The following is a 57,671-nucleotide window of genomic DNA, read 5'->3' as shown; positions in this document are numbered from 1 at the left end:
AGCCACTGGCCGTCGCTCCACTCGTACACGTAGGTGTATCGGGCCTTCACGGTCGCGCCACTGCCGAAGCGGAAGGTGTAGGTGCCGACGTCCTGCGCCACGTTGCAGCCGATCTTGATGAAGCGCTTGTCGATCGTGCCCTGCGGCTGGTCCTTCAGGAACTTCACGAAGTAGTCGCGAATGTCGGCCGGCGTGGCGCGCGGCTCATTGGTGACGGTGGGCAGCAGCACGGCGTCGGGCGCATAGTTGGCCGTGACGCGGTCCGGGTTGCCGGTCGCGAGCGAGGCGTTCCAGCGGTCGAAGAGCGCCGCGATCTGCGCCTTGTCGGCGCTGGCGCAGACGGGCGCGGACGTCGCGCGATCCTGGGCCGCGGCGGACGTGCCCATGGCGCCGAGCATCAGCGCGGCCAGCGCGGGGGCCCACAGGGCTCGCGGCACGCGGCCCGAAGCGGGGCGGACATCGGCGGTGTCGCGGTGACGGGCGGAAACGGTCATGTGAGGAAACTCCAGATCGGTCGTTGAGCACGGGCACCGTGAGGTGCCGCGCCGGGAACAGGCTGTCCCTGGCGCACCATCGATTCTGGAAATCGCTCATGAACCCGCCATGAGTCGAAAATGAACCGCGAATGAACAGCGCCGCCGGACGCGACGGCACGCCGGCCGTCAGCCCGCGCCCTTCGGCGCATCGATCCACTGCAGACCGAGCTGTTCACCGATGTGGACCTGCAGCTCCTTCAAGGACACCGGCTTGGTCAGGAACACGTTCACGCCGGCCTGCAGGCAGGCGGCGCGGTGTTCGGCCGTGGCCGAGGCCGAAATCGCGATCACGGGCACCGCGGACAGATCGGCATCCCGACGCAGCCGGCGCGTGGCCTCCATGCCGTCCATCGACGGCATCAGGCTGTCGATCAGGATCAGGTCCGGCCGGAAGCGCGTCGCGGCCACCGCCAGTTCGTCGCCGTCGGCCGCCTGCGCCACTTCAAAACCGGCGTCGGTGAGGAAGTCGCACATCAGCGTGCGGTTCCCCTCCACGTCGTCGACCACGAGCACCCGCCTCGGCGCACCCAGGTAACGCGGCACGCCGGGCGTCGTGTGGGGCGCGTCCTGCGCCGGGACCTCCGCCGTCGGCAGCGGCAGCTCCACGCAGAAACGCGTGCCGCTGCCGAAGACGCTGCTGACCTGCATCTGCCCGCCCATGTCGTTCACCAGCGCCCGCGTGATCGCCAGGCCCAGGCCGCTGCCGCCGCTGCGATGCCGCGCGTCGCCGACCTGCACGAAGGGCTCGAAGATGCGTCCCAGGTCCTCCGGTCGCATGCCGACACCGGTGTCCTCGACCTCCAGCCGCAGCAGCACCTGCGCGGCGCTCCGCGGCTCGCCGGAAGCACGCAAGGAGACCGTGCCGCGGTCGGTGAACTTGATCGCATTGCCCAGCAGGTTCAGCAACACCTGGCGCAACCGGCGCTCGTCGACGAGCACGCCCGCCGGCAGGCCCGTCCCGGCGTCGAACTGGAACGCCAGGCGCTTCTCGTCCGCCTTCACCCGCATCAGGTTCACCACCCGCCGCAGGGCGTCGGACAGGTTCACCGGCGCCGGATTCGACGCCGTGTGGCCGGCCTCGATGCGCGCCAGGTCGAGGATGTCGTTGATCAGCGCCAGCAGGTGCAGGCCGCTCTGGTGGATCGTGTCCAGCCCGCGGGCCTGCCGGGCGCTCAGGCCCCCTTCCATGCTCAGCAGTTGCGCGTAGCCGAGGACACCGTTCAGCGGCGTGCGCAACTCGTGGCTCATGCCGGCGAGGAACTCGCTCTTGGCGCGGTTGGCGGCCTCCGCCGCATGCCGGGCGGCCCGCTCGGTCTGGAGCATCCCGCGATCGAGTTCGGTCCTGTCGGCCTGCGTGCGATCCTGGGCGTCGAGTTTCGACAGGATGCTTCGCACCTGCGCTTCGACCGTCGCTTCGCTGAGCCCGAGCGCCGAGGCAATCTCCTGGTAGGCGTTGCCCTGCGCGATGAATCGCAGGACGCTGATCTCGGCCGGGGTGAGCGCCTCGTCCGTGACCTGCCCGGCCAGTTCGAACGAGGCTTCGGAAGGCAGCGCCATGCGGCCGGCATGCACGGCGCGGATGGCGTCGAGCAGCTCCTTGTGCAGGGCGTTCTTCAGCAGGTAGCCCCGGGCGCCGGACTGCAGCGCGCGCTGCGCCTGGGCGTCGTCGGCGAAGGTGGTGAGCACGATGATCCGGGCGTCGGGGAACTCGGCCCGGATCGCGGCGATGGCGTCGAGACCGCCCATCCCGGGCATCTGCAGGTCCATGAGCGTGACGTCCGGCCGGTGCGTCCGGAACTGCTGGATCGCCTCGCGACCGTTCGACGCTTCCGCCACGAGGGCCATGTCCGACTCGACTGAGAGCAGCGTCGCAATGCCTTGCCGCACGATCGGATGATCGTCGACACAGAGCACCTGGATGCGCGTCAGATCTTCGGTCATTCGCCGACCTCGTTGGGCGAGAACTTCTTGTGATGGAGCCACGACCGTGCCGATGCGACAGGACTATACGCCCGCGATGCGGGGGTGCTGAACACCACCTCCGTGCCAGCGTCGGGACTGCTGCGAACCTCGAGCCTGCCGCCGACCAGCGCGGCGCGCTCGCGCATGCCGTTCAAGCCGTAGTGCCCTTGCTTCTCCCCCGTGCGCAGCACCTCCGGGTCGATCCCCTTGCCGTCGTCGCGCACCCGCACGCGCAGCTCCCGCGCGGCGTAGGCGATCTCCACGTCGACCCGTCCGGCATCGGCGTGGTGGACGGCGTTTCGCATCGCCTCCCCGGCGATGCGGAAGGCCTCGGCGCGCACGAGCGGATGCAGCGACCGCGGCGAGCCTTGCACCTTGACCTCCACGTCGACACGCAGCTCGACCCGCAGCTCGACCCGCAGCTCGACCCGCGACGACGCCGTGTGACCGCCCTCGTTCGCGAGCTCCTGCGCCAGCGCGCGCAAGGCGTCCGGCAGGTCGTTCTTCTCCTGCGCCGACGTGCGCAAGCCTTGCACGGTGTCGCGGCCTTCCGTGATCGCCTCGGCCACCTGGTCGATGGCGACCGCGAGGACCTGCTTCGATTCACGCGGGCGATCGGGCAGGAGGTTGAACGCGGCCTGGAACTGCAACAGCAAGCCGTTGAAGCGCTGCAACAGGGTGTCGTGCAGGTCGCGGGCGATGCTGGTGCGTTCGGCCACGCGCGCCTCCAGCGTCGCTTCGAACTGCTGATGCAGGCGCCGGATGCGCATGTGAAGCCAGGCCTGGAAACCGGCCCAGGCCAGGGCGACGAGCACGGCCGCGGCGGCCACGCGGAACCAGGTCGTCTGGTAGAAGGCCGGCTGGATCGAGAACGCCAGCTGCGCGCCCTCCTCGTTCCAGACGCCGCTGTTGTTGGACGCCTTCACGTGGAAGCGATAGCTGCCCGGCGCCAGGTTCGTGTAGGTGGCCTGGCGCCGGTCGACGGCTTCCTGCCAGTCGTCGTCGTGCCCCTCCAGCCGGTAGCGGAAGCGGGTGTTCGTCGGATCGACGAGACTCAGCGCGACGAAGTCGATCGTGATGTCGCGGATCAGCGGAGGAAGGCGAAGCCCGTCCCTGACCTCATGGGGTGTCTGGTCGGCCATGAGCGTCACGATGTGCACCGGCGGCGGCAGCGGATTGGTGGGCAGGTGATCGGGGTCGACCACATGCACGTCCGCTCCCGACACGAACCAGAGCCTGCCGTCCCGGGCCTTCGCCACCGGGGGGTTGAAGTAGGCCGGCGAGAAGGCCAGCAGCGGAACGCCGTCGGTGGCGCCCCAGACCTTCGCGGTGACCTTGCGGCTCGGGTCGGCCACCCAGGCGGCCAGATCGTCCTTCAGCACCCGGACGAGCCCGCAGGCCGCATACATCCACAGCGATCCGTGGTCGTCCGTCACCGACCAGTGGATCGTGTTGCAGGGCAGGCCGTTTCCCACCGTGAGCGTCGTGACGCGGCCGTCCTGGATCCGGCTGAGGCCGCCCTCCTCCGTGGCCGCCCACAACGCGCCGTCGGCATCGATGCGCAGACCCGCGACGTGGCCCGCCCCCAGCCCTTGCGCGGACGTGTAGGTCGCCTGGATCTTCCCGTCCTTGACGTACAGGACGCCGCCGTCCTGCCAGAAGGCCAGCCAGACGCCGCCTCGATCGGCCACGACGACCTTGGCCTGTTGCCGCCGGCCGAGCGCGGCCCACGGCATGTTCTCGACGAACCGGCCCTGGTGCAGGCGTGCCAGCCCCTTGTCGCTCGACAGCCAGAGGTGGCCCGCCTCGTCCCCGGTGATGGAGTAGATCTCCTTGCCGGGCACGTCGGCGACGGCGACGAAACGGTCCTTCGCCAGGTAGGCGAGTCCACCGCCCGTGCTCACCCAGAGCCGTCCGTCCGCGTCCTCGTACAGGGACTGCACCATCGGATCCGGCAGCCCGTCGCGCTCCCTGTAGACCGTGGGCCTGGCCTCCCTCCACCGGGCCAGTCCGTCATTGGTGGCGACCCAGACGCTGCCGTCCGTCGTGGCCAGCACGGATTTCGTCCCCTCGTTGGGCAGCCCCTGTTGCGTGGAGAGGGTGGTGATCGGGAGCTTGCGAAAACGGTCCACGCCCTTCTCGCTGCCGAACCAGATGTTGCCCTCCCGGTCCTGGAACAGGCTGCAGGCGATGTTGCCCGAGAGACCCTCCGCCCGGGTGAAGGTGTCCACCCTGCCCGCCCGCTCATGGAGGATGCCCCGGCCCTCGGTGCCGATCCAGAGACCGCCGTCGCGGTCCCGCAGCAGCTTGTTGGACTTGACGTCGCGGTCGGCGATCGGCGCCTCCTGCCTGAGGACGCTTCGCATCGGATAGTCCACCAGCTGGTCGTCCACGATCCGCTTGAGCCCCGCGCCGCGGATGCCGATCAGCAACTGGCCGTCGGTGGTCGTGCTCAGGTCGCCCACGCGCATCCCGGGGGTCTCGAATCGCCGGGGGGCGCCGGGCTGCCACCGCCAGAGGCCGGATTCCGCGCCCGCCCACAAGGTCCCGGCGCCGTCCTCTGCCAGGCTCCAGACGAACCTTCCGAATCCACCGTCCTGCGTGACGCATCGGGCCTGTCCGTCGCGCACCGAGCACAGTCGCCCAGGGTGCGCGAGCAGCCCGGCCCAGATCGTGCCGCTGCTGTCTTCGAGCAGCGAGGTCACGAAGCCTTCGGTCTGCGGATACCGGGTCAATGCCTGGCCGTTCCAGCTGACCAGGCCGTTGAAGGTGCCGATCCACAACGTGCCGTCGCGGGACACCAGCAGGGCGTAGGGATTGTCCGGCAGCGACTGGCCTTTCGGCGGCTGCCAGGGAACGAAGCGCAGGCCGTCGAATCGGAACAGGCCGAAGGACCCCGCGACCCACAGATAACCGTCCGGCGTCTGGGCCATGGCGAAGACCAGGCCCAGCAGGGCCCCGTCCCGCGCCGTCCAGGACGTGTGCGCGTATTGCGTGATCTGCAGGGGCGGATCCAGCGCGAGCGCCGGGGATGGCGGGAGGGACAGGACCGATGCCAGGAACAGCCCCGCCAGGAGGGGCGTGTGACCGTGGCCTTGCAGTCGACTCACAGCGATCCTTTGCCGCATGCAGTCCGGGCAGCGTATCGCGAAAGGACCGCGCGCGGGTGGCCTCAAGTGAGGGGGAGCCAACGGGGAATGACGGGAGCAAACGGGCGCAAACGGGAGCGACCTGGTCTCCGGGTTAGTTCTCATTAATTCGTACAGCGCTCGAACTAACATGAGCCAGTGCCGCATCGACAGATCGCCTTCGAGGCGACAGGCGCAAGGAGACACGACCCATGTTGACGTTCACCCGACGAGCCGCCGTCCAGGTGGCCACGCTGGCCCTCGCGCTGGCGCCGGTCGCCGCCCGGAGCGCCGGTCCCACCGCCCGGCCCGGCCGCAGCATCGACGTGGACGTCCAGCGGGCCGCCCAGCCGGTGGATCGCAGCTTCGACTACGCCGTCGGCGCCGACTTCCCCGGCACCCTGATCCGCGACGACAGCCAGGCGCAGCTCAAGACGGTTGTCGACGAGCTCGGCTTCCGCACCGTGCGTTTCCACGCGATCTTCCACGACGCGCTGAAGACCGTCACGAAGGACGCCGACGGCCGTCTGCGCTTCGACTTCAGCCGCATCGACACGCTCTACGACGGCCTGCTGGCCAAGGGCATCCGGCCCTTCGTCGAGCTCGGCTTCACGCCGGACGCGATGGCGACCTCGCCGCAGACGATCTTCTACTGGAAGGGCAACACCTCGCATCCGCAGGCCGAGCCGTGGACCGCGCTGGTCGACGCCTTCGCGCGCCACCTGATCGCGCGTTACGGGGCCGAGGAGGTGCGGCGCTGGCCCTTCGAGGTCTGGAACGAACCCAACCTCGCCGACTTCTGGGAACGCGCCGACCAGGCCGCCTACTTCGACCTTTATGCCCGCAGCGCCCGCGCGCTGAAGGCGGTCGATCCGCAGTTGAAGGTCGGCGGCCCGTCGACGGCCGGGGCCGACTGGGTCGTGCCCTTCCTCGCGTTCTGCAAGGACAAGGGCGTGCCGGTCGACTTCGTCACCACGCACACCTACGGCGTGGACGGCGGGTTCCTCGACGAGTTCGGCCAGGACGACAACAAGCTGTCGCGCTCGCCCGACGCGATCGTCGGCGACGTGACGCGGGTGCGCGCGGAGATCGAGGCCTCGCCCTTCCCCGGGCTGCCGCTCTACATCACCGAGTGGAGCGCCAGCTACAACCCGCGCGACCCGATCCACGACGACTACCTCAGCGCGCCCTACATCCTGGAGAAGCTGCGCCTCACGCGCGGCCTGGCCCAGGCGATGAGCTACTGGACCTACAGCGACCTGTTCGAGGAGGCCGGCCCGCCGCCGGCGCCGTTCCACGGCGGTTTCGGCCTGCTCACGCGCGAGGGCGTGCGCAAGCCGGCGTTCTTCGCCTACAAGTACCTCGGACAGCTGCGCGGCCGCGAGATTCCGCTCGTCGACGCCGGCGCGCTCGCCGCGGTCGACGGCGCCAAGGTCGCCGCGCTGGTCTGGGACTGGCGGCTGCCGGACCAGACCGTCAGCAACCGCCCCTTCTTCGGCGCGGTGCGTCCGGCCGCGAAGCTCGCGCCGGCGACGGTCCGCTGGCAAGGCCTGACCCCCGGCACCTACACCCTGCGCCAGTACCGCACCGGCTACGAGGCCAACGACGCCTACACCGCCTGGTTGAAACTCGGCAAACCGGGCACGCTGTCCGCCGCGCAACTGGCGAAGCTGCAGGCCCTGACCGTCGACCAGCCCGAGCGCGTGCGCACGGTGCGCGTGGGCCGCGACGGCCGCCACCGCGAATCCGTGCCGATGCGCACGCACGACGTGGTGCTGCTGACGCTGGAGCCCGCGCCGCGCTGACACGGCGTCGGGCAGAGGACGACAGGATGACAGGACGAGGGCCGCAAGACGGCCGCATGACGGCCGCACCACGGCCGCACGAAGATCCGCATGCCGAGCCGAACGAAGATCGAACGAAGATCGCATGAAGAGCCATCGACAGACAGGACAACGAGAAGGAGCCCCATGAAGTTCACCGACGGGCAATGGCTGCTGCAGCCGGGCGTCTCGGCGCACTACGCCACCGAGACCTATGCCGTGGACATCCACGACGACCGCGTCGTGCTGCTGGTCCCCACGCGCCCCATCAAGCACCGCGGCGACACGCTGCAGGGACCGACGCTGACCGTGACGCTGCGTTCGCCGCTGCCCGGCGTGATCCGGGTCAGCGTCGAGCATTTCAGCGCCTCCCAGGCGCCGAGGCTGCATGTCCCCATGGTCGGCGCCGACCCCCAGCGGCTGCAGGTCACCGAGACCGATCAGCTGCTGACCGTGACCTCCGGTCCGCTGTCGGTCGACGTGAAGAAGGGCGAAGGCTACGGCCTGGTCTTCCGCGAGGGGGACAAGGTCCTCACGCGCAGCGACTGGCGCTCGCTGGGTTACGTGCAATGGGCCGGCAAGGCCAACCACGTCCATGAACAGCTGACGCTGGCGGTCGGCGAATACGTCTACGGCCTGGGCGAGCGCTTCACCCCGTGGGTGAAGAACGGCCAGACGGTCGAGAACATCAACAAGGACGGCGGCACCGCCTGCGAGCAGGCCTACAAGAGCGTGCCCTTCTACCTGAGCAGCCGCGGCTACGGCGTGCTGGTCAACGAGGCCGGTCCGGTGTCCTTCGAGGTCGCCTCGGAAAAGACCTCCCGCGTGCAGTTCAGCCGCGAGGGCGAGACGCTCGACTACTGCGTCATCGCCGGTCCCACGCCCAAGGCCGCCGTCGCGCGCCTGACCGCGCTGACCGGACGCGCGCCGCTGCCACCGGCCTGGACCTTCGGCCTGTGGATGACGACCTCGTTCACGACGCAATACGACGAGGCGACCGCGACGCACTTCATCGACGAGATGGCGCGCCGTGAGCTGCCGCTCAGCGTCTTCCACTTCGACTGCTTCTGGATGCGCGAGTTCCAGTGGTGCGACTTCGAATGGGACCGCCGCGGCTTCCCCGATCCCGAGGGCATGCTCGCGCGGCTGCAGGCCAGGGGCCTGAGGATCAGCCTCTGGATCAACCCCTACGTCGCGCAGCGCTCGCCGCTGTTCGCCGAAGGCGTGCGCGAGGGCTACTTCCTCAAGCGCCCGAACGGCCTGACCTGGCAGACCGACCTCTGGCAGCCGGGCATGGCGATCGTCGACTTCACCAACCCCGCGGCCAAGGCCTGGTACCAGGGCCACCTGCGCCGCCTGCTGGCCATGGGCGTGCACTGCTTCAAGACCGACTTCGGCGAGCGCATCCCCGACAAGGACGTCGTCTACTTCGACGGCGCCGATCCGGTGGAGATGCACAACCTCTACGCGCTGCAGTACAACGAGGCCGTCTTCGACCTGCTGCGCGAGGTGCGGGGCGAGGACGCCGTGGTCTTCGCGCGCTCCACCTACGCCTCGGGCCAGCGCTTCCCGGTGCACTGGGGCGGGGACTGCTGGTCCAACTTCGAGTCGATGGCCGAGAGCCTGCGCGGCGGCCTGTCGCTGACCGCCTGCGGCTTCGCGTTCTGGAGCCACGACATCGGCGGTTTCGAAGGCAACCCGCCGCCGGCCGTCTACAAGCGCTGGATCCAGTTCGGGCTGCTGTCCTCGCACAGCCGCCTGCACGGCAGCAGCTTCTACCGCGTGCCCTGGCTCGTCGACGAGGAGAGCTGCGTGGTGCTGCAGCGCTTCACGCGGCTCAAGCATCAGCTGATGCCGTATCTCTACGCGACGGCGATCGCCGCGAGCGAGACCGGCGTGCCGACGATGCGCGCGCCGGTGCTGGAGTTCCCCGACGATCCCGCCTGCGCGACGCTGGACCGCCAGTACCACCTGGGCGACGCGTTGCTGGTCGCGCCCGTGTTCACCGACAGCGGCGAGGTCGACGTCTACCTGCCGGCCGGCCGCTGGACGCACCTGCTCAGCGGCGAGGTCGTCGACGGCAGCCGCTGGCGGCGCGAGACGCACGACTTCATGAGCCTGCCGCTCTATGTCGCGCCCAACACCGTGCTGCCCTGGGGCCTGCAGACCGAACGGCCCGATTACGACTACGCCGACGGCGTGGTGCTGCGGGTGTTCGCGCTGGACGACGGCGCGACCGCGCCCTTCGCGGTCGCGGCGCTGGACGGCTCGATCGCGGCGCGCGGGACGGTGACCCGCAGCGGCGCGGACTACCGCGTCCGGATCCTCGAAGGCGCGCTCCGCGACTGGATGGTCGAGGTCGACGGCCGGCGCAGCCCGCCGCAGACCGGCAGCGCCCTGGACTGGCAGGCCGAGTGATGCGGACCCGCATCCTGGCCCTGCTGATCGGGCTCGCGATCTTCGCCGTGGGCGCGACCGCCGTTTATGCGCAAGGCCAGGAGGCGCCGCGCCCAGGACGCGACGCGCGCATCGAGGTGAACCAGGTCGGCTACCTGCCCGGCGCGGCCAAGCGCGCTACCGTGCCCGCCGGCGCGGCGACGCGCTTCCAGCTCGTCGACGCCGACACCGGCCAGCCGGTGTGGAGCGGCAGGCTTGGCGCCGCGGCGCTGTGGGCACCGTCGCGCGACAAGGTCCGGATCGCCGACTTCTCCGCGCTGGTCCGGCCGGGACGGTATCGGGTGCGCGTCGCGGGCCTGCCCGACTCCGACGCGGTGACGATCGGCGCGGGCGTCTACGACGCGCTGGCCGCCGCCTCGATCCGGGCGTTCTACTTCAACCGCGCGGGCATCGCGATCACGCCGGCGCTGGCCGGTCCGTATGCGCGCCCCGCCGGGCATCCCGACACGCAGGTGCGGATCCACGCCTCGGCCGCCGGCCCCAGGCGCCAGGCCGGCGACGTCATCAGCAGCCCCAAGGGCTGGTACGACGCCGGCGACTACAACAAGTACGTCGTCAATTCCGGCATCACCGTCTACACGCTGCTGGCCGCCTACGAGCAGATGCCGGCGCGCACGCGTGCGTTGACGGTCGGCCTGCCCGAAAGCGGCGACGGCCTGCCCGACCTGCTCAACGAGGCCTTGTGGAACCTCGACTGGATGCTGACGATGCAGGATCCGGACGACGGGGGCGTCTATCACAAGCTGACGAATCCGAACTTCGACGGCGTCGTGATGCCCGACGCGGCGACGAGCTCTGGCGAGCGCGTCGTCGTGCAGAAGACGACGGCGGCGACGCTGGACTTCGCCGCGGTCATGGCCGTCGGCAGCCGCGTGTTCAAGGACTTCGAGGCCCAGCGGCCCGGCCTCTCGTCGCGCATGCGCCAGGCCGCGCTGCAGGCCTGGGCCTGGGCGCGGGCCCACCCCGGCGTGGTGTACCGCCAGCCGCCGGACATCCACACCGGCGACTATGGCGACGCCACGCTCGACGACGAGTTCGCCTGGGCCGCCGCCGAGCTCTACATCACCACCGGCGACGACGCGTTCTACGTCGCGATGAAGCCCGGGCAGACCACGATGACCGTCCCCTCGTGGGGCGACGTGCGCGGGCTGGCCTGGATGTCGCTCGCGACCCATCGCGAGCGGCTGACCGCCGCCGCCGATCGTGCATTGATCGAGCGCCGCATCCGCGCGCTGGCCGATGCGCTGGTCGAGAAAACGAAGCGCTCCGCATGGGGTGTCGCGCTCGACGACACGGACTTCCACTGGGGCAGCAACTCGGTCGCGCTGAACGAGGCGATGGTGCTGCTGCAGGCCGACCGCCTCGACGCCTCGCGTGCGGCGGCCGGCGGCGCCGGGCGTCGCGCCGGTCCCGCGGGCGGCGTCTATCGGCAAGGCGCGCAGGCGCTGTTCGACTACGTACTGGGCCGCAATCCGCTGGGCCTGTCGATGGTGACCGGTTTCGGCGCGCGCTCGCCGATGCACCCGCATCACCGCCCGTCGGAGGCCGACGGCGTGCCCGGACCGATCCCCGGCTTCGTCGTCGGTGGCGCCAACAGCGGCCAGCAGGACCTGAAGGGCTGCCCGGTGCCCTACCCCTCGGCGCTGCCCGCGCTGTCCTACCTCGACCACTTCTGCAGCTACGCGAGCAACGAGATCGCGATCAACTGGAATGCGCCGCTGGTCTACGTCTCGATCGCGCTCGGCGCGGACAGGGCCCCGGCATCGACGCGATAACCGCGACCGCGCCAGCGATGCCCAAACTGAGATCGACAACGCCGCGGTGCCGCAGTACAAACGCCCGGCGTTCATCAATTATTCAGGAGACGACAATGTTTCATACAGGTATGAACCGCCGGACCTCGCTCGCCAGGACCCTGCTGGTGGCGGGCGCCACGACGCTGTCCCTGCTGGCCGGTGCCGGCGCGCGGGCCGAGGACAAGGGCCTGGTGGGCATCTCGATGCCCACCAAGAGTTCGGCGCGCTGGATCGCCGACGGCGAGAACATGGTCAAGGCCTTCCAGGCCAAGGGCTACAAGGCCGACCTGCAGTACGCCGAAGACGACATCCCCAACCAGCTCGCGCAGATCGAGAACCTGATCACCCGCAAGGTCAAGGTGCTGGTGATCGCGCCCATCGACGGCTCGGCGCTGTCGCCGGTGCTGCAGAAGGCCGCGGACCGCGGCATCAAGGTGGTCGCCTACGACCGGCTCATCCGCGGCACGAAGAACGTCGACTACTACGTCACCTTCGACAACTTCCAGGTCGGCGTGATGCAGGGCCGCAGCATCGTCGACAAGCTCGGACTGGCGCAGGGCCAGGGCCCGTTCAACGTCGAGCTGTTCGGCGGCTCGCCCGACGACAACAACGCCGCGTTCTTCTACGACGGCGCGATGTCGGTGCTCAAGCCCTACCTGGACAGCGGCAAGCTGGTGGTGCGCAGCAAGCAGTTCGGCATGGCCAAGGTCGGCACGCTGCGCTGGGACGCGTCGACGGCGCAGGCCCGCATGGACAACCTGCTGTCGGCCTTCTACGGCAAGGACCGGCTGCACGCGGTGCTGTCGCCGTATGACGGCATCAGCATCGGCATCCTGTCGTCGCTCAAGGGCGCCGGCTACTGCACGGCCAAGCTGCCCTGCCCGATCGTGAGCGGCCAGGACGCGGAGCTGCCGTCGGTCAAGTCCATCCTCAAGCACGAACAGGCCAGCACCGTCTTCAAGGACACGCGCCAGCTCGCGCTGGCCGCCGCGACGGTCAGCGACGAGATGCTCTCGGGCAAGGCGCCCGCCGCCGTCAACGACACCAAGACCTACAACAACGGCGTCAAGGTCGTGCCCAGCGTGCTGCTCAAGCCGATCGCGGTCGATGCGGCCAACGTGAAGCAGGTCCTCGTCGACAGCGCGTACTACAAGGACACGCAGCTGCGTTGACGCGGTGCGGACCCCGTCATGAACGCGATCCCCGAGGACACGGGCGCCCTCCCGCTGCTGGAGCTGCGCGACATCACCAAACGCTTCCACGGCGTGGCGGCGCTCGCGGAGGTCCGGCTGCGCGTGCGCGCCGGCGAGATCCACGCGCTGTGCGGCGAGAACGGCGCCGGCAAGTCCACGCTGATGAAGGTGGTCTCGGGCGTGTACCCGCACCCCGACCACGGCGGCGACTACGGCGGCGAACTGCGCTTCGACGGCGAGGCCCGCCGCTTCGCCGGCATCGCCGACAGCGAGCGGCTGGGCATCATCATCATCCACCAGGAGCTGGCGCTGGTGCCGCAGCTCTCCATCGCGGAGAACCTGTTCCTGGGCCATGAGCCCGCGCGCCTGGGCGTGATCGACCGCCTGGCGATGCACGACCGCGCGGTGGCGCTGCTGGCGCGCGTCGGCCTGCGCGTGTCGCCCGAGACGCCGGTGGGCGAGCTGGGCGTGGGCCAGCAGCAGCTGGTGGAGATCGCCAAGGCGCTGGCCAAGCGGGTCCGTCTGCTGATCCTGGACGAGCCCACGGCCAGCCTCAACGAGACCGACAGCGACGCGCTGCTGGCGCTGCTGCTGGAACTCCGCGCCCAAGGCATCGCCTGCATCCTGATCTCGCACAAGCTCAAGGAGGTCACGCGCGTGGCGGACGGCCTCACGGTGCTGCGCGACGGACGCTCGATCCTGAGCGTGGACTGCGCCGCCGAGCCGCTCAGCGAATCCCGGATCATCCAGGCCATGGTCGGCCGCGACCTGGCGGACCGCTATCCGCGCCGCACGCCCGCGATCGGGGAGCTGCTGTTCGAGCTCGAGGGCTGGCGCGCCTTCCATCCGGTGCAGGCGGGGCGCGAGGTGGTGAAGGGCGTGGACCTGACGGTGCGCCGCGGCGAGATCGTCGGGATCGCCGGGCTGATGGGGGCCGGCCGCACGGAGCTGGCGATGAGCGTCTTCGGCCGCAGCTACGGCCGGCGCATCAGCGGCCGCGCGCGCCTGGACGGGCGCGAGGTCGACCTGTCCACGGTGCCCAAGGCGATCGCCGCCGGGCTCGCGTACGTGACCGAGGACCGCAAGTCGCTCGGCCTGCTGCTGGACGAATCCATCGCCGTCAACACCTCGCTGGCGCATCTGCGCGGCGTCTCGCGCGCCGGCGTGCTGGACGCGCCGCGCGAGCACGAGGTGGCGCAGGACTTCCGCCGGCAGCTGGCCACGCGCTGCGCGGGCGTGGACCAGCGCGTCATGCACCTGTCGGGCGGCAACCAGCAGAAGGTGGTGCTGGCCAAGTGGCTGTTCTCGCAGCCCCGCCTGCTGATCCTGGACGAGCCCACGCGCGGCATCGACGTGGGCGCCAAGTTCGAGATCTACAGCCTGATCGCCGGCCTGGCCGCGCAAGGCTGCGGGATCCTGCTGATCTCCTCGGAGATGCCGGAACTGCTGGGCCTGTGCGACCGCCTGTATGTGATGAACGAAGGTCGCATGGTGGCGGAGTTCCCCGCCGCCGGCACCACCCAGGAAATGATCATGGGCGCCATCGTGGGCGCCGGAGAGCACGCTCATGTCTGAACCGATCGCGGCGGCCGTGACGCCGCCGGCCCATCCCCTGACCCGTCCACTGGCCCAGCCGGCCGGCATCGCCCACTTCCTCAAGCGCCACCTGCGCGACTACGGCATGCTGCTGTCGCTGCTGGCGATCATGACCCTCTTCGAGGTGCTCACCGACGGCACGCTGCTCGAGCCGCTGAACCTGACCAACCTCGTGCTGCAGAACAGCTACATCGTCATCATGGCGCTGGGCATGCTGCTGGTGATCGTGGCGGGGCACATCGACCTGTCGGTGGGCTCCGTGTGCGGCTTCATCGGGGCGCTGGCGGCGGTGCTGATGGTGCAGCACGGATGGGGGGCCTTCCCCGCGGGCCTGGCCTGCCTGGCGGCCGGCGCCGCGATCGGGGCGGCGCAGGGCTGGTTCGTCGCCTACCTGGGCATTCCGTCCTTCATCGTGACGCTGGCGGGCATGCTGGTGTTCAAGGGGCTGGCGCTGGCCCTGCTGCAGGGGCAGTCGCTGGGGCCCTTCCCCGACGGCTTCCAGGCGCTGAGCGGGGGCTTCCTGCCCGAGCTCTTCGGCCAGGAAGACCCGCGGCCCACGACGCTGGGCCTGGGGCTGTTCCTGGCGGCGGTCTCGCTGACGGTCACCTGGCGGCACCGCGCGGCCGCGCGCAGCCACGGCATGGAGACCGAGCCCGGCCTCATCTTCTGGCTCCGCCAGGCGCTGCTGACGGGCGCGATCGGCGCGATGAGCTGGCTGATGGCGTCCTACAAGGGACTGCCCACGGTGATGGTGGTGATGGTCGTGCTGACGCTGCTCTACGACTTCGTCGCGACGCGGACGACGCTGGGACGCCGCGTCTACGCCGTGGGCGGCAACGAGAAGGCGGCGCGGCTGTCGGGCGTGCGCACGCAGCGCATCGCCTTCCTGACCTTCGTGAACATGGGCGCGCTGGCGGCGCTGGCCGGACTGGTCTTCGCCGCGCGGCTCAACACGGCCACGCCCAAGGCCGGCCTGGGCTTCGAGCTGGACGTGATCGCCGCGTGCTTCGTCGGCGGCGCCTCGGCCTCGGGCGGCGTCGGCAAGATCATGGGCGCCGTCATCGGCGCGTTCGTGATGGGCGTGATGAACAACGGCATGTCCATCCTCGGCGTGGGCATCGACTACCAGCAGGTGATCAAGGGTCTGGTCCTGCTGGCGGCCGTGTTCATCGACGTCTACAACAAGCGCAAGTAATCCGGGCTCGGCCTGATCGGGCCGAGGGAAGCTCCGCACAACCCCCACGACCATCGCGGCGATCGACGCTGATCTTCCCTAGGTGTTTTCCTCCTATTTATTAGTTCATCGCCCCAACTAATATGAATCCCATGGACGCGCGATCAGCGCGGACCACCTACAACAAGACAAGCAGGAGACGACGCGCATGCAAGCCGACACCAGCGGTGGCCAGCAACTGTTGAAGTCCATCAACCGGATGGCCCTGGTCCGCCACCTGTGCGCGCATCCCGGGCTGTCGCGCGCCGATCTCGCCACGGACATCGGCCTGACGAAGTCGACGATCACCAGCCTCGTGCGCGAGCTGATCGCCGAGGGATGGCTGATGGAGAGCAGCGTCGTCGCCACCGGCGATCTCGGCCGCCGCCCTACCCCGCTGTTCATCAGCCCGGACCACCTGCTGCTGCTCGGGGCCGAAGTCGGCATCGACGGCGTGCGCGTCGTGGCCACCACGCTGACCGGCGAGGTGTGCGCCCGGGCCGTCTCGGGCTTCGGCGCGAGCCGCAGCGCCAAGGCCTGCATCGGCGTGCTGGCGACGGTGCTCGCCAAGGTCCGCGCGCAACTGGATGCGTCGCAGCAGATCATCGGCATCGGCGTGGGGCTGCCCGGCGGCGTGGACGAGGAACGCGGCGTGCTGCACTTCGCGCCCAACCTCGGCTGGCATGACGTGGCGGTGGGTCAGTTGCTGGCGGAGAAGCTCGACGGCGGCCCGCTGTCCGGCATCCCCCTCTTCCTGCAGAACGAGGCCGACGTCGCGGCGCTCGGCGAGATGGAATTCAACGCCGGCGCCCCCGTCGACCCGCTGCTGTATGTGTCGATCAACCAGGGCGTGGGCGCGGGCGTGATCGTCGGCGACCGGTTGCTGACCGGCGCCAGGGGCTTTGCCGGCGAGGTCGGGCACATGATCCTGCAGATCGACGGCCCGTTGTGCTCCTGCGGCCGGCGCGGCTGCGCCGAGGCGCTGATCGGCATGCGCGCGATGCTGCGTCCCGGCGAGGCCGAGGAGCCCGGCCCGCATTCGCTGCCCGACATCCGCGGGCGCCTGATCGACGGCGACCGCAAGACGGCCAAGGCGGTCGAGTCCGCGGGCCGCTACCTGGGCGTGCTGCTCCAGAATCTGGCCACCGCCTACGACCCCGCCTGCATCGTGCTCGGCGGCAGCGTGGTGGAGCTGGGCGACGCCTTCCTCGATCCCGCGCTGACCACGCTCAACGAGTACGCCGGGGCCGCCGGCCTCGCGCCGACGCCGGTGCGCACCTCCCGTTTCGGCGCCGACGCCGTCGCGGCCGGCGCCGCGGCGCTGGCCCGCTATCGCGTCACCCGGCCCCAGCTGCCGCTGGCCGGCGGCGGCGCGCGTGCGAGCGCCACGACGCCGGCGGAGAGCGAAGGCGAGGAGACCTCGCTGTGACGTCCGGCCCGACCTTCCTGGGCATCGACCTCGGGACGTCCGACCTCAAGCTGCTGCTGATCGACGCGGCGGGTGCCGTGGTCGGTCGCGCCGCCTCGCCGCTGACCGTGTCGCGGCCCGAGCCGCTGTGGTCCGAGCAGGATCCCGCCGACTGGTCGAGCGCCCTGGTCGCCGCGGTGGGGCACCTGCGCGCGACGGCGCCCGCGGCGTTCGCGCGCCTGCGCGGCATCGGGTTGTCCGGTCAGATGCATGGGGCCGTGCTGCTCGACGCGCAGGACCGCGTGCTGCGTCCGGCCATCCTCTGGAACGACGGCCGCAGCCATGCCGAGTGCGACGAACTGAGCGCCGCCTCGCCCGGCCTGCATGAGATCGCCGGCAACCTGGCGATGCCCGGCTTCACCGCGCCCAAGCTGCTGTGGGTGCGCAAGCATGAGCCGGAGATCTTCGACCGCACCCGCAGCGTCCTGCTGCCCAAGGACTACCTGCGCCTGCTGCTGACCGGCGACAAGGTCAGCGACCCGTCGGATGCCTCCGGCACGCTGTGGCTGGACGTCGCGCGTCGCGACTGGTCCGATGAACTGCTCGCCGCCACCGGCCTGACGCGCGCCCACATGCCGCGGCTGGTCGAGAGCAACGCGCCCTCTGGGGTGCTGCGCGCCGAGCTTGCCGACGCCTGGGGCGTGGCGGGCGACATCGTCGTCGCCGGCGGCGCGGGCGACAACGCCGCCAGCGCGATCGGGATCGGCGCCACGGCGCCGGGGCTGGGCTTCGTGTCGATGGGGACCTCGGGCGTGCTGTTCGTCGTCAACGATCGATTCCGGCCGAATCCCGCCTCGGCGGTCCACGCGTTCTGCCATGCGCTGCCGCAGCGCTGGCACCAGATGAGCGTGATGCTGAGCGCGGCCAGCGCGCTGCGCTGGTTCTGCCAGCTCTGCGGCACGACCGAGGCGGCGCTGCTCGAGGAGATCGAGGCGCTGGACCCCGCGGACCTGGCCACGGCGCCGCTGTTCCTGCCCTACCTCGCCGGCGAACGCACGCCCCACAACGATCCCTTCGCGACGGGATCCTTCCACGGCCTGACGCACGACACCCGTCGCGCCCATGCCGGCTACGCGGTGCTGGAGGGCGTCGCCTTCGGCCTGGCCGACGGCCTGGCCGCCTTGCGCGCCGCGGGCACCGAGGTGTCGCGGCTGTCCATCGTCGGCGGCGGCGCGCGCAGCGGCTTCTGGGCCCAGCTGATCGCGGACGTGCTCGACGTCGAGATCGTCCGCCACGCCGATGCCGATGCCGGCGGGGCGCTGGGCGCCGCGCGCCTGGGCCGCATGGCTGCCGGCGACGGCATCGACGAGTCCTGTCCGCCGCCGCCGGTCATCGAGCGCTGCACGCCCTCGCCCGCGCGCCGGGAGCAGCTCGCCGGACGACTCCAGGTGTTCCGCGCGCTCTATCCGTCCCTGCCCTTGCGGCCCGCCTGATCCACCGATTCCGCCCCGCGCCCGGCCCCGACGGCCTGGCGCCGGCCCTTGCCACATCGACCCGCAGGTGCTCCATGACCAGCTACTTCTCGCACATCGACCCGATCCGCTACCAAGGCCCCGACACCGATCAGGCGCTCGCCTTCCGGCACTACGACAAGGACCGCGTCGTCCTGGGCAAGACCATGGCGGAGCATCTGCGTTTCGCCGCCTGCTACTGGCACAGCTTCTGCTGGACCGGCCTGGATCCGTTCGGCGGCGGCACCTTCGAACGCCCCTGGTTCCAGGGCGGCTCGCCGATGGAGCTCGCGCGCCAGAAGGCCGATGCCGCCTTCGAGTTCTTCCACAAGCTCGGCGCGCCGTACTACTGCTTCCACGACCGCGACGTCGCGCCCGAAGGCGCCACGCCCAAGGAAAGCCACGACAACCTGCTGCGCCTGGTCGACGTGCTCGGCGAGCACCAGCAGCGCACCGGCATGAAGCTGTTGTGGGGCACCGCCAACCTGTTCAGCCATCGCCGCTTCATGGCCGGCGCGGCGACCAATCCGGATCCGGAGATCTTCGGCCTGGCCGCGCTGCAGGTGCGCGACGCCATGGACGCCACCATGCGCCTGGGCGGTGAGAACTACGTGCTGTGGGGCGGCCGCGAAGGCTACGAGACCCTGCTCAACACCGACATGGGCCGCGAGTTCGACCAGATGGGCCGCTTCCTGTCCATGGTCGTCGAGTACAAGCACCGCAAGGGCTTCCAGGGCACGATCCTGCTCGAACCCAAGCCGCGCGAACCGGCCAAGCACCAGTACGACTTCGACACCGCCACCGTCTACGGCTTCCTGACCCGCTACGGTCTGGAGAAGGAGGTCAAGGTCAACATCGAGGCCAATCACGCCACGCTGTCGGGCCACAGCTTCGAGCACGAGATCGCCACCGCCGCGGCGCTGGGCATCCTCGGCAGCATCGACATGAACCGCGGCGACCCGCAACTGGGCTGGGACACCGACCAGTTCCCGAACAACGTGCCCGAGCTGGCGCTGGCGATCTATCACATCCTGCAGGCCGGCGGCCTGGGCGCCGGCGGCTTCAACTTCGACGCCAAGGTGCGCCGCCAGTCGATCGACGCCGAGGACCTCTTCCACGGCCACATCGGCGGCATGGACGCCTGCGCCCGCGCGCTGCTGGTGGCCGAGCAGATGATCCTCGACGGCGGTCTGGCGCGCCACCTCGCCCAGCGCTACGCTGGCTGGGAGGCGCCCGAAGCGCGCGCGATCCTCGACGGCCGCATCCCCCTGGATCAGTTGGCCGATCGCGTGCTGACCCGCAACACCGATGTCGCGCCGCGTTCCGGGCGGCAGGAGTTCCTCGAAAACCTCGTCAACCGCTTCATCGGCTGACGTCGGCCTGCTGTTCCCCAGAGGTCGCGATGCCCACGCCCTTCTCCCCGATCCCCTCCCGGCCGCGATGTTGACCGGGCAGGCGGCCCGTTCCCGATTTCCCTCCCCGATCCCGAGCAGTACGCCCTCCCGCATGAGGTCACGCCGACAGAGCGGACCCACCCAGAACATTGGAGACAACATCATGAGCACTTGCCAGCGGACACCCGTGTCCCTCGCCGCCGCGCAGGCGGCCGTCCTCCTCGGCGGCCTGGCCGCCGGCATGGCTTTCGCGCAGACCGCGCCGACGGCGCCCGCCCCTGCCGCCTCCGCGGCCTCCGACGCGAAACCGGAATCCGCCCGCCAGATCGAGACCGTCGTCGTCACCGGCAAGCGCGCCGCGCTGAGTTCGGCGCAGAAGATCAAGCAGAACTCGGACGAGATCGTCGACTCCATCGTCGCCGACGACATCGGCAAGCTGCCCGACCGCTCGGTCACCGAGGTGCTGCAGCGCATCGTCGGCGTCACCATGGATCGCACCATGGCCAAGAACGACCCGGAGCACTTCTCGGTCGAGGGCTCGGGCATCTCGATCCGCGGACTGACCTACGTCCGCTCCGAGATGAACGGCCGCGATTCCTTCTCCGCCAACGGCGGACGCTCGCTCAATTTCGAGGACGTGCCGCCCGAGCTGATGGCCGCGGTCGACGTCTACAAGAACCCCTCCGCCGAGCAGATCGAAGGCGCCATCGGGGGTCTCGTGAACCTGCGCACGGCCCTGCCCTTCGATTTCTCCGGCCTCAAGACAGCGTTGTCGGTCCAGACGACGTATTCGGACCTGAAGGAGAAGTCCTCGCCCAGCCTGTCGGGCATGGTCAGCAACCGCTGGAAGACGGACCTGGGCGAGTTCGGGGCGCTGATCAACATCGCCAGCTCGCGCAGCGGCACGCGCACCGACGCCTTCCAGGTCGAGCCCTACTACCCGCGCTCGGACGCCGTCGACGGCCAGCCCGCCGGCACCACGCTGTGGGTGCCCAAGGGATCGCAGTGGCGCACGCTGGAGTTCGACCGCAAGCGCGACGGTCTGTACGGCGCGCTGCAGTGGAAGAAGGACGACGTGGACACCAACCTCACCTACTTCCGCAGCAAGTACCGCATGCAATGGGACGAGCGCGCCCTGTTCGCCCAATCCGACCCGTACAAGCTGAAGGTCAGCAACGGCGAGTTCGGCGACAACGGCCAGTTCCTGTACGGCACGCTGCGCAACAGCGACGGCTCGGGCATCAACTTCGGCGCCGACACGCGCAGCGCCAACCGCAATTCCGAAACGCAGGACCTGGCCTGGAAGCTGAACTGGCGCGCCAACGAGCGCTGGTCCTTCTCGTCGGACCTGCAATACATCCGCGCCACCACCGACAGCTTCGACTCCACGGTGGCCACCGGCGTTCAGTTGCCCGAAGAGACGGTCGACCTGCGCAGCGGCCGGCCCCAGCTGATCTTCAGCGACGCGCAACGGGCCGCGCTGGCCGATCCGTCCCAGTACTACTGGGCCTTCACGATGGAGCACAAGGACAAGTCCAAGGCCACCGAGAAGGCGTGGAAGGGCGATGCGCGCTACAAGTTCGAGGACGGCTTCCTGCAGGACCTGCGCTTCGGCGTGCGCTTCACCGAGCGCGACGCCACCACCACCAACACGGTGCCGGGCTACAACTGGTCGCCGATCACGCAGCCGTGGCAGATCGGCTGGGACATCAACCACCTGGCCTTCCTCAACGATCCGCGCTTCAGCCAGAACACCTACGTCCACAACTTCAACAACTTCTTCAGCGGCAAGGCCTCGGTGCCGTCGCTGATCTTCCCGACGGTCAACACCACGTCCGGCTACCCGGACAGCTACGCCGCGCTGCACAAGTACCACGACATCCTGTGCGCCGAGCAGCACGGCGGCGACACCTCGGCCTGCGCGCCGTGGACCCCGGCCTCCTTCGGCACCGATCCGGCGGGCACCAACGACCAGCGCGAACGCACGCAGGCCGCGTTCGCGCAACTGCGCTTCGCCATGGACGACTGGAAGTACCCGGTCGACGGCAACGTCGGCCTGCGGGTGGTGCGCACCGAGTCGCGCGCCAGCGGCTACACCGTCTTCTCCGGCAAGCAGGTGCCGGCGGGCGCCACCGGCGTGCCGGTGCCGGTGATCCCGAACTTCTCGGAGGCCGGCAACTTCCAGAACAACTACACCGATGCGCTGCCCAGCCTGAACCTGCGCCTGAAGGCCAGCGAGAAGCTGCAGTTCCGCTTCGCGCTGGGCAAGGGCATCTCGCGGCCGGACTTCAGCCAGCTGCAGGCCTACACGACGCTGTCGCAGGACTTCACCTCGACGACGGTGAACGGCCAGACCGTCGTGAGCAACGTGACGCAGACCGGCACCGCCTCGGGCAACCCGATGCTCAAGCCGATCAAGTCGACGCAGGGCGACCTCACGGCCGAGTGGTACTTCGACCGCACCGGCTCGCTGACCTTCGGCGCCTTCCACAAGCAGCTGCGCGACATCATCCTCAACCAGACCTTCGTCAGGCAGATCCCCGACGCCTCGGGCCAGCTGCAGAACTTCATCACCACCGGCCCGATCAACGGCGCCAAGGGCCGCGCCACCGGTTTCGAGGTCGCGTTCCAGACCTATTTCGACAAGCTGCCCGGCTGGCTGGCGGGCTTCGGCATCCAGGCCAACTACACCTTCGTCGACAGCAAGACCAAGCTCTACGACCCGGTGTCGCAGGCCTACTGCTCGGGCGGCAACTCCGCGGGCAACCTGAACCTCAACCTGAACGGCTGCGACACGGACGGCCGCACCTTCGGCAACCTGCCGCTGCAGAACCTGTCGAAGAACGCCTACAACCTGGCCCTGCTGTACGACCGCGGCGACATCTCGGCGCGGCTGGCCTACAGCTGGCGCTCGAAGTACCTGCAGGCGGTCAACGTCAACGGCACGCAGGGCGGCGACGGGCTGGACACGAACCCGGCCAGCCCGACCCAGGGCCAGACCAACGTGGCCTGGGGGCTGCCGGTGTGGGCCGGTTCGTACGGGCAGCTCGATGCCGGCGTGTACTACAAGTTCAGCGAGCACCTGACCTTCGGCGTCGAGGCGCAGAACCTGACCAACGCGACCTACAAGCAGCTGATGCAGCAGCAGATCGGCACCGTGGGCCGCGCCTGGTTCGACACCGGCCGCCGCTACACGGTGACGGCGCGGATGAGCTTCTGAGGCCGGGCGCCGCAAGACCCGACCCCGTCCTTGGTCCCTTGTTCCCCGCCCGTCCGCGGCGCCCCCGCGTCCGGACGGGCCCTTGCAGGAAAGGAATGTCTCCGATGACCGCACGCCTTCGCCCGACCGCCGCGCCGGCGCCTTCCTCCAGGCTGGCGCTGGCCGTGGTCGCCGCCGTGATCGGCGCCCTCGCGGCCGTCTGCGGCGGCGCCGCGCTGGCGGCCGAGCTGCCGCGCCTGGTCGAGCGCGACGGCCGCCATGCGCTGCTCGTGGACGGCAAGCCGTTCCTGATCCTCGGCGCGCAGGTGCACAACTCCAGCAACTCGGCGCCGGCGCTCGAGCGCGTGTGGCCCGCGGTCGCCGACGCCAAGGCCAACACCGTCGTCGTGCCGGTGGCCTGGGAACAGGTGGAGCCGACCGAGGGCCGCTTCGACTTCTCCTTCGTCGACACGCTGCTGGCGCAGGCCCGCGAGCGTCAGCTGCGCGTGGTGCTGCTGTGGTTCGCCAGCTGGAAGAACACCAGCCCGCAATACGCGCCGGCCTGGGTGAAGCTGAACAATGCGCGCTTCCCTCGCATGCTCGATGCGCAGGGGAAGCCGAGCTACTGCCTGTCGCCCCTCGGCGCGGACACCCTGGCCGCGGACAAGCGCGCCTTCGTCGCGCTGATGACCCACCTCAAGCAGGTGGACGAGGCGACGCGCACCGTGATCCTGGTCCAGGTGCAGAACGAGGTCGGCACCTACGGCCTGGTGCGCGACCACGGCGCGGCGGCCAACCGGGCCTTCGCCGCCGATGTGCCGGCGGACGTGCTGCGGCTGCAGAAGCCGGTGGCCGGCGCGGGTCGACAGCCCCGGGGCTCCTGGAAGGAGGTCTACGGCGACTACGCCGAGCAGTACTTCCACAGCTGGGCGATCGCGCGCTACATCGGCGAGATCGCCGAGGCCGGCCGCCGGGCCTACGACCTGCCGATGTATGTCAACAACGCCTTGCGCGACCCGCTGACGCCGATGGCGCCGTGGAAGTCGGACTTCGCCAGCGGCGGGCCGACCTACGACGTGCTCGGCCTCTACAAGGCGGCCGCGCCGAAGATCGACATCGTCGGCCCCGACATCTACATGCCGGAGTCGGCCAAGGTCGAGGCGGTCCTCACGCAGTTCCAGCGACGCGACAACGCGCTGTGGGTGCCGGAGATCGGCAATGCAGAGACCTACGCCCGCTACCACTACGCGATCCTGGGCCGCGGCGCGATCGGGATCGCGCCCTTCGGCGTCGACTACGCGGACTACAGCAACTACCCGCTGGGGTCGCCGTACACCGACGCGCGCATGACGGCACCGATCGCCGCGATCTACGGCAGCTTCGCGCCGATGGCCTCGCAGTGGGCGCAATGGGCGCTGGAGGGCCGCACGCACGGCGTGGCCGAAGGCGACGACCGCCAGCCCCAGACCCTCGCGCTGAAGGGCTGGACGGCCCGGATCAGCTTCGGCGAATGGCAGTTCGGCGAACGCAGCTGGCCGCAGCTCAAGGACGATGCACCGCCCTCGGCGGCCAGGCCCGGCGGCGGCGTCGCCATCGCGCAGATCGGCGACGACGAGTTCATCGTCACCGGCCAGCGCGCGCGGCTGCGTTTCGAGCCCGACGCCGCCTTCAAGGGCCTGGGCACGATGCTGGTCCACGCGCAAGAGGGCCGCTTCGGCCCGGACGGCCGCTGGATCACCACGCGCAACTGGAACGGCGACCAGGTCGACTGGGGCCTCAACCTGACCGCGACGCCGACGGTGCTGCGCGTCAAGCTCGGCCGCTATTGATCGGTCGCCATCGATCGGCCGCTGACCGGACACACAACCCCGAGACATCGCGCATGCAACGCCGTCGCTTCATCTCCCGCACCGCCGGTCTCGCCGCGCTCGGCGGCGCCATCGCGGGGCCATTTCCCACCGCCCTTTCCGGCGCGATCTCCGGGGCGCTCGCCGCCACCCCCACGTCCGCCGGCCCGTCCGCCGGCCCGTCCACCGGCACGTCCACCGGCCCGTCCACCGGCCCGTCCACCGGCACGTCCACCGGCACGTCCACCGGCACGTCCACCGGCACGTCCACCGGCACGTCCACCGGCACGTCCACCGGCACGTCCACCGGCACGTCCACCGGCACGTCCACCGGCACGTCCACCGGCACGTCCACCGGCACGTCCACCGGCGCTTCCGCCGTGCCGTCCGTCGTGCCCTACGACTGGCGCAGCGTGCCCTTCGGCGGTGGCGGCTTCGTCGACGGCTTCGTCTTCCACCCGCGCGAGGCCGGACTGCTCTACTGCCGCACCGACATCGGCGGCGCCTACCGGTTCGATCCGAAGGCGCGGCGCTGGTGGCCGCTGCTGGACCACCTCGACAAGTCCGACGCCGACCTGATGGGCGTGCTGAGCGTCGCCGTCGACCCGAACGATCCGGACCGCGTCTACCTGGCCTGCGGTCTCTACCTGTCGAAGGAGGCGCGCGACGGCGCGCTGCTCGCCTCCAGCGACCGGGGCCGCACCTGGACGACGCACCCGCTCGGGCCCGGCCTCAAGATCGGCGGCAATTCGCCGAGCCGCGGCAGCGGCGAACGCCTGCAGGTGGATCCCTGGGTCGGCGAGGTGCTCTACCTCGGCAGCTCGCAGGACGGCCTGCTCAAGAGCACGGACCGCGGCCGCAGCTTCCAGCCGCTGGCATTCCCGGCGCGGCATGTGTCGCTGGTGCTGATCGACGCGGCCAGCGGCGCGGCCGGCAGGGCGGCGTCGCGGATCTACGCGGGCAGCCACGACCAGCCGGGGCTCTACGTCTCGGACGATGGCGGACGCAGCTTCGCCCGAGAACCCGGCACACCGTCGATGGCGCCGCAGCACGCGGCGATGGGACCCGACGGCGTGCTCTACGTGAGCTTCGCGGGCGGCGATGCGGGACAGGCGGTCAACCCTGGCTACGCGTCGCGTGGCGGCGTCTGGAAGCGCGAATCGCGCGGCGGTCGCGCCGTCTGGACCGAGATCACGCCGGTCAAGCCCGGCCAGGGCCTGCAGGGCTTCGGCTACTCCGGTCTCGATGTCGACCGCGCGCGGCCGGGCCGCCTGATCGTCTCGACGATCGAGCGCTGGGTCGACGGCGACGATCTCTTCCTCAGCGAGGACGGCGGCGCGAGCTGGACCGCGATCGGCGCGCGCTCGACGCACGACGTGGCGTCGCGCCCCTGGCTCGCCGACTACAAGCGCGCGACGCGACGGCCGGATCCGATGGGCCACTGGATCGCCGACGTGAAGCTCGATCCCCACGACGGCAGCCGCGCGATCTACGGCACCGGCTACGGCGTGTGGATGACCGACACCCTGGCCGCGGCCACGCGCACGCCGGCCGGCCGGGTCGAGTGGCGCTTCGAGGTCGAGAACATCGAGGAAACCGCGACGCTCGAGATCAAGAGCCCGTCCGGCGGCGCGACGCTGCTCGCCGCGATGGGCGACGTGTCCGGCGCGGCCTGGGACGACCTGGCGAAGCACCCGTCCGCGGGGCTGTTCTCGCCGAGCAACGAGACCAACCGCTCGATCGACGCCGCGGCGCTGGAGCCGCGCGTGCTGGCACGCACCTCGGACCACGCGCCGACCGGCGGCTACGTGTCCGTCGACGGCGGCCTGAACTGGCGCCCGTTCGGGCCGTCGCCGAGGCAGGCGGCGGACGCGCGGGGCCATCGCGCGCCGACGGGCCTGGTGGCCGTCAGCGCCAAGGGCGGCTTCCTCGTGTGGGTGCCGGAACGGCAGCCGGCGATGTGGTCCAGGGACAAGGGACGCAGCTGGTCGCGCAGCGAGGGATGGCCCGACGATCGCAGCCCGCTGCTCGCACCGATCGCGGACCGCGCGGTCGAAGGCGTGTTCTACGTGCTCGACCGCGCGCAGGGCCGCGTGCTGATGAGCACCGACGGCGGCCAGCGCTTCCAGCCCGCGGTCGACGGGCTGCCGCAGGTCGGCGACTGGCAGGACGCGCAGCTGGTGTGCGCGCCGGGACGCGGCCGCGACCTGTGGTTCGCGCTGCCCAACGGCCTGTTCCATCTGCCCGCCGCCGATCAGCCGATGCAGACGATCAAGCCGGTCGCCGAGGCCTGGATGATGGCGCTGGGCAAGGCCGCGGCGGGCGCCGCGTACCACGCGATCTACGTCTGGGGACGGGTGTCGGTGGGCGGCGCCGCGCCGGTCGAGGGCCTGTTCCGCAGCGACGACGAGGGCCGGCGCTTTGTCCGCATCGGCGATGACCTGCACCGCTACGGACGGCTGCTCTCGATGGCCGCCGATCCGCTGGAGCATGGCACCGTGTTCCTGGCGCCCCATGGACGCGGCGTGGTCGTCGGCAAGCCGAGGACCACGACGTGAGCGAGCGGCGCGCCGCCTCCTTCGCAGGCCGCGTCTCCGCGCGGCTGCTGATCGCGGTCGTGACCGCGACCGCGATCGGTGCCGTCATCGCACCGATGGCGTCGGCGTCGGCGTCGGCATCGACGGCGGCGACAGCGACCAGGACCGCATCGGCATCGGCATCGGCATCGACTGCGGCGACTGCGGCGACTGCGGCGACTGCGGCGACTGCGGCGATCAGGACCGCGGCTATGTCGGCGGCTGCGGCCGGGACAGCAGCGGCGGCGGCAGACCTGCGTCTGTTCGAACGTTCGCCCGCGTCCGACACGCCGGACGGCTGGGAGCGCCAGGCCTTGCCCATCGGCAATGGGCGACTCGGCGCGATGCTCTTCGGCGGCCTCGCGCGCGACCGGATCCAGTTCAACGAGAACACGCTGTGGACCGGTGACCGCCGATCGATGGGCGCCTATCAGCCCTTCGGCGACCTGATCCTGTCGCTGCCCGGGCACGACAGCGGCGTCCAGGACTATCGACGCGAACTCGACATCGGCAACGCCGTCCATCGCGTCAGCTACACGCGGGGCGGCGTGCGCTTCACCCGCGAGACGATCGCGAGCCATCCCGCGCAGGTGATCGTCCTGCGCCTGAGCGCCGATCGCGGCGGCCAGTACAGCGGCAGCCTCGCGCTCACCGACCGCCACGGCGCGCGCCTGATCGTGGACGGCGCCCACGGCACGCGGCTGACGACGACGGGCTCGCTCGCCGGATATGCGCCGCCCGGTCCCGATGGCCAGCCCGGCGACCAAGCACCCACCGCCAACCGCATGCGCTACGCCGCGCAGGTGCGCCTCACCGCGGAAGGCGGCACGGTGCGTGTCGAGGGCGATCGGCTCGTCTTCAACGACTGCGACGCGCTGACGATCGTGCTGGCCGCCGGCACCAGCTACCTGCCCGACGCCTCGAAGGACTTCGACAGCGGCATCGATCCGCTGCCGCGCGTCGTCGCGCAGCTCGATGCGGCCGCCGCGCAGCCGTGGGCCACGCTGCTGGAGCGGCACATCGCGGACCATCGCCGCTTCTTCGCCCGGCTGGCGCTGAACCTCGGCCGCAGCGACGACGAGCGCCGCGCGCTGCCGACCGGCGAGCGCCTGCGCCGCTACACCGCCGAGGGCCGCGATCCGGAGCTCGAGGCGCTGCACGCGCAGTACGGCCGCTACCTGCTGATCGCCAGCTCGCGCGACTCGCTGCCCGCCAATCTGCAGGGCCTGTGGAACGACAGCCTCACGCCGCCCTGGAATTCGGACTACCACACCAACATCAACGTCCAGATGAACTACTGGCCGGCGGAGACGGCCAACCTGGCGGAGATGGCGCGCCCCTTCCTCGACTTCGTGCGAAGCCAGATCCCGATGTACCGCCAAGCGGTCGCCGAGGTCGCGGCGCGGGCATCAGCTTCGGCATCAGCATCAGCTTCGGCTTCGGCTTCGGCTTCGGCTTCGGGCGGCACGACCGCGGCCGTCGCCGCCGTCTCCCGCGAGCCGATTCCCATCGACGCGCATGCCGGTGACGTCCGCCCGCCCGAAGAGCGCTTCCTGACCGCGCAGGGCCGACCGGTCCGCGGCTGGACCGTGCGCACGGAATCGAATCCGTTCGGCGGCATGGGCTATCTCTGGAACAAGACCGGCAACGCCTGGTACCTGCAGCACTTCTGGGAGCACTACGCCTTCGGCGGCGACCCGCGCTTCCTGCGCGAGGTCACGCTGCCGCTGATGAAGGAGGTCGTCGCGTTCTGGGAAGACCAGCTCGTGGCGCTGCCCGACGGCCGGCTCGTCGCGCCGATGGGCTGGTCGCCGGAGCACGGTCCGGTCGAGGACGGCGTCAGCTACGACCAGCAGATCCTGTGGGACCTGTTCAACAACGCCGTCGCCGCGGCCGACGCGCTCGGCGATGAGCGTGCCTGGCGCGGGCACGTGGCCGCGCTGCGGGACCGGCTCGCGGGTCCGCGGGTGGGCAGTTGGGGCCAGTTGCTCGAATGGCTGGACGAGAAGCGCGATCCGGTGCTCGACACGCCGGGCGACACGCACCGCCACGTGTCGCACCTGTTCGCGCTCTTCCCGGGCCGGCAGATCTCGCCCGCGCGCACGCCGGCCTGGGCGGCGGCCGCGCGCCGCACGCTGGAGGCCCGCGGCGACGCGGGGACCGGCTGGTCGATGGCCTGGAAGATGGCGTTCCGGGCACGGCTCGGCGACGGCGATCAGGCCTACCGCATGCTGCGCGGCCTGCTCGCGACACCCGGCGCCCGCGCCGCGCTGCAGGCCGGTCCCGGCACCGAATCCAACAACGCCGGCGGCACCTATCCCAATCTGCTCGACGCGCATCCGCCGTTCCAGATCGACGGCAACTTCGGCTACACGGCCGCGGTGCTCGAGATGCTGCTGCAGTCGCAGGACGGCGAGCTCCAGCTGCTGCCCGCCCTGCCCTCGGCCTGGCCCGACGGCCGCGCAACCGGACTGCGCGCCCGCGGCGGCGTCGAGGTGGATCTCGCGTGGTCCGCCGGCCGCGTGACGGCGGTGACGCTGCGCGCCGCTCGCGACGGCTTCGCGGCCACGCGCCGCGTCGTCGTGCGCATCGGAGACCGACGCGCGACGGTCGTGCTCAAGCCCGGAGACACCCGCCGCCTCGACGGCGAGCTCCGTCCGATCCGATGAACCCGCTCTTCCCACAGTCCCGCCCCATGTCCAAGTTCACCATGACCGCCGCCCTCCTCTCCACCGCGACCTTGTCCGGCGTGGCGCCGGCCGCGCTCGCCGCCGACACGCCCCCGGCCGCTGCGGCCGACGAGTTGCGTGTCTTCGTCGACCAGCCGCTGGCCGGCCACCAGTGGACGATCGCCGACTTCGAGCTCAGCGCGCCGCTGACCGGCGATCGCGCCGAGGTCCCCAAGCCCGCCAAGCCCCAGGTCGAGGCGAGCCGGGTCTCGGCCCGCCGCAGTGCCAAGGACGGCACGCGCGACGCGGTCACGATGACGTGGCAGGAAGCGTGGTTCGCCAACCTGCGCATCGACGGCGGTCCGCCCGTCGATCTGCGCCCCTACCTGGCACACGGCACGCTGGAGTTCGACATCAACGTCAAGGCGCTGTCCCAGGCCGGTCTCGGCTTCAAGCTGGCCTGCGGCGACGGCTGCGAACGCAAGGTCAACTACCTGATGCCCGGGCGCGCGCTGGAGGGCAAGGGCTGGCAGCGGCTGTCGTTCTCGCTGTCGTGTTTCCATCGCGACGGCGACGACTTCAGCCGGGTGCGCCAGCCCTTCTCCGTCGAAGCCAGCGGCAGCGGCGAGCTGTCGATCGCCAACGTCCGTTTCGTGCGGCGCGGACAGGCCAACGCGGTCTGCGCGGACTACCGCACCGAGTCGCTGACCCCGTCGCCGCTGATGCAGGCCTGGGCGTTGGAGTGGTGGATGCCGCGTCATGAGCAGAAGCTGGCCGCGGTCCGCGCGCTGCGCGAGAGCGGCAGGAACCCGGAGGTCGTCTTCATCGGCGACTCGATCACTCAGGGGTGGGAGGACGTCGGCAAGGCGGTGTGGGCCGAGTACTTCGCCCGCTACGACGCGCTGAACCTGGGCTTCGGCGGCGACCACACCGAGAACGTGCTGTGGCGCCTTCAACACGGCGAGATCGACGGCATCGCGCCGAAGGTGACCGTGCTGATGATCGGCACCAACAACACCGGCGACCGCCAGGACGTGCCCGCCGTGACCGCCGCCGGCGTGCGCCGCCTGATCACCGAGATCCGCATGCGGCAGCCCTCGACCCGGATCCTGCTGCTGGCGATCTTCCCGCGCGATGCCAAGCCCGACGGCCGCGCGCGCGCCATCAACCACCAGGTCAACGCCATCATCCGGGACTTCGCCGACGGGCAGGTCGTCCATTTCCTCGACGTCGGCGCCTCGCTGACGAACGCCGACGGCACGCTGTCCCCGGACGTGATGCCCGACTTCCTGCACCTCAGCGAGCGCGGCTACCGGCAACTGGCGCAGGCCGTCGAGCCGACGCTGACGCGTCTGCTGAAGACCGCCCGCTGAGCCGACCCGCACCGCGTCGCGCTCCTCCCTCCGACCCTCACACCACGAGCAGTCCCTTGACCTCCACGCCTGACCCCTCCCCCTCCGTGTCGTCCGCCTTGTCGCCCGCCTTGTCGCCGCTGCCCGCCTTCGGCTACGCCTCGCCCTTCCCCGACACCTTCGTCTTCGGCGTGTCCGCCTCCGCGCCGCAGATCGAGGGCGCGGCCTTCGAGGGCGGCAAGGGCGAGTCCAACTGGGACCGCTTCAGCCGCCAGCCCGGCGCGGTCCACGGCGGCGACACGCTGGACGTGGCCGTCGACCACTACCACCGCTTCGACGAGGACTTCGCGCTGATGGCCTCGCTCGGCGTCAAGGACTACCGGATGTCGATCGCCTGGCCGCGGATCATTCCCGACGGCACCGGCGCGGTGAACGAGGAAGGTCTGCGCTTCTACCATCGGCTGTTCGACAGCATGCGCCGGCACGGCATCACGCCGTGGGTCACGCTGTTCCACTGGGACCTGCCGATGGCGCTGGAGGCGCGCGGCGGCTGGACCGCGCGCGAGACCGTCGACGCCTTCGCGCGGTATGCCGAGGTCGTCGTGAAGGCCTTCGCGAGCGAGGTGACGCACTGGATCACGCTCAACGAGATCCGCTGCTTCACGATGCTGGCCTACGGCTACGGCACCAAGGCGCCGGGCCGCCGCGAGCCGGAGGCGGTCGTCAACCAGACCTATCACCACGCGATCGTCGCCCACGGCCACGCGGTGCGCGCGGTGCGCCTGCACGGCGGACCGGGGGCGAAGGTCGGCCTGACCGACAACTGCGACGTCAGCGTGCCCGTCAGCGAGACCCCCGAGGACATCGCCGCCGCGACCGCCTGGTTCCGCGACCGCAACGCCCACATCCTCGGCGCGATCCATGCGGGCCATTACCCCGAGTCCTACCTCGCGCGCGTCGGCGACGCCGCCCCGACCGTGCTGCCGGGCGACTTCGCGCTGATCAGCCAGCCGACCGATTTCCTCGGGCTGAACATCTACACCGGGCACTATGTGCGCGCGGCTGACAACGCGGCCGGCTACGAGCAGCTCGCGCTGCCGAAGAACTACCCGCGCGCCGATCCGCCGTGGCTGCACCTGGTGCCGCAGTCGATGTACTGGGCGCCCCGCATGGCAGCCGAGCTCTACGGCCACCGCTCGATCTACATCACCGAGAACGGCTGCGGCTACGACGACGAGCCGCTCGTCGGCGGCGAATGCCACGACCTGCACCGGCGCGACTTCCTGCGCGGCCACCTGCGCGAACTGCATCGCGCGATCGGCGACGGCGTGCCGGTGGACGGTTATTTCCTGTGGTCGTTCATCGACAACTTCGAATGGGAGGACGGCTACCAGCGCCGCTTCGGTCTCGTGCACTGCGACTACGACACCTTGGCGCGCACGCCCAAGCTGTCCGCGCGCTACTACGCGCGGATCATCCAGGAACGGCAGATTCTCTGAGCCCGCGCCCCATGAGTGCCAACAGCCTGAACTCCCCATCCGCCGCCGACGGCGCGCCGATGCCGCACGCGATGCGCCCGCACGACCGCGTCCCGATGCCGCAGAAGCTCGGCTACGGGCTGGGCTCGATGATCGACATGTGGGGGCACTGGCTCTACGCGTCCCTGGCCTTCCACGTCTTCAACGTCTTCCTGGGCGTCGCGCCGGGGCTGATCTCGACGGCGCAGATGATCAAGATCATCGTCGACGCCGCGTCGGACGCGATCTTCGGCTGGATCTCCGACAACACGCGCACGCGCTACGGGCGGCGCCGGCCCTTCATCCTGATCGGCGGCGTCCTGGCCGGCATCGGTCTGCCGCTGATGTTCGCGGTGGGGCGCGGCTGGACGGACATGCAGTACTTCATGTTCATGGTGCTCTCGACGGTGATCTACGTGCCGGTCATGAGCTGCTTCAACATGCCGTGGCTCAGCCTGGGCTCGGAGATGACGCCCGACTATCACGAGCGCACCAACGTGATGTCGATCAAGAACGCGATCCAGAAGGTGCCGGAGCTGGCGATGTTCTTCGCCGCGCAGTTCACCACGCTCGCGTGGTTCCACGGCGCGGACGGCAAGCCCGACATCCTGCGCGGCGCGCAGACCTATTGCGCGCTGCTGGGGGCGGTGATGGTGGCGGTGTCGGTCGTGATGTTCATGACCGTGCGCGAGCGCTACTACGAGAAGCTGGTCGCGCATTCGCAGACCCACATCCCCTTCGCCGACACGCTGTGGCGCACCCTGCGCTGCCGGCCGTTCCGGCATCTGCTCGGGATGATGCTGGCCTACGGCATCGGCACCGCGATGGTCGCGGCGCTCGGGTACTACGCGACGGTGTACTACGTCTGCAAGGGCGACGTCACGCTGGCCACCCAATGGAACACCGCGATGGGCCTGTCCGGCATGGCGTTCGGCTTCCTGGGCATCCCGTTCTTCAACCTCGTCGCACGGCGGCACGGCAAGCGGGCGGCGCTGGCGCTGGTGCTGTCGCTGGCGATCTGCGCGTTCATCGGGGACTGGTGGCTCTACGACCCGGAACGCCCCGCGCTGCAGCTGCTGGCCTGCGGATTCGTCGCCTTCACCGGGGCCGGTTTCTGGACGATCTACGGCTCCGCGGTCGCCGACGTCATCGACTACGACGAACTGCAGACCGGCCAGCGCCGCGAGGGCTCCTTCGCGGCCTGCCAGTCCTGGATCTCGAAGGTCGGCATCGCGCTGGGCGTCGGCGCCTCGGGCTGGATCCTGCAGTTCACCGGCTTCGATTCGAAGGTGGCGGTGCAGAGCGAGCACGCGATCTTCATGATCCGCCTCCTGCTGTCCGGCATCCCCGTGGCCGGGCTGCTGCTGGCGCTGGTGGCGGTGTTGCGGTTCGAGCTGACCGAGCGCGGCATGGAGGAGATCCGGCAGCGCCTGGAGGCGCAGCGCGGCACCGTGTGAGCGGTCTGCCCCCTTCACCCACAAGACGGAGACACGATGACGACACGAGCTTCCCTGATCGCGCTGCTGACCGCGGCGCTCGGCCTGGTCACCGGCCTGGAGGCGGCGGCGCAGAGCTGCACGCCGACGGCCATCAAGCCCTATGTCAAGGTCGGCAGCGGCGCCTGGACGCAGGGCGCGGCGGCCACGGTCGCCGCCGGCGGGACGGTCACCCTGGGTCCGCAACCGACCAGCGGCGGCGCCTGGAGCTGGTCCGGCTGCGGCGCATCGTCCGGCAGCCGGGAGCTCGGCCTGACCGCCAAGGCCAGTTGCGCGGCGGTGGCGACCTACACCAACGCCTGCGGCGCCAGGACCACGCAGAGCTTCGCGATCACCGTGCCCGGCATGCGGGACCTGACCAGCCTGCAGCTGTCCAAGCTGATGGGCGCGGGCTGGAACCTGGGCAACTCGCTCGAGGCCATCGGCGGCGAGACTGCCTGGGGCAACCCGGCGGTGACGCAGGCCATGTTCAACGCGGTGAAGGCGGCGGGCTTCAAGACGGTGCGCATCCCCGTGTCGTGGAAGCAGTACGCGGACGCCAACGACAACATCGGCGCGACGTGGATGGCGCGGGTGAAGCAGGTGGTGGATGACGCGTACAACGCCGGCCTGTACACGATGATCAACATCCACTGGGACGGCGGCTGGATGCAGCCGACCTATGCGCAGCAGGCGACGGTCAACGCGCGCATCACGAAGTTCTGGACCCAGATCGCCAACACCTTCAAGGGCTACGACGACACGCTGCTGTTCGCGGGCACCAACGAGGTCATGGTGACGGGCGACTACGGCACGCCGACGGTCGAGTACTACACGGTGCAGAACAGCTTCAACCAGACCTTCGTCAACGCGGTGCGCGCGACCGGCGGCGGCAACCTGGCGCGGCACCTGGTGGTCCAGGGCTTCAACACCAACATCGATCACACCGTCAATTTCGCGACGGTGCCGAGCGACTCGGTGGCGCGCCGGCTGATGATGGAAGTGCACTTCTACGACCCGTACAACTTCACGCTCAATGAAGGCAGCAGCATCTGGCAATGGGGCGCGGGCGCGACCAACGCCGCCAACACGGAGACCTGGGCCAACGAGGCCTACGTCGACGGGCAGTTCCAGAAGATGAAGACCCGCTTCGTGGACCAGGGCATCCCGGTGATCCTGGGCGAGTTCGGCGCGATCCGCCGGACCGAGTTCCCCGGGGCGGAGATGTATCGCACGGCGTGGGACCGCTACGTCGCGCGTTCGGCATGGACGCACGGCGCCGTGCCGGTCTACTGGGACGCCGGGTCCGCGACGTCCAACCACAGCACCGGGCTGTTCGATCGCGCGACCGGCAGCCAGGTTTATCCCGGCGTGATCAGCGCGATCGTCGACGCCGCGAAATGACGCGGCCGGATCCGGCGAATCCGGATCCACATTCTCCACGTCCTCCGCTGTCTCCACCCGGTGCCGGGCATGGCCCGGCCCGCCGGCCGATGCCCGCGATGCCCGAAGCGGTATCGCCGCCGGCACCGAATTCATTGGTCCCTGCCTGGCCCGTTTCCTAGCATCGCCAGCGGGCACGCAGTGCGCCTGCGTGCTCCCGCGCGACCGCGCGGCCAAGAGAACCAATCAATACGGACCGGAGACAAGACATGACCCTCGCATTCCCGCGCCTGGCGACGGCGGCACGCTGGCTTCACACCCCCCGCGCCGCGCTCGCCCTGACGCTGGCCGCCCTGTCGATGGCGGCGACGAGCGCGGCCCTGGCCGCGCCCTGGACGCTCAGCGGCTCGCTCGGCACGCACGACCCCAACATCTACAAGACCAGCGCCACGTGGTGGATCTTCGAGACCACCGACAACGGCGGCATCGGCGTGAAGTACTCCGGCGACGGCCGCGCCTGGACGCAGGGCCAGCCGATCTTCAGCGGCGGCCTGTCCTGGTGGAAGTCCTACATCCCCGCCAACAAGACCGCCCAGGTCTGGGCGCCGGGCTGCGGCGAATGGGGCTCGCTGGGCTACTGCTATTACGCGGTGTCGAGCTTCGGCTCGCAGAAATCGGCGATCGGGCTGACCACCTCGGCGGGCGGCATCGCCGCCGGGAAATGGGTGGACCAGGGCGCGGTCGTGAGCTCGCAGGCAGGCGACACCTTCAACGCCATCGACCCGGCCCTCGCCAAGACCGTCGGCGGCAGCCCCTACCTGGTCTACGGCTCGTTCTGGAACGGCATCTTCATCCGGCCGGTCAGCAGCACCACGCTGAAGCCGTCGGGCAACCCGACCAACATCGCGCGCGACACCGTCAACGGCATCGAGAACGGCTTCGTCATCTCGCACGCGACTAACGGCACGACCTGGTACTACCTGTTCGCGTCCAAGAACGCCTGCTGCCAGGGCGCCAACAGCACCTACCGCATCGTCGTCGGGCGATCGAGCGCCATCACCGGCCCCTATGTCGACAAGGCCGGCGTGGCGATGATGTCGGGCGGCGGCACGGTGCTGGCGTCCAGCGGCTCGCGCTTCAAGGGACCGGGCGGACAGTCGCTGCTCGCGGACGGCTCGGTGATCGCCTGGCACGCCTACGACGCGCAGAACAACGGCGCGCCGGTGCTGTTCATCAACAACGTGACCTGGGGCAGCGACGGCTGGCCGCAGGCGGTCTGGTGAACCCCGCCCGGCTCACGCTCGGGGCCGTGCTCGGCGGCGCGTTGACGGGCTTCGTCGCGGGCTGCCTGGTGGACGAAGGCCGTGAGCCGGTCGTTCTGGCCGTCGCGCGTCAGGCGCCGATGGCGCCCCTCGACGTGGGCCGCTCCGCCCGTGCGCCGGGCACGGCGAGGGTCGCGGAGGCGGCCGCCGCGATGCCGGACGCCGATGGGCCGGATCTCCCGGCCTTGCTGCACGCGCCGCCCGGCGAGTTGCGGGCGAGCGTCCTCACCGCGCTGCGCCACCGCGCCCACGGGGGCTGGCTGTACGCGCGGGCGCTGGTCCAGCCCTGCGCGACGCTCGAGCTGATGGCGCTGCGGGCGCAGGTGGCCGAGCCGGTGTCGCTCGACCTGAACAATCCGCGGGCGCAACGGGCCGCGAGCCAGCGCGACCAGCTCTCCGCCGCGTGCGCGCAGCTGCAGCCCGAAGAGATCCAGGAAGCGATGAACGTCCCGCCGGGATCGACCGATCCGCTCATCGCGCTGAGGGACCGGCAGGTGCAACCGGGCAGCGCCGAGGCGCGTGACCGGATGGCGGCCATCCTCGCCCGCCCCGATCCGCTGATGCTGGCGGCGCTCGGCCCGGGCCTGCTGCAGCGTGACGGCGAGGCGTACGTCTTCGACGGCCAGCGCCATGGGGACGAGACCGAACGCCGCGAGATGGAAGCCGCGGCGGTGCTGCTGGCCTGCTCGCTCGGCCTGCCCTGCGACGACAGCAACGAACTCGTCTGGGCGCCCTGCCTGATCGACGGCGACTGCCGCCATGCGACGCTCGCCGACTCCGTCATGGACGAGCTCGGCGCGGCGGACCATCCCGAGCGCCGCGCCGCCGTGCTGGCCTGGGTGGGGAAGCTGCGCGACGCGGTCCTGGCGCGCGAGGTCGACCGGTTCGTGAAGCCGCCCGCCCGGTAATCCGGGCCTGCCCTGATGCCGAATTTGGCATTGCGCAACTGGAAAATGTGATTGGCTCTGAATCGCACGCTTTCCTAGCATCAGCTCCGCTCGACAAAGGACCCTGAGGGGCTTGTGGGCGTCGCCCGGGCCCCTGCCGGTTCGACCAGCCATAAAAACGACGGAGACAACATGAGCAAGATTCCTTTCGCGTTGCGCGGCACCGCGGCGGCCGCCACCGTGCTGGGCCTCATCGCGGGCGCCCACGCCCAGCAGGCCCCCGAAGAGAAGAAGAAGGCGGACGACAACCAGCTCGAGACGGTGGTCGTCACCGGCATGCGCCGTTCGGCCGAGTCGGCCCAGACGATCAAGCAGAACAGCGACCAGGTGGTCGATTCCATCGTCGCCGAGGACATCGGCAAGTTCCCCGACAAGAACGTGGCCGAGATCCTGGGCCGCGTCACCGGCGTGCAGATCCAGCGCAGCAACGGCGAGGCCAGCGGCGTGATCGTCCGGGGCCTGGGCGGCGTGGTCACGCTGCTCAACGGCCGCGAGTTCTTCTCGGACTCGGGCCGCAGCCTGTACCTGTCCGACGTGCCGGCGACCATGCTCAAGCGCATCGACGTCTACAAGACGCAGGAAGCCTCGCTGCCCGAAGGCGGCACCGCCGGCGTCATCGACGTGCGCACCAACCGCCCGCTGGACTTCAAGGACGCGCAGCTGGTCGTCTCCGCCCGCGGCGAGCGCCGCGACAAGGCCAAGACCAACAACCCGGACATCTCCGGCATGGCGTCCAACCGCTGGAAGACGGACCTGGGCGAGATGGGCGCGCTGATCGGCCTGTCCTACCAGCGCGGCCAGTACCACGATGAAACCGGCTTCGTCGGCAATCCCGAGCAGATCGTCGTGCCGGGCCGCACGAACCCGGTGCTGGGCACCGACTCGATGGGCCGGGTCTTCGCCCTCGGCGACCGCAAGCGCGTCGCCGGCAACTTCGCCCTGCAATGGAAGCCGAACAAGGATGCCGAGATCTACCTCGAAGGCTTCGGCACCCGCATCGACCATCGCTATCAGCAGTCGTTCCTGGTCGGCGGCATCGGCATGATCAACGACGGCGCCTGGCGCCCCGCGCCCGGCACCGTGATCACGACCAAGCCGGGCACCGACAACCTCGACACCGCCACCAACACCAACTATCCGGGCTGGGGCTTCACCTCGACGCAGGCCAAGCACGACGAGGTCGGCAACAACCAGCTGGCCCTGGGCGGCAACTGGCGCGTCAGCGATCGCCTGAAGCTCAGCACCGAGCTGGCCCGCACCCGCAGCGAGATCGACTGGGTCAACCGCATCCTGGACACCGGCTACAACCCCACCAGCACCGTCGCGATGGTGCGCGGCGGCGGCGGCTACATCGACTATCCCGGCCTGGACCTGACCGACGCCGCGAACTTCCACATCAACGGCGGCGTCGACGTGCGCGGCCGCCGCGAGGGCCGCTCCACCGACTGGCGCGCCGATGCCGACTACGACATGGGGGACGGCTTCCTGAAGGAGCTCAGCACCGGCGTGCGCCTGGCCAAGCGCGATGCGATGTCGATCAACACCAACATGCCGTGGACGACCTCGTTCCCGGCGGTGGGCCAGACGCTGACCAACTTCCCCGGCCTCTACGAGGTGTCGCCCAAGACCTACGGCGACTTCGGCGTGAAGCGCTACGTCTTCGCGTCCCGCGACTGGCTGCTCGACAACGGCGACGCGTTCCGCCAGATGCTGACCGGCAGCACGGCGCTGACGCCCTACGACCCGATGACGCTGTTCGACGACACCGAGAAGACCAGCGCCGTGTATGGCCGCGCCAAGTTCGGCTTCGACGCGTGGGGCGTGCCCGTCTCCGGCGTGGCCGGCGTGCGGCTGGTCCGCACCGAGCAGACGTTGCGCGGCAATTCCCGGGACGTGTCGTCCAACCTGATCACCCCGGTGCTGGTCGATACCTCGCGCACCGACGCGCTGCCGACCCTGTCGTTGCGCGCCGACCTGACCCCGCGCCTGGTCAGCCGGCTGGTCTGGGGCAAGACGATCGAGCGTCCCAACTTCGTCGACTACAACCCCGGGCAGACCAACTCCCCGCCCGGCGGCGGCACCACCTTCGGAACGCTATCGGGCGGCAATCCGGACCTGAAGCCGACCGAGTCGAACAACACCGACGTCGCGCTCGAGTACTACTTCGCCAAGACCGGCTCGGTGACCGGCACGGTGTTCGAGCACAAGTTCAAGAACCGCGTCATGACGCAGACGACGCAGACCACGATCAACGGCGTCCCGTACAACGTGACGCAGCCGGTCAACGTCACCCGCGCCAACCTGCACGGCTACGAGCTGAGCTACCGCCAGTTCTACGACTTCCTGCCGGGCTGGCTGGGCGGCTTCGGCATGGAGGCCAACTTCACCTTCATGACCGGCAAGCAGACCCAGCCGGACGGCACCGACGGCCCCTTCCTCGGCCAGTCGAAGAAGGCCTACAACCTGGTGGGCATGTACGAGCGCAACGGCATCTACGCCCGCCTGGCCTACAACTGGCGCGACAAGTTCCTGGCCGAGTTCCCGTACCGCAGCACGCAGCACGCGCTGTGGGTGGCGCCGCTCAAGACGCTGGACCTGTCGCTGGGCTACGACGTGACCCGGCAGATGACGGTGTCCCTGGACGTGACCAACCTGCTGAACCAGGCCTATCACGACTACTTCGACAAGGATCCGTCGCTGGTGCGTGACGTGCGCTACTACGACCGCACGGTGGCCCTGGGCCTGCGCTGGAAGCTCTGATGCCGCCCGCCGACGACCTCGCAGCGCCCCCCGTACCGATGACCGGCACCACCGACGCGCCTGCGGCGCAAGTCCTGACCCCGCTGATCCTCCAGCGGGCGGATCCCCACCTCACCCGTCACGTCGACGACGCGGGCCGGGCGCGCTATTTCTTCACCGCCTCGGTGCCGGCCTACGACCGCATCGAGCTGCGCGCCGCCGACCGCTGGGGCGACCTGCCCCAGGCCGAGCCCCGCGTCATCTGGCGCAAGCCGGACACCGGGCCGTGCTCGGCGCTGATCTGGGCGCCGGAGCTGCACTTCCGGCAAGGCGCCTGGTACGTGTACTTCGCGGCGGCGCCGAGCCGGGAGATCGTCGACGGCCTGTTCCAGCACCGCATGTATGCGCTGCGGACCACGTCGGCGGATCCGATGGCCGGCACCTGGGAATTCCTCGGTCAGGTCGACAGCGGGATCGACACCTTCTGCCTGGACGCGACGACGTTCGAGCACCAGGGACGGCTGTACTACCTGTGGGCGCAGAAGGACCTGGCCGTCCCCGGCAATTCCAATCTGTACATCGCGCCGATGCGCACGCCCTGGCAGCTTGCCGGCGCGCCGGTGATGCTCAGTCGTCCGGAGTTCGACTGGGAATGCCGCGGCTTCCTGGTCAACGAGGGGCCCTCGGTGCTGAGGCGCCATGGCAAGGTCTTCATCAGCTATTCGGCCAGTGCCACGGACGAGAACTACGCGATGGGCCTGCTGTGGATGGACGAGTCGTCCGATCCGATGGACCCGACGAGCTGGACCAAGTCGCGCCGGCCGGTGCTGACGACCAGCGCGACGCAGCCGGTCTTCGGCCCTGGGCACAACAGCTTCGCGCTGGACGAGGACGGCGAGACGGTCCTGCTCGTCTATCACGCCCGCACCTACACCGAGATCGTCGGCGATCCGCTCTGGAACCCTGACCGCCACACCTTCGTCAAACGCCTGCGATGGACCTCCGACGGCATGCCGCATTTCGGCGACGCCGCCCTGGCCACCTGACGGCGTCCTCGGTCGCAGAACCGTGGAAGTACGACGCTGGTCGGGGACGGCATGGCGTGGGGTTTCGGCGCTGGCCGCCGGGGCCCCACGCCATGGCGGCCAACGCCCCGGCGGACGAAGGACGGCCGACGAAGGACGGGCGAAAAAGGACGGCCGACCTCCAAAAACAGATACCGATCTCGACATCGAAACCATGGAAGTTTTGATTGGATCCGAATCACCCATCTCCCTAGCATCGTGCAACGGAGACATCACAGAACACTGCAATGACCGAGGCCAGGAAGAAGATCAAGCTGCGTTCCGCCGAGTGGTTCGGAACACAGGACAAGAACGGATTCATGTACCGGTCCTGGATGAAGAACCAGGGCATCCCGGACCATGAATTTGAAGGGAAACCGATCATCGGCATCTGCAACACGTGGTCGGAACTGACCCCGTGCAACGCGCATTTCCGCAAGCTCGCCGAGCACGTCAAGCGCGGCGTCCTGGAGGCCGGCGGCTTCCCGGTGGAGTTTCCGGTGTTCTCCAACGGCGAGTCCAACCTGCGCCCCACCGCCATGCTCACGCGCAACCTCGCCAGCATGGACGTCGAGGAATCGATCCGCGGCAATCCGATGGATGCCGTCGTGCTGCTGGTCGGCTGCGACAAGACCACCCCGGCCCTGCTCATGGGCGCGGCCAGCGTGGATCTGCCGACCATCGTCGTGACCGGCGGGCCGATGCTCAACGGCAAGCTCAACGGCAAGAACATCGGCTCGGGCACGGCCGTCTGGCAATTGCACGAGCAGGTCAAGGCCGGCGAGATCTCGATGCACGAGTTCATCGGCGCCGAGGCGGGCCACTCGCGCTCGGCGGGCACCTGCAACACGATGGGCACGGCGTCGACGATGGCCTGCATGGCGGAGTCGCTGGGCACCTCGCTGCCGCACAACGCCGCGATCCCGGCGGTCGACTCGCGCCGCTACGTGCTGGCGCACCTCTCCGGCATGCGCATCGTGGACATGGTCTGGGAGGACCTGAAGCTGTCCCGGATCCTGACCCGCGAGGCCTTCGAGAACGCGATCCGGACCAATGCCGCGATCGGCGGATCGACCAACGCGGTGATCCACCTGAAGGCGATCGCCGGCCGCATCGGCGTGCCGCTCGAGCTCGAGGACTGGACCACCATCGGCCGCGGCACGCCGACGCTGGTGGACCTGCTGCCCTCGGGCCGCTTCCTGATGGAGGAGTTCTATTACGCCGGCGGCCTGCCGGGCGTGCTGCGCCGGCTCGGCGACCACGGGCTGCTGCCGCACAAGGATGCGCTGACCGTCAACGGCCGCAGCCTCTGGGAGAACTGCCACGACGCGCCCATCCATGACGAGGAGGTCATCCGCCCGATCGACCGGCCGCTGATCGAGGACGGCGGCATCTGCGTGCTGCGCGGCAACCTGGCGCCGCGCGGCGCGGTGCTCAAGCCCTCGGCGGCGACGCCCGCGCTGATGCAGCATCGCGGTCGCGCCGTCGTCTTCGAGGACTTCGACGACTACAAGCGGCGGATCATGGATCCGGACCTGGAGGTCGACGCCGATTCGATCCTCGTCATGAAGAACTGCGGCCCGCGCGGCTACCCCGGCATGGCCGAGGTCGGCAACATGGGCCTGCCGCCCAAGCTGCTGGCGCGCGGCATCAAGGACATGGTCCGGATCTCCGACGCCCGCATGAGCGGCACCGCCTACGGCACCGTGGTGCTGCACGTCGCGCCGGAAGCCAAGGCCGGCGGACCGCTGGCGGTGGTGCGCGAGGGCGACTGGATCGAGCTGGACTGCGCCGCCAACCGGCTGCATCTGGACATCGGCGACGAGGAGCTGGCGACCCGGCTGGCCGACTGGGCCGCGAAGCAGACGCCCGATCCCGCGGACCAGAGCGGCTACCGCAAGCTCTACGTCCAGCACGTGCTGCAGGCCGACGAGGGCTGCGACTTCGACTTCCTGCGCGGCAGCCGCGGTTCCGCGGTGCCCCGGCACTCGCACTGAGCGCGCATCGAGGACAAGCGAAGGACCGGCGACGGTCCTTCGTCGTTTGAGCGCGCGAGCGCCCGGGCACGAGACGACACCAGACGACACAGACGGCCGCAGGCCCGCAGGCCTGCGATGGCGGGACGACGGGGACCACGGGACCGCAGGCGCCGCCCCACCGGGCCGGCCACGACGGATATCCGGCACAACGACAACAGGAGACAGACATGAGCATGAAGAACAAGGCCTGCGGCCTGGTCGCGGGCGCGCTGCTCGCGGGCGCCGCGCAGGCGGCGGACGTGACGCTGAGCATCGACGCGGACAAGCCCGGCGCGCGCATCCATCCCGAGGTCTACGGCCAGTTCGCCGAGCACCTGGGCACCGGCATCTACGAGGGGATGTGGGTCGGTCCCGACTCCAAGATCCCCAACGTGCGCGGCTGGCGCAAGGACGTGGTGGGCGCGCTCAAGGCGCTGCACGTGCCGCTGGTGCGCTGGCCCGGCGGCTGCTTCGCCGACGAGTACCACTGGCGCGAAGGCATCGGCCCGCGCGGCAAGCGGCCGGTGAAGGTCAACACGCACTGGGGCGGCGTGGCCGAGAACAACGCCGTCGGCACGCACGAGTTCTTCGACCTGGTCGAGCAGCTCGGCGCCAAGGCCTACGTCAACGGCAACCTGGGCACCGGCAGCGCGCGCGAGATGGCCGAGTGGCTGGAGTACATGACGGCCGAGGGCAACTCCACGCTGGCGCAGGAGCGCCGCAGGAACGGCCGCGACAAGCCCTTCAAGGTGGACTACTTCGCCGTGGGCAACGAGGCCTGGGGCTGCGGCGGCAACATGACGCCGGAGTACTACGTCAACCAGTACCGCCAGGTCGCCACCTTCCTGAAGACGCCCGAGAACAACCGGCCCAAGTTCATCGCCAGCGGCGGCAACGCCAACGACACGCGGTGGACCGAGGTGCTGAGCACGCAGAACATCAAGTTCAACTTCGACGCGATCGGCCACCACTACTACGTCTTCCCCACCGGCCAGTGGGAGGGCAAGGGCCCGGCCGCCGGCTTCAAGGAGGACCAGTGGCTCTCGCTGCTGTCCTACACGCAGGACTTCGAGAAGACCGTCGCCGCCAACATCGCCGTGCTGGACAGGAACGACCCGCAGAAGCGCCTCGGGCTCTACCTGGACGAATGGGGCAGCTGGTATGACCCGGAGCCGGGCACCAACCCGGGCTTCCTCGTCCAGCGCAACACGCTGCGCGACGCGGTGCTGGCCGCCCTGCACTTCCACATGTTCCACCGGCATGCGGACCGCGTGCACATGACCAACATCGCGCAGATGGTCAACGTGCTGCAGGCGATGATCCTGACGGACAAGACCCGCATGGTGCTGACGCCGACGTATCACGCCTTCGCGCTGTATGCGCCCTTCCAGGACGCGACCGCGCTGCCCGTGACGCTGGGCGGCAATCCCGAGTACGCGCTGGCCGGCAAGGCCATGCCGGCGGTGAGCGCCTCGGCGGCGCGCGGCAAGGACGGCCGGCTGTACCTGGCGCTGATCAACGTGAATCCGCGCGAGGCGCAGACGGTGACGCTCGCCGTGCAAGGCGCCGCGGCGCGACGCGCGGTCGGAAAGGTGCTGAGCGCCGACGCGATGGACGCCGAGAACAGCTTTGACAAGCCGGACGCGGTCAAGCCCAAGGCCTACGAGGCGCAGGCGAAGGACGGCCGGCTGAGTCTGCCGCTGCCGCCGAAGTCCATCGTCGTCGTGTCGCTGGAGGGCTGAACCGTGAACGCGTTGGACAGCGCGGCCCTGTCGAGGAGGTCGGTCGCGGTCCGACTCGGGGTCCGGCTCGCGGGGGACGGCACGGTCAGCCGCGGCGCGTCGCTGTGGGCCGCGCGCACGGGCGACTGACTGGGCCCGGCTGATGCGCCGCGACTTCCTCCGTCGATGCCTGTGCGGCACCGCGGCCGCCTCGGTCGGGACGGTCTGCGGGCCGGCCTTCGGCGCGCTGTTGGCGGGCGAGTCCGCCGCCGCGCCCGCCGACCCCTCGCCAACGAATCCTGGTCGGGCTGACGCCAGCGAGGTCTCCCGCTTTCCGTTGTCCCGGGTTCGTCTGCTCGACGGCCCCTGCCTCGACGCGCAGCGCACCGACCTGCGCTACCTGATGGCGCTCGATCCGGATCGGCTGCTCGCGCCCTTCCGCCGCGAGGCCGGCCTGCCGCTGCCCAAGCCGTCCTACGGCAACTGGGAGAGCAGCGGACTGGACGGCCACATGGGCGGGCACTACGTGTCGGCCCTGGCGATGATGGCCGCCGGCACGGGTGACGACGCGGTGCGCGCCCGCCTGCGGCAGGTGCTGGCCGCCTTGCGCCACTGCCAGCTCGCCAACGGCGACGGCTACCTCGGCGGGATCCCCGACGGCAAGCTCGCCTGGCGCGAGGTCGCGCGCGGCGAGCTGAAGGTCGACAGCTTCTCCGTCAATGGGCGCTGGGTGCCCTGGTACAACCTGCACAAGACCTTCGCCGGGCTGCGCGATGCGTGGGTCCTGACCGGGGAAGCGCTGGCGCGCGTGATGCTGATCGAGCTCGGCGCCTGGGCGCTGACACTGCTCGAGCCGCTGAGCGATGCGCAGCTGCAGGACATGATGCGCGCCGAGCACGGCGGCATGAACGAGGTCCTGGCCGACCTGGCCGCGATGACCGGCGACGCCCGCTTCCTGCGCCTGGCCGAACGCTTCTCGCACCGGGCGGTCCTCGATCCGCTGCGCGAGCGGCGCGACGCGCTGACGGGCCTGCATGCCAACACGCAGATTCCCAAGGTCATCGGCTTTGCGCGGATCGCCGAGCTGCGGGCCACGATGCCGGGTGGCCCGCGCGCACGCGGCGAGGCCGCGGCGGACAGCGACTGGATCGACCCCGCGCGCCTCTTCTGGCACACGGTGCGCGAGCGCCGCAGCGTCGCGACCGGCGGCAACAGCGTGAAGGAGCATTTCCACGCGCTGGAGGACTTCCAGCCCATGCTCGACGAGGTGGAAGGTCCCGAGACCTGCAACACCTACAACATGCTCAAGCTGACCGAGCTGCTGCATGCGCATGCCGCCGACGATCGCGAGCGGGCGCGGTACGCGGACTACTACGAGCGCGCGCTGTTCAATCACATCCTCGCGTCCCAGCATCCGTCGGGCGGCTTCGTGTACTTCACGCCGATGCGGCCGAACCACTACCGGGTCTATTCGCAGGTCCACCTGGGCATGTGGTGCTGCGTCGGGTCCGGGCTGGAGAGCCATGCGCGGCATGGCCAGTTCGTCTACTCGCGCGTCGAGGACACGGGCGACGGTCCGGCGCTGTTCGTCAATCTCTTCGTTTCCTCCTCGCTCGACTGGCGCGAGCAGGGCCTGCGCCTGAGCCAGCACACCCGATTCCCCGACGAGGGAACGACGCGCCTGCGCATCGACGCCGTCGTGGCCGCCGACCGCATCGCCGACCGCGGGGTTGACGGTGTCGTTGACGATGTCGCCGACCGCGTCGTCAGCGGTGTCGTCAGCGGTGTCGTTGGCGGTGTCGTTGGCGGTGTCGTTGGCGGTCATGCAGCGGCGCGCACTACCGACGCGGCCGAGGTGCCCGCATCGCGGCGTTTCGCATTGAAGATCCGCCATCCCGGTTGGGTCGCGCCGGGCGCGCTGCGGGTGAAGCTCAACGGCCGGCCGATCGCGCTGTCCGCCGACGACGCGCGCCCGGGCGGATACCTCACGATCACGCGGGACTGGCGCGCCGGCGACGTCGTCGACCTGCGCCTGCCGATGCGCACCACGCTGGAGCCGATGCCCACGCGCACGGACTACGTCGCGGTGCTGCGCGGACCGATCGTCCTGGCGGCCCGCACGCGCCCGATCGCGGACGAGCGGCTCGCCTTCCGCGCGGGCGAGGCCCGCATGGACCACATCGCGCAGGGCGCGGTCGTGCCGCTGTCGCAGGCGCCGCTCTTCGTGAGCGCCGCGCCGGACTTCGGCGATCGGCTCACGCCGGTGCCCGGACGCCCGCTGACCTACAGCGCCGGATCCCTGTCGCAAGGCCCGGATGGCGCCTCGGTGAAGGACCTGGTGCTGGAGCCCTTCTTCCGCCTGCACGACACGCGGTATGTCCTGTACTGGCCGTACAGCACGCCGGCCGAGGCCAGAAGCCGCCGCGACCGGCTCGCCCGGGACGAGCGCGAGCGCCTCGCGCTGCAAGCCCGCACCGTCGACGCCGTCGCCCCCGGCGAGCAGCAGCCCGAGAGCGATCACGGCTTCGCGGGCGAAGGCGTCGACACCGGGCTTCACAAGGGTCGCCGCTGGCGTCACGCGACCGCGTGGTTCAGCTATCGCCTCAGCGATCCGAAGCGGGAGGGTCAGGTCTTGCGGCTCGCGTTCTCCGCGCTCGACGACGGCCGGCGCTTTGCCCTTCAGGTCAATGATCGTGAGCTGGCCGAGCTGACGCTGCGTTCGTCCGCCCTGCCACCCGGCGAGGAGATCTACACCCGCGACTTCGCGCTGCCGGCCGACTGGCCCCGGCCGGCGGACGGATCGCTGCGGGTCAGGCTCATCGCCTCGCCCGGCTCGATCGCGGGCGGGGTGTACGACCTGAGGCTGTTGAAGGCCGCCGATCCGGCGGCGGCCAGCCGCTGATGGACCCCTGATGGGCGCGATATCGATCAGGACATCGCCGGCGCGAGAAATGTGATTGGTCCGGCATCCCTGCCCTCCCTACGATCACTGTCACCTCACGAGGCGCGTCGCCGCTGGACGCGACCTCCACACCAACACCAACGAGGAGACAACGAACATGAAGACGACCCGTCGTCATCTGCTGGCCCTGGCCGCGCTCGGTCCGGGCCTGGGCCTGGCCGGCACCGCCGCCTTCGCCGCCGACAAGCCGCTCGTCATGGGCTTCTCCCAGGTCGGCGCGGAAAGCGAATGGCGCACCGCCAACAGCAATTCGATCAAGGACGCGGCCAAGCAGGCCGGCATCACGCTCAAGTTCGCCGACGCCCAGCAGAAGCAGGAAAACCAGGTCAAGGCCATCCGCAGCTTCATCGCGCAACGCGTCGACGTGATCGCGTTCTCCCCGGTGGTGGAGTCCGGCTGGGACACCGTCCTGCGCGAGGCGAAGAACGCCCGCATCCCGGTCATCCTCACCGACCGCGCGGTCAAGGTCAGCGACCCGTCCCTCTACGTCACCTTCATCGGCTCCGACTTCGTCGAGGAGGGCCGCAAGGCCGGACGCTGGCTCGTCGACTGGGCCAGGAAGAACGCCCCGGCGGGCGACGTCAACGTCGTCGAACTCCAGGGCACCGTCGGCTCGGCGCCGGCACTCGACCGCAAGCGCGGCTTCGAGGAAATCCTCGCGTCCGAGCCCCGGCTGAAGATCGTCCGCTCGCAGTCCGGCGACTTCACCCGCGCCAAGGGCAAGGAGGTCATGGAAGCCTTCCTGAAGGCGAAGGACAAGAAGATCCACGTCCTGTTCGCGCACAACGACGACATGGCCATCGGCGCCATCCAGGCGATCGAGGAGGCCGGCCTCAAGCCCGCCAAGGACATCGCCATCGTGTCCATCGACGGCGTGCGCGGCGCCTTCCAGGCCATGGCCGCGGGCAAGCTCAACGTCACCGTGGAGTGCAACCCGATGCTCGGCCCGCAACTGATGCAGCTGGCCAAGGACGTCGTCGCCGGCAAGCCCGTCGCCCGTCGCATCACGACCGAGGAAGGCGTCTTCACCGCCGACGTCGCGGCCAAGGAACTCCCCAACCGCAAGTACTGATGGACGCGCAGGCACCGCTGCTGTCGCTGAGCGGCATCGACAAGGGCTTCCCCGGCGTGCGGGCGCTGTCGGGGGTCGGGCTGCGGCTCTTCGGCGGCGAGATCCACGCGCTCATGGGCCAGAACGGCGCCGGCAAGTCGACGCTCATCAAGGTCCTCACCGGCCTGTACGCGCCCGACGCCGGCGTCATCGAGCTGGCGGGCCGGCCCATCGCGCCACGCTCCACCGCCGACGCGCAGGCCCTCGGGATCAGCACGGTCTACCAGGAGGTCAACCTCGTGCCCAACCTGTCGGTGGCCGAGAACCTCTTCATCGGCCGCTACCCGCGCCGCTGGGGCCAGATCGACTGGACGCGCCTGCGCGCGCGCTCGCGTCAGCTGCTCGCCGAACTGGAACTCGACATCGACGTCGACACGCCGCTCGCCCGCTGCTCGCTGTCCGTGCAGCAGATGGTGGCGATCGCGCGGGCGCTCAACATCTCGGCGCGGGTGCTGATCCTCGACGAGCCCACCTCCAGCCTCGACGAAGCCGCCGTCCAGCACCTGTTCCGCGTGATGCGGCGACTGCGCGGGCAAGGCCTGGCCATCCTCTTCGTCACGCATTTCCTCGACCAGGTCTACGCCGTCTCCGACCGCATCACCGTCATGCGCAACGGCTGCACCGAAGGCGAATATCCGGCCCGGGAACTCGGCCGCCTGGCGCTGGTCCACAAGATGGTCGGCCCGAATGTCGCGTCCTCCACACCGCCGCCGGCCTGCGCCCAGAGCACCGAACCTGCGCTCGTGACGCACGGCCTCGCGCGGCGCGGCGCGTTGCAGCCGCTCGATCTGGAGATCCGCCGCGGCGAGGTCCTGGGCCTGTGCGGACTGCTCGGCTCCGGCCGCACCGAGACCGCGCGCCTGCTCTTCGGCGCCGATGCCGCCGATGCCGGCGACATCGAGGTCGACGGGCACCGGCAGCGCTTCGCCTCGCCGCGCCAGGCGATCGCGAAGGGCCTGGCGTTCTGCTCCGAGGATCGCAAGCTCGAGGGCGCGATCCTCGCGCTGTCGGTGCGGGAGAACATCGTGCTCGCGCTGCAGGCGCGCCAGGGCTGGTGGCGCGCGATCGCGCTGAAGCGGCAGCAGGCCATCGCGGACGACTACGTGCGCCGCCTCGGCATCAAGACGCCGGACATCGAGACGCCGATCGGCCTGCTCTCGGGCGGCAACCAGCAGAAGGCGCTGCTGGCGCGCTGGCTGCTGACGCAGCCGCGCCTGCTGATCCTGGACGAGCCGACGCGCGGCATCGATGTCCGCGCGAAGGAGGAGATCATGGACGAGGTCCGCCGGCTGTGCGCCGAAGGCGACGCGAACGACCGGCGCATGGCGGTGCTCTTCATCTCTTCCGAACTGCCCGAGGTCCTGCGCTGCAGCGACCGCATCGTCGTGCTGCGCGACCGCCAGGCCGTGGGCACCTACGCGCGCGGAGCGCTCGACGAGCGCTCCGTGCTGGAAGTGATTGCCGGTGAGAGACCCGCCCGTGATTGAGACCCTGCCCCTGCGCGGCGCGGCGGAGGCGCCGAAGCGGCGCGCCCGCCTGGCGCTCTTCGTCGAGCATCCGCTGCTGCGCCCGGTCGCCGCGCTCGCGGTCCTGCTGCTGCTCGACGTGATCTTCCTCCCCGGCTTCTGGCACCTGGAGATCAAGGGCGGTCATCTGTACGGCCCCTTGATCGACATCCTGAACCGCGCGGCGCCGCTGATGCTGGCGGCGCTGGGCATGAGCCTGGTGATCGCGACCCGCGGCATCGACGTCTCCATCGGCGCGGTCGTCGCCATTGCCGCGACGGTGGCCGCGTCGCTGGTGGCCGCGGACCAGCCGCTGGCCGTCGCGTATGCCGGCGCGCTCGGCGCGGCGCTGCTGTGCGGCGCCTGGAACGGCGTGCTGGTCGCGGGACTGAAGCTGCAGCCGATCATCGCGACGCTGATCCTCATGGTCGCCGGTCGCGGGCTGGCGCAACTGCTGTCGGACGGCCAGATCCTCACCGTCTATCGCGAGGACTTCTTCGTCCTGGGCGGCGGCTACCTGCTCGGCCTGCCGGTGTCGCTGTGGATCGTCGCCGCGCTGGCGCTGGCCACCTCCGCGCTGCTGCGCAGGACGGCGCTGGGCCTGTTCATCCAGGCCGTGGGCTTGAACCCGGTCGCGTCGCGCCTGACGGGCCTGCGCACCGCGACGCTGATCTTCGGCACCTATGTCTTCGCCGCCGGCTGCGCCGGCCTGGCCGGGCTGATGATCGCCTCCAACATCCGGAGCGCCGACGCCAACAACGCGGGCCTGCTGCTGGAGCTCGACGCCATCCTGGCCGTGACGCTGGGCGGCGCCTCGCTGGCGGGCGGCAAGTACCACCTCGCCGGCGCGCTGGTCGGCGCGCTGATCATCCAGACGCTGACCACGACGATCTATTCGTTCGGCGTGCCGCCGGAGGTCAACATGGTCGTCAAGGCCGCCGTCGTCTTCCTCCTCTGCATCCTGCAGTCGAGCGAACTCCGCCCGATGTTGCGCCGCCTGCGAGGTCCCGCCCGATGAACTCTCCCGCCCTCCTCCACCGCTGGCTGCGGCATCCGGCGTTCAGCGCCCAGATCACGGTCGTGCTGCTGCTCGCGCTGATCGCGGCGGGCGGCGCGCACTACACCGGCTTCGCGTCGCCGCAGGTGATGCTCAACCTGATCATCGACAACGCCTACCTGCTGGTGCTCGCCGTGGGCATGAGCCTGGTCATCCTGTCGGGCGGCATCGACCTGTCCGTCGGCGCGGTGCTGGCGCTGTCCACGACGGTCGCCGCCTGGCTGCTGCACCAGGCGCACTGGCCCGCGTGGGCCGTGATCGCGCTGGTCCTGGGCGGCGGCGCCGCCTTCGGCGTCCTGCAGGGCGCGCTGATCCACGGCTTCAAGCTGCAGCCCTTCATCGTCACGCTCGCCGGCATGTTCCTCGCGCGCGGCCTGTGCTATCTGGTCAGCATCGACTCGATCACCATCGAGGATCCGACCTTCGTCGCCGTCTCGCAGACCCAGTGGCGCGTGCCCGGCGGCTTCGTCTCGCCGAGTGCCGCCATCGCCGTCGCGGTGCTGGTCGCGGGCATCTGGCTCGCGCACCGCAGCGCCTTCGGGCGCGCGGTCTACGCACTCGGCGGCAACGAGCAGTCGGCGCTGATGATGGGCCTGCCGGTCGGTCGCACCAAGCTGACGGTCTACGGCCTCAGCGGCTTCTGCGCCGCGCTGGCCGGGCTGCTCTTCGCGTTCTACATGCTCAGCGGCTACGGCCTGCATGCGCAGGGGGCCGAACTCGACGCGATCGCCGCCGTCGTCATCGGCGGCACCATGCTCAGCGGCGGCTACGGCTATGTCGCCGGGGCGCTGTCCGGCGTGCTGGTGCTGGGCGTGATCCAGACGCTGATCGCCTTCGACGGAACGCTCAGCTCGTGGTGGACCAAGATCGTCATCGGCGCGCTGCTGTTCGTCTTCTGTGTCGTGCAACGGCTGCTGGCGCGCCCCGCCACGCCGGCCTGAGCGCATTCCCCGCTTCCCCGCCCTCGTCCCTTCACTGCCCACGCGCCCATGCTCCGCTTCCAGATCCGATCCCTGCGCGCCACCCTCGCTGCCATGGCGGCGGCCGTGCTCGCGCTGGCCGTCCCGGCGCAGGCCGCCAACCCGCTCTTCCCGCGGCTCTACACGGCCGACCCCGCCGTGCTGGTGGACAACGGCCGCGTCTATCTCTACGTCGGCCACGACGAGGCCGCGCCGGACGGCAAGGACTTCGTCATGAACGAATGGCGCGTCTACTCGAGCTGCGATCTGGCGACGTGGACCGACCACGGCGCGGTGATGAAGGCCGTGGACTTCCGCTGGGCCAAGGGCCGGGCCTGGGCGTCGGACATCGCCAGGCGCGTCGTCGACGGCAAGGCGACCTACTTCTTCTACACGACGGTCGAGCACGCGACGATTCCCGGCTTCGCGGTCGGCGTCGCGAGCGCCGACAGCCCGACCGGTCCGTTCAAGGATGCGCGCGGCTCGGCGCTGATCACCAACGACATGACCCGGCAGACCGACATCGCCTGGGACGACATCGACCCCGCGGTCTTCGTCGACGACGACGGCCAGGCCTACCTCTACTTCGGCAACACCGTGCTCAAGTACGCGCTGCTGAAGCCGTCGATGACGGCGCTCGCGGGGCCGATCACGGCCGTGCCGGTCAAGGACTTCACCGAGGCGCCCTACCTGCACAAGCACGGCGCGACCTACTACCTGTCCTACTCGCAGCACTTCCCCGAGGAGACGGCCTACATCACGGGACCCGGCCCGACCGGTCCGTGGACGCCGCGCGGCGTGATCATGGCCAGGAACGAGAAAACGCCGACCATCCATCAGGCGATCTTCGACTTCAACGGCAGGAGCTACATCGCGTACCACAACGCCAAGCTGCCCGGCGGCGGGGAGTTCCGCCGTTCGGTCGCGATCGAGGAGCTGCACTACGCGCCCGACGGCACGATCCGCTTCGTGCCGCAGACCGACGCCGGGCCTGCACCAAACCCGTCGCCCGGTTGCGAGGGCCCGTCCCGGCCCGGCGCCGCTCCGTCCTTGTCGGGGTGATCCCGGTTGCGATGCAGGGCCTGGGCATGAAGGCCGAGCAGTCGATCCATGCAGTGTGCGATGTCGCACCGACCTCACCGCTGCTTTGGCGCATGGTGCAAAGCTTGGATCGGTCGAACTCAAGAAGCTCACGCACGTGCCCTCCTGCCAACCTGCTGTCGCAACACCGCGATTTTCGACCGCCCGTGTCGGCGCGCTGCGATGAACGCCGAGGCTGCCGCAGAGCGCTCCACGGAGGACGTCGCCTCCATTGCCGCTGAACTCGAAGTCGATCGCCACACAGGTCTGACCGCTGTCGAGGCATTACGTCGACTTCAAGTCGACGGCACCAACGAGCTTCGGGCGGCCACGCCTGTGCCGAGCTGGCGGCGCGCACTCGCACAGTTCCAGGAACCTCTGGTTTACCTGCTCCTGGTTGCCATCGTCATTGCCCTCATCGCCTGGGTGATCGAAGGTCGATCCGGCTGGCCGACCGATGCCATCGTCGTCGCCGTGGTGGTTCTGCTGAACGGCACCCTGGGCTACGCGCAAGAGGCGAAGGCCAAGAACGCGGTCGCTGCCCTCTCCAGGCTGACGGCAGCGACTTCCAGCGTGCTCCGGGGCGGCCAGGCAACCCGTGTACCCAGTGCGGCGCTCGTCTGCGGGGACGTGCTGCTGCTCTCCGAAGGCGACGCCGTAGGTGCCGACGCCCGGCTGTTCAGGTCCATGTCGCTTCGCATCCAGGAAGCCTCGCTGACTGGCGAAAGCGAGGCCGTCCTCAAGGACATCGCGACCCTGCCGGACCGTGCATCGCTTGGGGACAGGATCAACATGGTCTACAAGGGAACTGCCGTCGTGCAAGGCACCGGCAGGGCCATCGTCACCGCAACAGGCATGTCGACCGAGCTGGGTCGGATTGCCCACCTGCTCGACGCGACGGCGTCCAAACCGACTCCGCTCCAGCGCGAGGTCGCGCAGGTGGGCCGCATGCTGGGTCTCGCAGTCCTCGGGATCGCCGCCGTCGTCGTCACCACCATTCTGGCGCTGTCCGACATTCGGAGCACCGGCGACGTTGTTCCCGTGCTCCTGCTCGGGGTGTCACTGGCTGTCGCCGCCGTGCCGGAAAGTCTGCCGGCGATCCTGTCGCTCGTGCTCGCCCTCGGCGTGCAGCGCATGGTCAAGCAGCGCGCCATCGTCAAGACGCTGGCGTCGGTCGAGACGCTCGGGGCCGCGTCGGTGATCGCGTCCGACAAGACGGGGACATTGACGCGCGCCGAAATGACCATCGAGCGCGTCGTCACGATGTCGGGGCACACGCGCATCACAGGGGTGGGCTACGGACCCGGCGGCAGCGTGGCGTTCGAGGGCTCCCCCGTCGCTGAGGCCGACTGGCGTGAAGAGCAGATCCTGACGCTGAGCGGCGGGAGCCTGGCTGGCGACGCCACCTTGGTCCAGAACGGGGACGGCGGATGGGACATTCAGGGGGATCCCACCGAGGCGGCGTTCCTCGTGGCGGAGCGCAAACTGGGCGTCACCGCACGTCGCCAGCGACGGTTCGACCGTGTTGGTGAAGTTCCTTTCACCTCGCAGCGCAAGTTGATGTCCACGCTGGAGGTCGACCATGAGCACGACGATGCCATCGTGCTGATCACCAAGGGCGCGCCTGGCGTCCTGCTTGAACGCTGCGGCTTGGCCCGGCGAGGGCCGGCCATCGTCGAACTTGATGCGGCCATGCGCAAGGGTCTGCTGGTGCAGGTCGATGCGCTGGCCGACGCGGCCTTGCGCACCTTGGCCGTGGCCTACCGACCGCTCACCGCGGCCGAGCGTCACCAGGCCGGTGAAGGGCTTGAGCATGATCTGATCTTCGTCGGGATCGTCGGCATGATCGATCCGCCGCGCCTGGAGGCGGCGAAGGCCATCGGCGAAGCAAAACGCGCCGGCATACGGGTGATCATGATCACCGGCGACCACCCTCGCACGGCGGCGCGCATCGCCGCGGACCTGGGTATCGTGGATCAGCAAGCCACCGTGCTGACAGGCGCCGAGATCGAGGCCATGGACGAACTCCGTTTTGCCGCCGCGGTGCGACGGACCTCGGTCTTCGCCCGCGTGGCGCCGGCGCACAAACTGCGAATCGTGGCGGCGCTCCAGGCGGACGGCGAAGTCGTCGCCATGACCGGAGATGGTGTCAACGACGCGCCGGCGTTGAAGGCGGCTGACATCGGCATCGCCATGGGCATCACGGGAACCGAGGTCACCAAGGAGGCGGCCGACATGATCCTGGCCGACGACAATTTCGCGACGATCGTCAAGGCGGTGAACGAGGGGCGGAACGTTTTCGACAATATCCGCAAGTTCCTGCGCTTCCTGCTGTCCTCCAATCTGGGCGAAGTACTGACGGTGTTCCTGGGCGTGGTGGGCGCAGGCGTTCTCGGTCTGAAAGCCGACGGAGGTGCCGTCACGCTGCCGATCCTGGCCGCCCAACTCCTCTGGATCAACCTCGTCACCGACTCGGGGCCCGCGCTTGCGCTTGGCGTGGATCCCCCGGTGGGCGACATGATGGCCAGAAAGCCACGCCGATCCGACGATCGGCTGATTGACCGGCGCATGTGGGTGGACATGGCTGGGGTCGGGCTGGTGGTCGCGGCCGCCACCCTCCTCACCATCGATCTCCATCTGCCGGGTGGCTTGATCGATGGGCCGCACGATCTCGCGACGGCCCGGACCGCCGGCTTCTCCGTCCTGGTATTCGCGAGTCTGTTCGTGTCCCTCGTTGCCCGATCAGACACCGCCAGCGCGTTTCAGCAGCTCTTCGCCAATCGCTGGCTGTGGGCCGCGATCGGCGTGTCGGCGCTGATGCAGGTCGCCGTGGTGCACCTCCCGTTCCTGAACAAGGCTTTCGGCACGGTCCCCTTGTCGATGGAGCAGTGGATGGTCTGCGTGGCCATGGCCAGCAGTGTCCTGTGGTTGAGCGAGGGCAGAAAGTGGCTGACGCGTGTTTGGCGACGCCGCTCCGCGCCCCTGGCGAGCAACGACTGGTCAGACCGCTGATGGGACTGCGTCCGCGCATCGCGTCGTGATCGTGCGCGGCAGTCACGCCCGCAACGTTGAAGAAACAAGCCCCTTCGCGTTGGCTATCGCACAGACCGCCAGGGCGCCTGCGCCTACGGTCAACACCTATGTCGACCCT

General features: G+C 69.9%; 35 protein-coding genes (2 of these 35 cut by a window edge). 32 read left to right on the top strand and 3 right to left on the bottom strand.

All coding sequences use genetic code 11. The features are described 5' to 3' along the window. From ACQ4L4_RS07815 to ACQ4L4_RS07805, 3 genes are all read right to left on the bottom strand, one after another. Nucleotides 1–398, bottom strand: partial view of an SgcJ/EcaC family oxidoreductase gene (locus tag ACQ4L4_RS07815; protein ID WP_431104899.1) — the 5' portion only. The gene continues 49 nt to the left of window position 1, outside the view; the window shows 398 of its 447 coding nt (coding positions 1–398); the start codon lies at nt 396–398; its stop codon lies off the left edge, out of view. A 264-nt stretch (nt 399–662) separates the two neighbouring features. Then, nucleotides 663–2,477: a response regulator gene (locus ACQ4L4_RS07810; protein ID WP_431103682.1), complete on the bottom strand. Its 1,815-nt coding sequence runs from the start codon at nt 2,475–2,477 to the stop codon at nt 663–665. Beyond that, nucleotides 2,474–5,608: a two-component regulator propeller domain-containing protein gene (locus ACQ4L4_RS07805; RefSeq protein WP_431103680.1), complete on the bottom strand. Its 3,135-nt coding sequence runs from the start codon at nt 5,606–5,608 to the stop codon at nt 2,474–2,476. The genes ACQ4L4_RS07810 and ACQ4L4_RS07805 overlap by 4 nt, the downstream gene beginning before the upstream one ends. Nucleotides 5,609–5,838: 230 nt before the next feature. On the opposite strand from ACQ4L4_RS07805, the gene ACQ4L4_RS07800 reads away from it, so the two are divergent. The 32 genes from ACQ4L4_RS07800 to ACQ4L4_RS07645 all read left to right on the top strand — a co-directional run. After that, on the top strand, nt 5,839–7,431 hold the full coding sequence (locus ACQ4L4_RS07800) for a GH39 family glycosyl hydrolase (protein WP_431103679.1): 1,593 nt from the start codon (nt 5,839–5,841) through the stop codon (nt 7,429–7,431). 165 nt (nt 7,432–7,596) lie between these two features. Then, the gene (gene yicI / locus ACQ4L4_RS07795; protein WP_431103678.1) at nt 7,597–9,867 is read left to right on the top strand and encodes an alpha-xylosidase; all 2,271 of its coding nucleotides are present in this window, start codon (nt 7,597–7,599) and stop codon (nt 9,865–9,867) included. Beyond that, nucleotides 9,867–11,681, top strand: coding sequence for a glycoside hydrolase family 9 protein (locus ACQ4L4_RS07790; RefSeq protein WP_431103677.1), 1,815 nt, complete (start codon nt 9,867–9,869; stop codon nt 11,679–11,681). Before yicI ends, ACQ4L4_RS07790 begins: the two co-directional genes overlap by 1 nt. Before the next feature lie 110 nt (nt 11,682–11,791). Then, nucleotides 11,792–12,874 (top strand): multiple monosaccharide ABC transporter substrate-binding protein, encoded by a 1,083-nt coding sequence (chvE, locus tag ACQ4L4_RS07785; protein WP_431104898.1) that lies wholly within the window; start codon nt 11,792–11,794, stop codon nt 12,872–12,874. Between the two features lie 18 nt (nt 12,875–12,892). Next, entirely contained in the window at nt 12,893–14,470 is a 1,578-nt protein-coding gene (locus tag ACQ4L4_RS07780) for an ATP-binding cassette domain-containing protein (protein ID WP_431103675.1), read from the top strand. Further along, the gene (gene mmsB / locus ACQ4L4_RS07775; protein ID WP_431103674.1) at nt 14,463–15,686 is read left to right on the top strand and encodes a multiple monosaccharide ABC transporter permease; all 1,224 of its coding nucleotides are present in this window, start codon (nt 14,463–14,465) and stop codon (nt 15,684–15,686) included. The genes ACQ4L4_RS07780 and mmsB overlap by 8 nt, the downstream gene beginning before the upstream one ends. Before the next feature lie 187 nt (nt 15,687–15,873). Then, nucleotides 15,874–17,133 carry an ROK family protein gene (locus ACQ4L4_RS07770; RefSeq protein WP_431103673.1) on the top strand — a complete coding sequence of 420 codons (1,260 nt, stop codon included), beginning with the start codon at nt 15,874–15,876 and terminating at the stop codon, nt 17,131–17,133. Next, nucleotides 17,130–18,605, top strand: coding sequence for a xylulokinase (gene xylB / locus ACQ4L4_RS07765; RefSeq protein WP_431103672.1), 1,476 nt, complete (start codon nt 17,130–17,132; stop codon nt 18,603–18,605). Before ACQ4L4_RS07770 ends, xylB begins: the two co-directional genes overlap by 4 nt. 74 nt (nt 18,606–18,679) lie before the next feature. Continuing rightward, entirely contained in the window at nt 18,680–19,996 is a 1,317-nt protein-coding gene (xylA, locus tag ACQ4L4_RS07760; RefSeq protein ID WP_431103670.1) for a xylose isomerase, read from the top strand. 184 nt (nt 19,997–20,180) lie between these two features. After that, nucleotides 20,181–23,237 carry a TonB-dependent receptor gene (locus ACQ4L4_RS07755; RefSeq protein ID WP_431103669.1) on the top strand — a complete coding sequence of 1,019 codons (3,057 nt, stop codon included), beginning with the start codon at nt 20,181–20,183 and terminating at the stop codon, nt 23,235–23,237. A 104-nt stretch (nt 23,238–23,341) separates the two neighbouring features. Beyond that, entirely contained in the window at nt 23,342–25,045 is a 1,704-nt protein-coding gene (locus ACQ4L4_RS07750; protein ID WP_431103668.1) for a DUF5597 domain-containing protein, read from the top strand. Nucleotides 25,046–25,098: 53 nt separating this feature from the next. Next, the gene (locus ACQ4L4_RS07745; RefSeq protein ID WP_431103667.1) at nt 25,099–27,621 is read left to right on the top strand and encodes a hypothetical protein; all 2,523 of its coding nucleotides are present in this window, start codon (nt 25,099–25,101) and stop codon (nt 27,619–27,621) included. Then, nucleotides 27,618–30,308 carry a glycoside hydrolase family 95 protein gene (locus ACQ4L4_RS07740; protein ID WP_431103665.1) on the top strand — a complete coding sequence of 897 codons (2,691 nt, stop codon included), beginning with the start codon at nt 27,618–27,620 and terminating at the stop codon, nt 30,306–30,308. Before ACQ4L4_RS07745 ends, ACQ4L4_RS07740 begins: the two co-directional genes overlap by 4 nt. Before the next feature lie 26 nt (nt 30,309–30,334). Further along, nucleotides 30,335–31,681 (top strand): GDSL-type esterase/lipase family protein, encoded by a 1,347-nt coding sequence (locus ACQ4L4_RS07735; RefSeq protein WP_431103664.1) that lies wholly within the window; start codon nt 30,335–30,337, stop codon nt 31,679–31,681. Nucleotides 31,682–31,737: 56 nt separating this feature from the next. After that, nucleotides 31,738–33,159, top strand: coding sequence for a GH1 family beta-glucosidase (locus ACQ4L4_RS07730; protein WP_431103663.1), 1,422 nt, complete (start codon nt 31,738–31,740; stop codon nt 33,157–33,159). 11 nt (nt 33,160–33,170) lie between these two features. After that, a complete protein-coding gene (locus ACQ4L4_RS07725) occupies nt 33,171–34,634 on the top strand; it encodes an MFS transporter (RefSeq protein ID WP_431103661.1) in 1,464 nt (487 codons plus the stop codon). 36 nt (nt 34,635–34,670) lie between these two features. Then, nucleotides 34,671–36,056, top strand: a complete 1,386-nt coding sequence (locus ACQ4L4_RS07720) for a glycoside hydrolase family 5 protein (RefSeq protein WP_431103659.1) — start codon at nt 34,671–34,673, stop codon at nt 36,054–36,056. Between the two features lie 248 nt (nt 36,057–36,304). Beyond that, nucleotides 36,305–37,318 (top strand): family 43 glycosylhydrolase, encoded by a 1,014-nt coding sequence (locus ACQ4L4_RS07715; RefSeq protein WP_431103657.1) that lies wholly within the window; start codon nt 36,305–36,307, stop codon nt 37,316–37,318. After that, nucleotides 37,315–38,265, top strand: coding sequence for a hypothetical protein (locus ACQ4L4_RS07710; RefSeq protein ID WP_431103655.1), 951 nt, complete (start codon nt 37,315–37,317; stop codon nt 38,263–38,265). Before ACQ4L4_RS07715 ends, ACQ4L4_RS07710 begins: the two co-directional genes overlap by 4 nt. A 171-nt stretch (nt 38,266–38,436) precedes the next feature. Further along, nucleotides 38,437–41,064: a TonB-dependent receptor gene (locus ACQ4L4_RS07705; RefSeq protein WP_431103653.1), complete on the top strand. Its 2,628-nt coding sequence runs from the start codon at nt 38,437–38,439 to the stop codon at nt 41,062–41,064. Then, nucleotides 41,064–42,089: a glycoside hydrolase family 43 protein gene (locus tag ACQ4L4_RS07700; protein WP_431103652.1), complete on the top strand. Its 1,026-nt coding sequence runs from the start codon at nt 41,064–41,066 to the stop codon at nt 42,087–42,089. The genes ACQ4L4_RS07705 and ACQ4L4_RS07700 overlap by 1 nt, the downstream gene beginning before the upstream one ends. A gap of 266 nt (nt 42,090–42,355) precedes the next feature. After that, nucleotides 42,356–44,104 carry an IlvD/Edd family dehydratase gene (locus tag ACQ4L4_RS07695; RefSeq protein ID WP_431103650.1) on the top strand — a complete coding sequence of 583 codons (1,749 nt, stop codon included), beginning with the start codon at nt 42,356–42,358 and terminating at the stop codon, nt 44,102–44,104. Nucleotides 44,105–44,313: 209 nt separating this feature from the next. Further along, nucleotides 44,314–45,867: an alpha-N-arabinofuranosidase gene (locus ACQ4L4_RS07690; protein WP_431103648.1), complete on the top strand. Its 1,554-nt coding sequence runs from the start codon at nt 44,314–44,316 to the stop codon at nt 45,865–45,867. Between the two features lie 3 nt (nt 45,868–45,870). Continuing rightward, nucleotides 45,871–45,996: a hypothetical protein gene (locus ACQ4L4_RS07685; RefSeq protein WP_431103647.1), complete on the top strand. Its 126-nt coding sequence runs from the start codon at nt 45,871–45,873 to the stop codon at nt 45,994–45,996. Between the two features lie 13 nt (nt 45,997–46,009). Further along, nucleotides 46,010–48,748, top strand: coding sequence for a beta-L-arabinofuranosidase domain-containing protein (locus ACQ4L4_RS07680; protein WP_431103646.1), 2,739 nt, complete (start codon nt 46,010–46,012; stop codon nt 48,746–48,748). A 157-nt stretch (nt 48,749–48,905) separates the two neighbouring features. Further along, on the top strand, nt 48,906–49,880 hold the full coding sequence (locus tag ACQ4L4_RS07675) for an ABC transporter substrate-binding protein (RefSeq protein ID WP_431103644.1): 975 nt from the start codon (nt 48,906–48,908) through the stop codon (nt 49,878–49,880). Continuing rightward, nucleotides 49,880–51,406, top strand: coding sequence for a sugar ABC transporter ATP-binding protein (locus ACQ4L4_RS07670; protein ID WP_431103643.1), 1,527 nt, complete (start codon nt 49,880–49,882; stop codon nt 51,404–51,406). Before ACQ4L4_RS07675 ends, ACQ4L4_RS07670 begins: the two co-directional genes overlap by 1 nt. A 4-nt stretch (nt 51,407–51,410) precedes the next feature. Further along, nucleotides 51,411–52,442 carry an ABC transporter permease gene (locus ACQ4L4_RS07665; RefSeq protein ID WP_431104897.1) on the top strand — a complete coding sequence of 344 codons (1,032 nt, stop codon included), beginning with the start codon at nt 51,411–51,413 and terminating at the stop codon, nt 52,440–52,442. Then, complete coding sequence (gene yjfF / locus ACQ4L4_RS07660; protein WP_431103641.1) at nt 52,439–53,422, top strand: galactofuranose ABC transporter, permease protein YjfF; 984 nt, start codon at nt 52,439–52,441, stop codon at nt 53,420–53,422. Before ACQ4L4_RS07665 ends, yjfF begins: the two co-directional genes overlap by 4 nt. Before the next feature lie 48 nt (nt 53,423–53,470). Continuing rightward, on the top strand, nt 53,471–54,502 hold the full coding sequence (locus ACQ4L4_RS07655) for a glycoside hydrolase family 43 protein (RefSeq protein WP_431103640.1): 1,032 nt from the start codon (nt 53,471–53,473) through the stop codon (nt 54,500–54,502). 201 nt (nt 54,503–54,703) lie between these two features. Next, nucleotides 54,704–57,532 (top strand): cation-translocating P-type ATPase, encoded by a 2,829-nt coding sequence (locus tag ACQ4L4_RS07650; protein ID WP_431103639.1) that lies wholly within the window; start codon nt 54,704–54,706, stop codon nt 57,530–57,532. A gap of 128 nt (nt 57,533–57,660) precedes the next feature. Beyond that, a protein-coding gene (locus ACQ4L4_RS07645) for a DASS family sodium-coupled anion symporter (RefSeq protein ID WP_431103637.1) crosses the window boundary here: on the top strand, nt 57,661–57,671 show its 5' portion. The gene runs 1,528 nt beyond the window's last position; only the first 11 of its 1,539 coding nucleotides appear in the window; it begins with the start codon at nt 57,661–57,663; the stop codon falls past the right edge of the window.

This window comes from Roseateles noduli, assembly GCF_050626985.1.
Lineage (GTDB): Bacteria > Pseudomonadota > Gammaproteobacteria > Burkholderiales > Burkholderiaceae_C > Roseateles > Roseateles noduli_A.
This window is presented reverse-complemented; position numbering and strand designations above follow the sequence as displayed.

Bases quoted from the DNA above. Each gene is read 5' to 3' on its own strand.
- ACQ4L4_RS07780 (WP_431103675.1), top strand. From the start codon at position 12,893: ATGAACGCGATCCCCGAGGACACGGGCGCCCTCCCGCTGCTGGAGCTG.
- ACQ4L4_RS07715 (WP_431103657.1), top strand. From the start codon at position 36,305: ATGACCCTCGCATTCCCGCGCCTGGCGACGGCGGCACGCTGGCTTCAC.
- ACQ4L4_RS07650 (WP_431103639.1), top strand. From the start codon at position 54,704: ATGAACGCCGAGGCTGCCGCAGAGCGCTCCACGGAGGACGTCGCCTCC.
- mmsB (WP_431103674.1), top strand. From the start codon at position 14,463: ATGTCTGAACCGATCGCGGCGGCCGTGACGCCGCCGGCCCATCCCCTG.
- chvE (WP_431104898.1), top strand. From the start codon at position 11,792: ATGAACCGCCGGACCTCGCTCGCCAGGACCCTGCTGGTGGCGGGCGCC.
- ACQ4L4_RS07735 (WP_431103664.1), top strand. From the start codon at position 30,335: ATGTCCAAGTTCACCATGACCGCCGCCCTCCTCTCCACCGCGACCTTG.
- ACQ4L4_RS07705 (WP_431103653.1), top strand. From the start codon at position 38,437: ATGAGCAAGATTCCTTTCGCGTTGCGCGGCACCGCGGCGGCCGCCACC.
- ACQ4L4_RS07745 (WP_431103667.1), top strand. From the start codon at position 25,099: ATGCAACGCCGTCGCTTCATCTCCCGCACCGCCGGTCTCGCCGCGCTC.
- ACQ4L4_RS07690 (WP_431103648.1), top strand. From the start codon at position 44,314: ATGAGCATGAAGAACAAGGCCTGCGGCCTGGTCGCGGGCGCGCTGCTC.
- ACQ4L4_RS07675 (WP_431103644.1), top strand. From the start codon at position 48,906: ATGAAGACGACCCGTCGTCATCTGCTGGCCCTGGCCGCGCTCGGTCCG.
- ACQ4L4_RS07770 (WP_431103673.1), top strand. From the start codon at position 15,874: ATGCAAGCCGACACCAGCGGTGGCCAGCAACTGTTGAAGTCCATCAAC.
- ACQ4L4_RS07750 (WP_431103668.1), top strand. From the start codon at position 23,342: ATGACCGCACGCCTTCGCCCGACCGCCGCGCCGGCGCCTTCCTCCAGG.
- ACQ4L4_RS07670 (WP_431103643.1), top strand. From the start codon at position 49,880: ATGGACGCGCAGGCACCGCTGCTGTCGCTGAGCGGCATCGACAAGGGC.
- ACQ4L4_RS07790 (WP_431103677.1), top strand. From the start codon at position 9,867: ATGCGGACCCGCATCCTGGCCCTGCTGATCGGGCTCGCGATCTTCGCC.
- ACQ4L4_RS07725 (WP_431103661.1), top strand. From the start codon at position 33,171: ATGAGTGCCAACAGCCTGAACTCCCCATCCGCCGCCGACGGCGCGCCG.
- ACQ4L4_RS07755 (WP_431103669.1), top strand. From the start codon at position 20,181: ATGAGCACTTGCCAGCGGACACCCGTGTCCCTCGCCGCCGCGCAGGCG.
- yicI (WP_431103678.1), top strand. From the start codon at position 7,597: ATGAAGTTCACCGACGGGCAATGGCTGCTGCAGCCGGGCGTCTCGGCG.
- ACQ4L4_RS07655 (WP_431103640.1), top strand. From the start codon at position 53,471: ATGCTCCGCTTCCAGATCCGATCCCTGCGCGCCACCCTCGCTGCCATG.
- ACQ4L4_RS07810 (WP_431103682.1), bottom strand. From the start codon at position 2,477: ATGACCGAAGATCTGACGCGCATCCAGGTGCTCTGTGTCGACGATCAT.
- ACQ4L4_RS07695 (WP_431103650.1), top strand. From the start codon at position 42,356: ATGACCGAGGCCAGGAAGAAGATCAAGCTGCGTTCCGCCGAGTGGTTC.
- ACQ4L4_RS07800 (WP_431103679.1), top strand. From the start codon at position 5,839: ATGTTGACGTTCACCCGACGAGCCGCCGTCCAGGTGGCCACGCTGGCC.
- xylA (WP_431103670.1), top strand. From the start codon at position 18,680: ATGACCAGCTACTTCTCGCACATCGACCCGATCCGCTACCAAGGCCCC.
- ACQ4L4_RS07700 (WP_431103652.1), top strand. From the start codon at position 41,064: ATGCCGCCCGCCGACGACCTCGCAGCGCCCCCCGTACCGATGACCGGC.
- ACQ4L4_RS07680 (WP_431103646.1), top strand. From the start codon at position 46,010: ATGCGCCGCGACTTCCTCCGTCGATGCCTGTGCGGCACCGCGGCCGCC.
- ACQ4L4_RS07720 (WP_431103659.1), top strand. From the start codon at position 34,671: ATGACGACACGAGCTTCCCTGATCGCGCTGCTGACCGCGGCGCTCGGC.
- yjfF (WP_431103641.1), top strand. From the start codon at position 52,439: ATGAACTCTCCCGCCCTCCTCCACCGCTGGCTGCGGCATCCGGCGTTC.